This is a genomic window from uncultured Martelella sp., from assembly GCF_963677965.2.
GTDB lineage: Bacteria > Pseudomonadota > Alphaproteobacteria > Rhizobiales > Rhizobiaceae > Martelella > Martelella mangrovi.
This window is the reverse complement of sequence record NZ_CAXXFM010000001.1, coordinates 162523-217907: the sequence shown is the minus strand read 5'-3', so window position 1 is coordinate 217907 and position 55385 is coordinate 162523. Positions and strand designations below refer to the sequence as shown.

Below are 55385 nucleotides of genomic sequence, written 5' to 3'. Positions count from 1 at the left end.
ACCGGTAAAAGGCAAGCCACACGGGGCCTCAGCCACCGGAAAGATGTCTGTTGCCGTGCGGCGTCCCGTCAGCGCGACATCAAGGTTGCTGCCGTCATCGATTCCAGCAGGGTGCGGGTCACGCCGCCGAACAGCAATTCCCACAGCCGCGAATGGGTATAGGCCCCCATGACCAGAAGATCGACGGAATTGTCCGACAGGCGGTTTTCGATGATCGTGGCTGCCTGTGCCTTGTCGGCATGGGCGCTGGTGGCGGTGACATTGACGCCGTGGCGGGCAAGCGTCGCCGCGATTTCCGCGCCCGACAGTCCGCTTTCCTGGTCCTCGCCATCATGCGGGTTGACCGAAAAGATTTCGACTTCGGCTGCCTTTTCCAAAAACGGCAGGGCGTCGAACGTGGCCCGGGCGGCCTCGCGCGAACCGTTCCAGGCCACCATCACCCGGCTGAAGGGTTTGGCGACCTTGTCGACATGCGGCACAAGCAGAACGGGCCTTCCGCTTTCAAACAGGAAGCTCTCGAAATCGGAGCGGACATCGCCGGGCGCGTCCGGGCTTACCTGTGGCGCGATGATGAGATCGCAGGAGCGGGCGCTGTCGATCACCGAAGAACCGGCAAAACCGGCAGCCGACACGATCTTGCGCCATTCATGCGAAAGGTCCTCGCGCATCAGCCGCTTGCGGAAAATCTCGCCGAGTTCGGCGCTGCGCTTTTCGGCCATGTCCTGAAGCGACTGGATTGAAACCGGGTCCGGTATTTCCATCGGCGCGATGATCGGTGTCGGATTGACGGTCTCGGCGTGAAGGCCGATGAGGTGCGCATCGAAAGACCGGACGATTTCAACGGCATAGTCCAGAAAACCGCCGGCCTGTGCCGGGGATTCCATGACGGCGAGTATGGTCTTGTAGGTCATCTGAAACACTCCTCTCGGGCTTGGCTCCCCACCCGTACAAAGCGCCGGCAACCGATTGGCAGTGCCGGCTGTTGCTGCGCTGACAGTTTATTCCTATTGCCGGAAAATGCGAAGGGCCGAAACACACCTTTCGGATAACGGCGGCGGAAATCACTGCGCCGTCATTGCGCCCAGCATGGCGTGGATATCGGCCGCCGCCGCCGCGACGTCTGCTGCCGCCCTGGCGCGAATGACCAGCTGCGTGCGGAAACCGTCGCTGGAAAAGCGCGGATAGGAGCCAATGGACGTTTTCGGATGAGCCTTCTGGATTTCGGCGAGCCGGGTGCCGATGTCGCCCTCGCCGAACGGGCATTCGATGGTTTCCGAGATCAGCGGCGTTCCCCCCTTCAAGGTGAGAATCACATTGGCGAGCATCGCCTCGAAAATGCTCGGCACGCCGGCCATCACATGAACATTGCCGATTTTGAAACCGGGCGCGGCGGAAACCGGATTGTCGATCAGCGTTGCGCCTTCGGGCATGCGGGCCATGCGCTGGCGCGATTCGTTGAAATCGATGCCGCGGCGTTTGTAGTGCGCCGTCAGCAGCGCCATGGCCTTTTCGTTATAGGTGCAGGGCACGCCGAATGCGGCGGAGACCGAGTCGGCGGTGATGTCGTCATGCGTGCCGCCGATGCCGCCGGAGGTGAAAACATAGGTATAGCGGGAGCGCAGCGCATTGACCGCCTCGACAATCGCGGCCTCGTCATCGGCGACGATCCGCACCTCCTTCAAGCCGATGCCGGCAAGCGTCATCGCGTCTGCCAGATGGCCGATATTCTTGTCCTTGGTCCGTCCGGACAGGAGTTCATCACCGATGGCCAGCATGGCTGCGGTCGGATTGTCGTTGTCGTTCATTGTCGTGGAAACCATGGTTCTGTTGCAGCAGGCGTTTGCGTCTTGTTGTGGACCTTCCCTTGTGTTTCTTCAAGACCGTGGCAGTGTGCGGGCTCTAAAGGCTTTGGATGGGTGAACAGTGCGTCTATTGCATGGCGTCTGGACACTGCATGCCTGCCCGCCCTATTTCCAGTACAGATTTTCGAGCCAACCCAAGTGGAGTTCTCATCAAAATGGCTAAAGTTCTCGTTCTTTACTATTCGGCCTATGGCCACATCGAAGCCATGGCCAAGGCCGTTGCCGAAGGCGCTGCGTCCGAAGGTGCAGACGTGACCATCAAGCGCGTTCCCGAACTGGTTCCCGAAGACGTTGCCAAGGCATCGCACTTCAAGCTCGACCAGGAAGCGCCGATCGCCGATCCGAACGAGCTCGACCAGTATGACGCCGTGATCTTCGGCGCCGGCACCCGTTTCGGCACCATGGCCTCGCAGATGCGCAACTTCGTAGACCAGGCCGGTGCGCTCTGGGCCGCCGGCAAGCTCGTCGGCAAGGTCGGCTCGGTGTTCACATCGTCGGCCACACAGCATGGCGGCCAGGAATCGACCATTCTCGGCTTCGTGCCGACGCTTCTGCATTTCGGCATGGTCGTCGTCGGTCTGCCCTATGCCTTCGCCGGCCAGATGGGTGTTGACGAGATCAAGGGCGGCACGCCCTATGGCGCCTCCACCATCACCGATGGTGACGGTTCGCGCATGCCGTCTGCAGTCGAGCTCGAAGGGGCCCGTTTCCAGGGCGCACATGTTGCCAAGATTGCGGCCAAGGTTTCCGCCTGATTGCATCCTCTTTGAAATGAATGCACGCGCGGCTCCCACGGGGCCGCGCGTTTTCGTTCCCCGGCTTTCCCCGCAAAATCCCGTTCCCGTCAGGGCGCTTAAGATTCCGGCAGTTGTCAAACCTGCAGGAAGGATCGCGCCATGCGGATCGAAAACCACAAAATCCCGGGGATCTGGTACGGACAGTCGTCCAATCTCGGGGCGCGGCGGCAAAACCCGCCCGTCATCATCGTTTTGCACTACACCACCGGCTGGAATGGCGCGGCAAGCCGCGACTGGCTGATGGGGGCTGCCGGCGGCTCATCCAATCGCGGTTCCAGCGCGCATGTGGTGATCGATCGCGACGGCACGGCCTGGCAGATCGCGCCTTTCAATCGCACGGCATGGCATGCCGGGCCTTCGCGCTATGGCACGCTGGAAGGCATCAACGCCCATTCCATCGGTATCGAATTCGTCAACGCGGGCTGGCTGAAGCCGAACGGACTTGGCGATTTTGTCGATGCCTATGGCAAACGGTTTACCGGGCGAGCGCTGAAAAAGGCGGGCGGCTATCAGATGGCGCCGCACGCACGCGTCGGTTCCGGTGATTTTGCCTGGCCGCTTTACCCGGAAGCCCAGCTTGCGACCGGTCTCGATCTGGTTCAGGCGCTGGTCGGCCACTATCCGATCCGGGCGATTGTCAGCCATGAGGAAATCGACACGCGCGGCTGGAAGACCGATCCGGGGCCTGCCTTTCCGATGGAGCGCTTTCGCGCGACGCTCGGCGAGGCGGCCGACCGGGAGCCGCTTGCGGTGGTGACCGCCGGACGGCTTAATCTGCGTGGCGGTCCGGGCACGCAGTTTGAAAAGGTCGTGCCGCCCGGAACGCTGTTGCGGGGCACGCGCCTGAAGATCATGAACCGGGACGGTGACTGGGCTTTCGTGACGCCGGAAAATCCGGATGGCCGGGAAGGGGGCGTGACCGGCTGGGTGCATGCGGCCTATATCGCCCCGGTGATTGCGGCCTGATCCACTGGCGCGCCCGGTGAAGGCTTTTCTTGCGTCTTTTGGACAAGGCCTCTATATCAGCGCCACATAAACGGTTTGACATCCAACCTTGAACTGGACTGGCGGATCATGAATTCACTTGGTTTTGACAAGAAGCCGGAGGATACGCGCGTTGTCGTCGCGATGTCCGGCGGCGTCGACAGCTCGGTCGTGGCCGGGCTTTTGCAGCGCGAGGGCTATGATGTCCTCGGCATTACCCTTCAGCTTTACGATCACGGCGCGGCCGTGCACCGCGCCGGCTCATGCTGTGCGGGGCAGGACATCGACGATGCCCGCCGCGTGTCCGAACGGCTCGGCATTCCCCATTATGTGCTGGATTACGAGGCGCGGTTCCGCGAGACGGTGATCAACCCGTTTGCCGAAAGCTACATCGCCGGTGAAACGCCGATCCCCTGTGTGGCCTGCAACCAGACGGTCAAGTTCGCCGATCTTCTGTCGACGGCGAAGGAACTCGGCGCCGATGCGCTGGCGACGGGGCATTATATCCGTTCCAAGCCGAACCCGACATCGAACAATCCGATGCGCCGCGCGCTTTACCGGCCGGTGGATGCGGAGCGCGACCAGAGCTATTTCCTGTTTGCGACCAGGCAGGAACAGATCGATTTCCTGCGGTTTCCGCTCGGCGGCCTGCCGAAGGCCGATACCCGGCGGCTGGCCGAGGAAATGGGGCTGATCGTTGCCGACAAGCCGGACAGCCAGGACATCTGTTTCGTGCCGCACGGCAAATATTCCGACGTGATTGCCAAGCTGAAGCCGAATGCGGAGCTTTCCGGCGAGATCGTGCATCTCGATGGCCGGGTGCTCGGCCGTCATGAAGGGATCGTGCGCTACACGATCGGCCAGCGCAAGGGGCTGGGCGTTGCCACCGGCGAGCCGCTTTATGTGGTCTATCTCGATGCCCGTTCGCGCCGCGTCATCGTTGGCCCGCGCGAGGCGCTGGAAACGCGCCGCATCTATCTGCGTGACGTCAACTGGCTCGGTGATCAGATCATCAGGGAAGAGGCCGAAGGCGGGCTTTCCTGCTTTGCCAAGGTGCGTTCCACGCGCCCGCCGCTGCCGGTCATGCTTCATGCCGACAAGGACGGCGTCTACGTCGATCTGCTGGAAGGCGAGGCGGGGATCGCCAGCGGTCAGGCCTGCGTGCTTTATGACGCGCCGGGCAATGACGCGCGTGTCTTCGGTGGCGGTTTCATCGACCGTTCGGAGCGTTCCGCCGATGCGGAAGAACAGCTCAGGACCCTTCTGACGGGCCTCGCTGCCTGAGCGGCGAGCCTGTCAGGTGGCGATCGGCGCTTCTGCCGACATGAACAGCTTCAGCGACTCCTGGTAGCCGAGCCTGACGAGCTGTTCCATATAGGCAATCAGCTGATCGGCCCACCCGAAGCCGAAATAGGCTGCAAGCCAGACGATCAGGACGGCCAGGATCAGGGCGTAGATGAAATTCCTGAGGATCATCAGCAGCATGGCAAGCAGCACGAAGGCGATCAGCCCGTAAAACAGCGACGGCGCCAAGGCGACGCCGTCCGAATGGGCCAGATACCCCATATAGATGCCGAAAATGATGCAGATGGCGGCGCTCAGCCGGTCGCGGATCACTCGGTGGGTATAGCTCGAACTTGCCATGTCGTCTCCCTTTCATGGTGCAACGCACCGCGAGTTCTTGAAACAACGCGATGCGCAGGAGATGAGTTCCGGGCATTGCGTGTTCTGGTGATGAACTGCTCTTCGATGTTTACGCCGTTTCAGGGCGGTTCCAGATATTAAACAGAACTTTACGCAGATTTCGACGGCCAACTGAAACGGTCGAGATTGTTTCCGAACGTCGCATCGAAAATGAATTCCGCAACAATTCTCTCGTTTGTGCGTTCATGCGCGATGCGATGGCCGGTTTCTCCGATCTTGCGCCGTTTGGCATCGTCGCCATACAGTTCTTCCATGAGTGACGCCAGATGCTCCCGGCTGTCGTATTCGACAATTCCGTCCTCATAGAGGTCGGAAAGTCCTGCCTTGGCCGGGCTGATCGTGGTCACGCCTTGTCCCAGAAGCTGGCCAACCCGGTCGGAACTGTAGAGGTAGACCATCGACTCGCTGTCGGTATCATCCAGCGGCAAGTTAGGCGAAACGGCGGCTTGCGTCAGTGCGTTCAGAAAAGATGTGCTCGTTTGCCACTTGGCGTTGAAAGCGCGCCCTCCTGTATTGAAACGGTAACCGGACGGCAGCGTCTTCTTCAGGAAGGTGAGTTGTTCTTCACGCTTTCCAATGCCGGTTCCCAAGAACTGCCCGTCATAGCTGAGCTGCGTAGCAGGGACATCGAACACCTGCGCCGTTTCGATGCTGGCGTCGACCGGATTGGGGATGAAATAGGTTCTTCCCTGGGGAAGTCCGAGTGCGCGCAGCCGATGCCGGTCTCCGGTGGTGATGAAACAGGCGTCCATATGTATGGATCGACGGACAAAATATGCCATGGTTTGTTGACGAAAGATCGCATCGACGCTGCAATCGGCAAGTCGGACGCCCGGAACTTTCTCGCGAAGCGATATGAAAGTGTCGTCTTCCAGAAGGTCTGAATGGGCGAAAACGACGAGATGAGGACGATAGGTTTCGCAAAGCTCCAGAAGTTTTTTCGCCATGCGTTTTCTGCCGCGTTTTTGCGTAGCCCAAATAGTCGATTCACGCGCATGGTCGCGATCGGAAAACGGGATGACATTGTGCCCGGCCCGGATGAAGCCGTTCATCAGCTTGAAAGGAAGGCTGTAATACCGGCCAAACAGTTTTTTGCGATCGAAATAACTGCAGATCAGAATACGTTTGGGCTGCAAAGTCGGGTTCCCTGTCAAAAGCGTCGTCAGTCGCCGCTTTTACCAGCCTGTGCGTCAAAGTGAAAGTTCGGTCACGATACGGTTCAGCAGCAGCATGCCTTCCGGTGTCGCGCGCAGCCGGCTGTTGCCGATCCGCTCGATCAGGCCGAGCTGCATCAGGAAGGCTTCGCGTTCGCTGTCGAGCGGTTTTCCGGCAAGCGCCGACCAGCGGGCAATATCGACGCCCTCGCGGACCCTCAAGCCCATCAGCAGCAGTTCGTCAGCCTGTTCTTCCGGCGAGAGAGGGCTTTCCTCGATCACGCCATGGCCGTTTGTTTCGGCCATTTCAAGCCAGGTTTCGGGATGTTTCTCGGTGGCGGTCGCCATCCGGCCGGCTGCCGTTTCCAGCCTGCCATGGGCGCCCGGGCCGATCCCGGCATAGTCGCCATAACGCCAGTAGGTCAGGTTATGCCGGCTTTCGGCACCGGGCCGGGCGTGGTTCGAGACTTCATAGGCCGGAAGCCCGCGCGCGGCGGTCACCGCCTGGGTGATTTCGTAAAGGCGGGCGGCATGGTCGTCATCGGGGATGACCAGTTTTCCGGCGCGGTGAAGGGCAAAAAAGCGCGTACCTTCCTCGATGGTGAGCTGGTAGAGCGACAGATGATCGGCGGCCAGGTCTATCGCCTGATTGAGCTCGCGTTCCCAGTCATCCGCGCGCTGGCCGGGGCGGGCGTAGATCAGGTCGAAGGACATGCGCGGAAAGATGTCGCGCGCCAGCCGGATTGCGCCAAGCGCCTGCTCGACATTGTGCAGCCGGCCGAGAAAGCGCAATTCGCGGTCGTTCAGCGCCTGCACGCCCATCGAAACGCGGTTGACGCCGGCCGCGCGATAGCCGCGAAAGCGTTCGGCCTCGACGCTGGATGGATTGGCCTCCAGGGTTATCTCGATCCCGTCGGGCACATGCCAGGCTCCAGCGACGCCATCGAGAATGGCGCCGAGCGTTTCCGGCGCCATCAGCGAGGGCGTGCCGCCGCCGATGAAGATGCTGGTGACCGTGCGGGGGCCGGACCGCGCTCGCATATGGTCGATTTCCTTCAGGAAACCCGCGACGAAGCGTGCCTGATCGACCGGCTGGTGGCGGACATGACTGTTGAAGTCGCAATAGGGACATTTGGCCGCACAGAACGGCCAGTGCAGATAGACGCCGAAGCCAGGTTCGCCGTCATCGCCATTGATGCCTGCCATCACTGCCGGGTCGGTTGTCAGAGCGCAAGTCCTGTTTCGGTGAAGAGCCTGAAGGCGCGGGCGCGGTGGGAGAGCGCGCCGCCATCGGCCGGCCCGCCGACAGCCTTTTCGTCCGCATCCATCTCGCCGAAGGTTTTCATATGACCTGCGGGCTGGAAAACCGGGTCATAGCCATGGCCCTTGTCGCCGCGCGGCGGCCAGACGAGATTGCCTTCCACTTCGCCGCGGAACGTCTCCGTGTGGCCGTCGGGCCAGGCAAGGCAGAGAACGCAGACGAAACGGGCGGTGCGGGCATCCGGCGTGGTCGCGCCCTTTTCGGCGAGCGCCTTTTCCACCTTTTCCATCGCCATGGCGAAATCGCGGCTGCCGTCCGCCGTCTCCGCCCAGTCGGCGGTGTAGACGCCCGGCGCGCCGTCAAGCGCGTCAACCACAATGCCGGAATCGTCGGCAAGCGACGGCAGGCCGGATTTTTCGGCGGATGCCAGCGCCTTGATGGTGGCGTTTTCGACAAAGGTCGTGCCGGTTTCCTCCGGTACGTCGAAGGACAGTTCGGCGGCCGATTTGGCCGAAACGCCAAGCGGGCCGATCAGTTCGGCGATTTCGGCAATCTTGCCGGGGTTGTGGCTGGCAACAACGATGGTCTTGGTGTCGAGTTTACGCATGGTTTCCTATAATCCCCAGAGCTTGGCTTCCGCGCATTCCAGGCTGTTGCCGGCGGGATCGCGGAAATAGATAGAGCGGGCGCCGTTGGGCCAGCAGAAATCGCTTTCGATGGTAATATCGTGTGTTTCAAGCCGCGCGATCATCGCGGCGAAGTCGTCGTGTTCCAGCCGGAAACAGACATGGCCCGGACCGCGTGCGCCATGGGCGGGCACGGGAAGCGAGCCGGGGCTTGCGGGCTTTTCCGTCTCATCCGGATTGAAGATCAGCAGCACGCCCGTCCCACAGCGAAAGAACACATGCCGGTTGCCGACGCGGGTGATCTTCTCCAGCCCGAGAACGCCGCCGTAAAATGCCTCTGCGGCATCAAGGTCGGCGGCATAAAGGGCTGTTTCCAGAACGGCGGCAATCGGCATGGCGGTTCCTTTAAGCGCCGGCGATGGTCTTCTTCTGCAATTCGACCAGTTCGCCGATTCCGTCCTTTGCAAGGCCCATCAGCGTCAGGAACTCGTCCTGCGAAAACGGCTTGCCCTCGGCGGTGCCCTGGATTTCGACGATGCCGCCGGTGCCGGTCATGACGAAGTTGGCGTCGGTCTCTGCAGACGAATCTTCCAGATAGTCGAGGTCGATGACCGGCTGGTCGGCAAAGATGCCGCAGGAGATTGCCGCAACGTGGTCCTTCAGCACCTTGTCGGCCTTGACCATGCTGCGGGCTTCCATCCATTTCAGGCAGTCGTAGAGCGCAATCCATGCACCGGTGATCGAAGCGGTGCGGGTGCCGCCATCGGCCTGGATCACGTCACAGTCGACGCTGATCTGGCGTTCACCGAGGGCTTCGAGGTCGACAACGGCGCGCAGCGAACGGCCGATCAGGCGCTGGATTTCCTGGGTGCGGCCGCCCTGCTTGCCGGCGGAAGCCTCGCGGCGCATGCGCTCGCCGGTGGCGCGCGGCAGCATGCCGTATTCGGCGGTGACCCAGCCTCTGCCCGCATGGCGCAGCCACGGGGGGACGCGTTCTTCAAGCGAAGCGGTGCACAGCACATGCGTGTCGCCGAATTTCACGAAGCAGGAGCCTTCCGCGTGTTTGGAGAAGCCACGCTCGAAGGAGACATTGCGCATCTGATTGAGTTGTCTGCCTGACGGCCGCATGGTGTGATCCTTCCGGTTTCAATTGCGGGGGTTCTAGAAGGAAGAGGCGGCTTTTGCAAAGAAAAACGGCAGGCGCCGATGTCACAAAACCGAATTGCGCCGCCGCCCCGTGACACTATATTAGGCGGGAAGGCTTCATACGATCGGCAAAGCAAAGCATGACATCAGATCAAAGACCAACGGCAGACAATTCGGCGATGGCGCTGGACGATCGCTCGCGGGAAGTGTTCCGCAGGATTGTCGAAAGCTATCTGGAAAGCGGGGAGCCGCTGGGCTCGCGCAACCTTTCGCGGCTGTTGCCGATGTCGCTGTCGCCGGCTTCCGTCCGCAATGTGATGAGTGACCTGGAGGAACTGGGGCTGATATACGCCCCGCATGTTTCCGCCGGACGTCTGCCGACGGAAAGCGGTCTTCGCTTCTTCGTCGATGCCTATATGCAGATCGGCGATCTTGCCGAAAACGAACGCTCGGAAATCGAGCGTCAGATGAGTTCCGCCGATCGCGGTCAGCCGGCTGACGCCTTCCTCAACGAGGCAAGCCAGATGCTGTCCGGCATGTCACGCGGGGCAGGGCTGGTGATGACCTCGAAGAGTAATACCGTGCTCAAGCATGTCGAGTTCATCCGCCTTGAGCCGACAAAGGCGCTTGCGGTGCTGGTCGGCGAACACAACGAGGTCGAAAACCGGATCATCGATCTGCCGGCGGGCACTACGTCTTCGCAGCTGACGGCAGCAGCGAATTTCCTCAATGCCCATCTGAACGGCCAGACCCTGCCGGAACTGAAATCGGTGCTGGGTAAGCTGAAGGATGAGGTTCGCCATGAGCTCGACCAGCTTTCGCAGGATCTTGTCGGGCGCGGGCTTGCGGTCTGGTCCGGCAGTTCGAAGGAAGGGCAGCCGGGGCGCCTGATCGTGCGCGGCCGGGCCAATCTTCTCGAAGGCGTGGCCGATATTGCCGATATCGACCGGTTGCGCATGCTGTTTGACGATCTGGAGAAAAAGGAAAGCCTGATCGAGCTGATCAATCTTGCCGAAAGCGGCCCGGGCGTGCGGATCTTCATCGGTTCGGAAAACAAGCTGTTTTCGCTGTCGGGTTCCTCGCTGGTCGTAGCGCCCTATCGTGACAGCGACAATCAGGTTGTCGGGGCTGTCGGCGTGATCGGACCGACCCGTCTGAACTACGCCCGGGTGGTGCCGATGGTCGATTATACGGCGCATCTTCTGTCGCGTCTGTCACGCTCGCGCTAACAGACATATGTGAATAGCGGGAGAGGCCTTGATTTTTCGGGAGTGAACCTCGATATCGGGGCTCGAGAGATTCAAAGAACAAAATGAAACTTGCGGAGACGTCATGACCGACGAGACCAAGAAGAACGGCACTGACGAGGAAATCAACGAAACGGTGGTCGACCTGAAAGCCGAAACGCCGGTTGACGAAACCGAGGCTGCGGAGGCCGAGGCCGTCGAGCCCGATCCGATCGATCTCCTGCGTGAGGAAAACGAGAAGCAGCGCGACCAGTTGCTGCGGCTTGCCGCCGAAATGGAAAACCTGCGCCGGCGCACCGCCCGTGACGTGAAGGACGCCAAGGCCTATTCCGTCACCGCGTTTGCACGCGACATGCTCGGTGTTTCCGACAATCTGCGCCGCGCGCTGGATGCCATTCCGGAAGACAAGCGCACCGAGGAAATCAAGGGCTTTATCGAAGGTGTGGAGATGACCGAACGCTCCATGCTGTCAGCGCTTGAGCGTCACGGTGTCAACAAGATCGATCCGGAAGGCGAGAAATTCGATCCGCACTTCCATCAGGCGATGTTCGAAGTGCCGAACCCGGAAATTCCGGCCAATACCGTGGTGCAGGTCGTCCAGTCCGGCTACACGATCGGTGAGCGGGTGCTGCGCCCTGCCATGGTCGGCGTTTCCAAGGGCGGGCCGAAGGCCGAACCCGCACAGCCGGCTCCAGAAGGCAAGCCCGAAGAATAATCACGGCAGCGTCGTTGCAAAAAAATAAAGGCGTTTCGCTGGTACGGAACGCCTTCAGTTTACTGACAAACCTATCCTTTTTACGGACGTCATCCTCGGGCTTGACCCGAGGATCTAACCACCGCTCAGCACGAGCGGTGCTGGTGGTCCGTATTAGATTGTTTTAAATTGATTTTTACCCGATACGCTTGTCGTGTTCATGCGTGCTTAGACCCTCGGGTCAAGCCCGAGGGTGACGAAAGAGAGCGGGGCGAGCTTTGTCAGACGTCTTAAGGCGTTTCGCTGTTGCGGAACGCCTTTTTCGATGGTCGGTCTGTGGTGGTGCGGTTCAGGCCGCTGACGAATCCGGATCGGAATTCAGGAATGCGTAGATCGCGCTTTCCGTATCGGATGCTCTGAGCTTCTTGACCAGTTCCTGGTCGCGCAGCAGCCGCGCCACGCGCGACAGGGCCTTGAGGTGGTCGGCGCCGGCACCTTCGGGCGCCAGCAGCAGAAAGGCCAGGTCCACGGGCTGGTCGTCGAGCGCCTCGAAATTGACGGGGTGCTGCAGACGGGCAAAGACCCCGCAGATATGATCGAGATTGGCGAGTTTACCATGCGGAATGGCAATGCCATTGCCGACACCGGTGGAGCCGAGGCGCTCGCGCTGGAGCACCACTTCGAAGATTTCGCGCTCCGGCACCCCCGTCACGGTCTCCGCTCTGGCGGCCATCTCCTGCAGCAATTGCTTCTTGGAGTTTGCCTTGAGGGCGGGGATGATCGCCTCCTGTTTCAGCAGGTCGTCAAGGGCCATGTCCTGGTATCCTGGGTTGCGGCTTGGGGGCGGGCGCCTGAACGGCACCCGCCGGAGTGGGGTTCAGCCCTGAATGCTGGCCGTATCGATCCAGCCGATATTGCCATCGGGGCGGCGGTAGACGATGTTGAGCGTCTTGTTGTCCGGGTTGCGGAACAGCATCAGCGGCTTGTCGGTCATGTCGAGTGCCATGACGGCTGTTGCGACCGCCATCGTACGCACTTCGGTCTTCGCTTCCGCGATGATTGCCGGCGCGTAATCTTCCGGGATTTCGGTATCATCCTCGTCCGGCATGTCCATCACCGAATAGGCAACTTCGGCGAAATCGGCCTGACCGTTGCTCTGGTGATGATCCTTCAGCTTGCGCTTGTAGCGGCGCAGACGCTTGGCAATGCGTTCGCATGCTGCATCGAAGGCGGCCTGCGGATCATGGGCCTTGCCGGCTGCGTGGAGCACGGCACCACTGTCGAGATGAATCTTGCAGTCGGTCTCGAAACCGCCTGCGGATTTCTCCACGGTGACCTGGCCGGAATAGCCGCCGTCAAAATATTTGGTGACCGCTTCCTCGATCTGATCTTCGATTTTTTCGCGGAAAGCCTCGCCGACTTCCATTTGTTTTCCCGAGACGCGAACACTCATGGATCTTCCCTTCTTCTATCGTTTGCGGCCACCAGTTTAAGCCACACGCCGTTCTCCTCCAAGAACTTCAGCAGTGGGGTCGCCGGTGTCCGGTACGGCACTGCGATGACACAACGTCATCATAACTCATGTGGGCATTTTTCAGCCGTTTGCCAGCGGGATTTCCGCAATATTCTTCTGCATATTTTTCCGCCGGGCGCGGTCGGTGCGCCGCGCACCCTGTCCTGACGCAGCTGCGTCTCGTCTCGTTCGCTAAAGGCGGCGTCCCTCTTGCGGCGGATGCTCTACCGTTCATGCCGGAGGAAGTCAATCATGCCGGCGACCTCTTTTGAAGGCGCTGCAATCCGGTCGTCTTCAGGCGCCGACGGCTTTTGCATGGGCCCGTTTTTCGCGGCGGCGCTGTACCGAGGAGGGAATATTCATCGCTTCGCGGTATTTGGCGACGGTGCGACGGGCGAGCGTGATTCCCTCCTGCTTCAGTTCGGCAACGATGTCATCGTCTGAAAGAACCTTTTCCGGTGTTTCCGAGGCGATCATCCGGCGGATCTTGTGACGGATCGATTCTGCCGAAAGCGCACTGCCGTCGCCCTGATCGGAGGCGATCGAGACGGAAAAGAAATAGCGCAGCTCGAACAGGCCGCGCGGGGTCAGGATGAACTTGTTCGAGGTGACGCGGCTGACCGTCGATTCGTGCATCTTGATGGCGTCGGCCACGGTCTTGAGGTTCATCGGGCGCAAGTGGTCGACGCCGTGTTTGAGGAACGCATCCTGCTGGCGCACGATCTCGCTTCCGACCTTGAGGATGGTGCGCGCGCGCTGATCGAGGCTGCGCGTCAGCCAGTTCGCCGTCTGAAGGCAGGTGTTGAGAAAGGTCTGGTCGGCATCCGACATGCCGTGAGACGCCTTGATCTGAGTGAGGTAGGAGCGGTTGACCAGAACCCTGGGAAGGGTGTCGGGATTGAGTTCCACCTGCCATTCACCGTCCTTGCGGGCCGACACGATGACATCGGGGAAAACCGATTCGGGCGGGTGGCTGTTGAAGGCGCCGGCCGGCTTCGGGTTCAGCCGGCGCAGGCTCTGCATCATTTTCAGGAGCTCTTCTTCATCCGCGCCGCACAGCTTCTTGAGCCTGGTGAAATCGCGGCGGGCCACCAGCTCGAGATGGTCGACCAGAACAGCCATTGCGGGGGTGAAGTCGCCGGTCTGGAGCAATTGCTGACGCATGCAGTCGGAAAGCGACTGGGCGAAGATGCCCGGCGGATCAAGCGTCTTGAGCCTTTCAAGAACCGCGTCCAGCCGCTCCGTGGTCAATCCGGTCCGTTCGGCAATTTCGGCGGTATCGGCCCGGAAGTAACCGGCCTCGTCGAGATAGTCGACAAGGTGGCGGGCAATGGCCTGTTCGTCCGGGCGTTTGAAGGTGAGGGCGATCTGGGTGGTCAGGTGGTCGCGCAGGCAGGGTTTGCCCGCCACGAATTCATCGAGATCGACATGGTCATCTCCGCCGCCGCTGCCGGGCATCGACTTCCACTGGCTCAGCAGTTCAGGCGCATCCGGGCGCGCCGGTGCGTTGTCATCGCCGTAGACGCTTTCGAAATTGCTGTCCAGGCTGTCGCCAAGATGCGCGGCGCTGTCGCTTTGCCGTTCATCGGTAAACCAGTCGCTGGACATGTCCTGGCTTGCGCTGTCCGTCGTTTCCGGGGCGTCTGTTCCGTCGTCGGACGCGGCCTCGTCGCCGGCAACCTCAAGAAGCGGGTTTTTCTCGACCTCCTGGGCGATGAACTGGTTGAGTTCCGCATGCGGCATTTGCAGCAACTGGATCGACTGCATCAACTGCGGCGTCATCACCAGCGACTGGTTCTGACGAAGAAAAAGATTGGCGCCTAATGCCATGTCGAAAGCAAAACCCCAAAATCGCAACGGCCTGCAACGAGAGCGTCCGCTGGCGTACTGAACTCTTTATCGCGTTTTTAGGAAGATTGGCACAAAAATTGCTTGTTTATCAAGCCCGAATCCGGGTTTCGGCGCAGGGGTGCTAGAGACTGAAATTGTCTCCGAGGTAGAATCGACGCACATCGCTGTTGGCGACGATCTCGTCGGCCTTGCCATGGGTCAGCACTTCACCGGCATGGATGATATAGGCGCGGTCAATCATGCCGAGCGTTTCGCGAACATTGTGGTCGGTGATCAGCACGCCGATGCCGCGGCGCGTCAGGTGGCGGATCAGGTTCTGGATATCGGCAACGGAAATCGGGTCGACGCCGGCAAACGGTTCGTCGAGCAGCATGAAATCGGGGTCCGTGGCGAGGGCGCGGGCAATTTCAAGGCGCCTGCGTTCGCCACCGGAAAGCGCCACGGCCGATGTCTTGCGCAGTTTGGCAATACCGAATTCTTCCATGAGCTGTTCGAGCTTTTCTTCCCGCTCCCGCTTCTTCAGCGGGGTCAGTTCAAGAACCGACCGGATGTTGTTTTCAACACTGAGGCCGCGGAAAATCGAGGCTTCCTGCGGCAGATAGCCGACACCGAGGCGCGCCCGGCGATACATCGGCAGCGCTGTCACGTCGCGGCCGTGCAGGACGATATTGCCTTCATCGACAGGCACCAGTCCGGTGATCATGTAGAAACAGGTGGTCTTGCCCGCACCGTTCGGTCCGAGAAGGCCGACGGCCTCGCCGCGTCTGACGACAAGCGAGACGCCGTTGACAACACGCCGGCTTCGGTAGGTCTTGGTCAGCCCCTGTGCAATCAACGTGCCGTCATAACGGCCGTTTTCGCGCGAAGCCTCACCGTTTCCCGATGTGGTTGCCGCGGCGGCAGGGCGATCTGCGGTGGAAAGTGTTTTCTGTGTCGGTTTTCTGGGCATGCGATATCAATTGCCCGGCCGTGATTGCGGATTAAGTCTGATCTGGACCCGGTCGCCACAAGCGTCCAGCTTGGCCCGGCTGGTGGCCATGTTGACCGTCAGCTTGCAGCCGACGAATACATTCTCGCCTTCCTTCAGCACGACCTGTTTGCCTTCAAGCACGAACTGCTGGGCGGTCATGTCGAAATAGCCGGTGTCGCCGGTTGCCGTCTGGGTATCTGTCTCGAGGCTGACGGCCCGGCTCAGGTCAATCCGCTCGATATCGCCCTGACCGGCAGCAATCCCGGTGGAACCGCCGGCATAACGCACGGTCATCTGGCCGGCCTTGACCTGATTGGCGCCCTGCACGGCGACCACATTGCCTGAAAAGGTAATGAGCTTCGTCGAATCGTCGACCTCGAATTCATCGGCGTTGATGTCGATCGGTTCGCTGCCGGAAAGCTGAAAGCCGCTCGTCTGGGTCGATTGCGCGAACCCTTCCGACACCGGCAGTGCCAGCGTGCACAGCAAGGCGAGCATGGCCTTGGTCGACCGGCGGGGCGGACAGATTGTCAATTTGCTCAGATCCATCTGAAACCTCATTTACCGGTCTGGGCCAATGCCGCGGGCGACAAGGTAACATGAACGCCGCCGCCGAACCGAATTTTCTGACCGTTATTGACGATATTTACGTTTTGGGCAACCACGGAAGCCTGGGGCGCTGTTACGGTAATCGGCGTGTCGCTTGCCAGCGTGCCGCCCTTGATGTCGATTTCGGCCGAGGAAAAGTCCGCCGTCATGCCGTTCGAAAGCGTGATCGTGAAAGGCTCGTTGATGGTCAGCTTTTCGGTGACGCGGTCATACAGCGTACGGGTGGCATCGACCACGGCCGTGACCGTATCGTCGACGGGAACGCTGGCAACGACATTTTCCAGAAGCACGCTGCTGTCGTCGGGATTGGTCGCCGGCAGCAGGGCGCGGTCGGCCTTCAGCGAATAGCGGATGCCATCGGAATTGCGGCCCGATATGCCGGGATTGGTCATCACAATCATCCCGTTCTCGATCGAGGCGGCATCGAGCGAGATGTTTTCGGGAACGATGGAGCGCAGGAAGGTCGCGGCAACCAGGCCGATCGTGATCAGCACGGCGGCAAGCGGCAGAATGATCTTCAGCCGACGGACATGGCCGGAGTGCCGCTTGGCCTTGCGGAAACTTTCTTCAATCGAAGAACCGGGCTGGCCGTTGCCGGGCTGCGCCGTGGTTGAAATACTCATAGTGCACCGTTTCAAAAAAGCCTGTGTCGCAGTCGGCTTTTGCGGACATCGAACCATGCCCGCATGAGTGCAGAGCCGTTGCCTGTCAGAGGGGAGAGGTAGTATGTTTTGGCGGCGATAACAAGTTTGGCCTTGGAAAATAAAGCCGTTTACGATTGACATCAGATGTGGGCGGAACGCACATTCGCCAACCTTGTCGACGGCGATCGTCGTTCAAAAACCTGTGAGGTCATTGATGAATCTGTCGGATATCCTCGAACGCAGACGCCTGCGCAGGCGTGTCGGCTGGTGGCGTGCGGCGGCACTGGTGGTGGCCGTTTTGCTGGTCGTTGCCGTCTTCAGGACCTATGGCGGGACGCAGGGCAGCGCGATGCTGTCCCGGCCGCATATCGCCCAGCTTACCATTTCCGGCGTGATCGGCGATGATCCCGTCATGCTCGAGACGATCCGCGAAATCGGTGACGATCCGGCGGCCAAGGCGCTGATCGTCTCGCTTTCGACCGGCGGCGGCACGACGTTTGGCGGCGAGGCGCTCTACAAGGCCTTGCGCGAGGTGGGCGAGAAAAAGCCGGTGGTCAGCGAAATCCGCACCCAGGCGGCCTCGGCCGGTTATATGATCGCGCTTGCCGGTGACCGCATCTTTGCCGGCGATACCTCGATTACCGGTTCAATCGGCGTGATTTTCATGTATCCGCAGGCCAAGGAGCTTCTCGACAAGATCGGCATTTCGGTCGACTCGATCAAATCCGCGCCGCTGAAGGCGGAACCGTCGCCGTTCAACAATGCCAGCCCGGATGCCCAGGCCATGGTGCGTTCGATGGTGATGGACAGCTATGACTGGTTTGTCGACCTTGTTGCCGAGCGCCGGGACATGCCGCGGAGCGATGCGCTGGCGCTTGCGGACGGGCGGATCCTCACCGGACGGCAGGCGGTTGCGGCGGGTCTTGTCGATGAAATCGGCGGACGCGATGCAATTTCGGCCTATCTTGCCGACAACGGCATTTCGGACTCCCTTGAAATCAAGTCCTGGGATAACGTAAACAGGGATAGTTTCGGGTTCGGTTTAGCAAAAATGGGGGCCAAACTGCTCGAATCAGTTGGTATGGGTTGGTTTGTCAGCGAAGGTGCCTTTCACCAGAGCGGACTTGTTGACGGACTCGTGTCTGTCGGGCAGACTGATTGGCGATGAAAATCAGAGAGTTGAGGGGCTAGGTGTGATCAAGTCGGAATTGGTACAGATTGTTGCGGCGCGTAACCCGCATCTCTATCACCGCGATGTCGAAAATATCGTGAATGCAATTCTTGACGAGATCGCGGATGCCTTGGCTGCCGGCAACCGGGTCGAATTGCGCGGTTTCGGTGCATTTTCGGTCAAGAACCGGCCGTCGCGTTCGGGACGGAACCCGCGCACGGGCGATACCGTTTTCGTGGAAGAAAAATGGGTGCCGTTCTTCAAGACCGGCAAGGAATTGCGCGAGCGCCTCAATCCCGACCAGAAAGACGATGGCTAGCGGGAGCGGGCCTGACCGCTAAAAAAGTGAAAAACGCGTTCGAGGCGCATGATGTCAAAGCTTGTCAATCTCGTCATTCTGCTGCCCATCGGGGTGGTGCTTGTTCTGCTGTCGGTTGCCAACCGGCAGTCGGTCACGATGGCGCTCAACCCGTTTAATGCAGCCGATACGGTGCTTTCCGTCTCGGCGCCGTTCTTCGTCTACATCTTCATCGCCTTCATTCTCGGCATTCTGCTCGGGGCGCTTTTTGCCTGGATCTCCCAGCGCAAGTATCGCAAGACGGCAAGAACCAGCAAGCGCGAGGCGGCGCTGTGGCGCGCGGAAGCCGACAAGCAGAAGGCGCGCTCCACCGAGGTTTCGGCCGGAAAGCCGCTCGACCAGCTGCCGTCTTCCTGACATGGCGTGCTGACGAGGCTTGCCATTTTTACGACAGGGCTGATAAACCGCAGCTTTCGAACACTGCGGGATGATGGCCTTTTATGACGCCTTCCAGACAGGACAAGACACGCCGCCACAAGGCAGGTGGAAAGCCGCAGGCAAAGCCTGACCGGCCGCGCAAGGGCGGACACGCCGCAGCGCGGGCCGACGAGCGGCGCAAATCCCCGCCGTCCGGCGATAAGCAGAATGAGCGCCGCAGCCGCCAGCCGGAGCCGCAATGGATCGCGCTGCGCGATGGCGACCGGCCGGCAGAGCGCGTGCCAAGCATTCTGCAATCCGTCTGTGCCGACGGGTTTCACCTGATCGACAGCGGCCACGGCCTGAAACTCGAACAATATGGCGACTACCGCATTGTCCGCCCGGAAGCGCAGGCGCTGTGGCCGCCGCTGCTGGATGAGAAGACATGGGCCAATGCCGATGCGATCTTCACCGGAGACACGGATGAGGATGGCATGGGGCGCTGGCGTTTTCCCAAGGCCGCGCTGGGCGAGACCTGGCCGCTGCGGATCATGGATATCGATTTTCTCGGGCGCTTCACGTCGTTTCGCCATGTCGGGGTGTTTCCCGAACAGGTGGCGCACTGGCAGTGGATGCGCGATGCGCTGAAAAACGCGTCCGGCCGCGCGGCAGGAGCGCCGAAAGTGCTCAATCTTTTCGGTTATACCGGCGTTGCCTCGCTGGTTGCCGCGGCTGCGGGCGCAGAGGTGACCCATGTGGATGCCTCGAAGAAGGCCATCGGCTGGGCGCGCGAGAACCAGGCGCTGTCCGGCCTCGATGACCGGCCGATCCGCTGGATATGCGATGACGCGATGAAGTTCATCGAGCGCGAACAGCGGCGTGGCAATCAGTACGACATCATTCTTACCGACCCGCCGAAATTCGGACGCGGGCCCAATGGCGAGGTCTGGCAGCTGTTCGAACATCTGCCGAAAATGCTGGACCTTTGCCGGGCAATCCTTAAACCGGATGCGCTCGGCTTCGTGCTGACGGCCTATTCGATCCGCGCCAGCTTCTATTCCGTTCATGAACTGATGATGGAGACGATGCGTGGCTTTGGCGGCGTGGTCGAATCGGGTGAGCTGGTTATTCGCGAGGGCGGACTATCGGGCAATGAACCCGGTCGTGCCCTTTCAACATCCCTTTATGCGCGGTGGTTGCCTCAATGAGCTTCGAAAAAGATGACAGACGCGCGCCGCGCGTGGGAACGGTGAAAGAGGTCACATCCCTTTCCAACCCGATCATCAAGGATATCCGCGCGCTTTCGCAAAAAAAGCACCGTGAGGAGACCGGCACCTTCATGGCCGAGGGTCTCAAGCTGGTGATCGATGCGCTGGAGCTGAACTGGTCGATCCGTACGCTGATCTATGCCAAGGCCGCGAAGGGCAAGGCGCCGGTGGAAAAGGTTGCCGCCAAGACGGTCGCCTCCGGTGGCCTGGTGCTGGAGGTCTCCGAAAAGGTGCTTTCGGCGATCACCCGGCGCGACAATCCGCAGATGGTCGTCGGCGTGTTCGAAAGCCACTACCGGCCGCTTGGCGATATCCGCCCGGAAGAAAACGAGACCTATGTCGCGCTCGACCGGGTTCGTGACCCCGGCAATCTCGGCACCATCATCCGCACCGCCGATGCCGCCGGTGCCGCGGGCGTGATCCTGGTCGGCGAGACCACCGATCCGTTTTCGATCGAGACCGTGCGGGCGACCATGGGCTCGGTGTTCGCGCTGCCGGTTTCCCGCACCGAACCGCGCGCATTCCTGGACTGGGCGAAAAACAGCGGCGCCGAGATTGTTGCCACCCATCTGGCGGGTTCGGTCGATTACCGCACCATCGACTACAGCAAAAGGCCGGTGGTGCTTTTGATGGGCAACGAGCAGCAGGGTCTGCCGGCCGAACTGGCTGACGGCGCCGGCCGCCTTGCCCGCATTCCCCAGCAGGGCAGGGCTGATTCGCTCAATCTTGCCGTTGCAACCGGGGTGATGCTCTACGAGGCGCGCCGCCATCTCCTCTCGCTCGATCCGCCGGAGGCCGGCCAATGACCGCGCCGCTTTCGCGTCCCGTTCCCGCCGCAGCCTTTGTGGTCATTGCGCTGCTGGTCGATGCGGCGATCAAATATGCGGTCGAGGTCTATCTGCCGTTTCACCGGATGATCCCGGTCCTGCCGTTTCTGGGGCTTTTCAAGACCTATAATCCCGGCATCGCCTTTTCGCTTCTGTCGGATACCAATGGCTGGGCGCTGGTCGGGCTGCGGCTGGTGATCGTGGCGGTTGTGATCTATCTCTGGCGCAAGACCGCGCCGGGGCAGACATGGGCGCTTTTGGGCTTTGCGCTGGTGGTTGCCGGCGCGCTCGGCAATATTCTCGACCATTTCATCTACGGTCATGTGGTCGATTATATCCGCTTTCATATCGGCGGCTGGACCTTCCCGATCTTCAACCTTGCCGACAGCTACATCACCGTCGGCGCGGTGCTGATCTTTGCCCAGGAATTCCTGTTCAAGGGGGCGGGGCGCGGCGAGGGTTGATGTGTTCGCCTTCGTTCGAAGTTCTCCGGAAAATACTTTTTCTTCAACAGATTGCCGGACATCGTTTGTGTCTTGCGGGATCGTTTTCGTGTTGACGGGGCGACAAAAGATTCTGGACCTCGCCCTTGCCATGTACTAGTCTTTTGGCCACAGGGAGATGCCAGAACGGTATATGCAAGGAGGCGCAGTGATGACATTGAACAGCCTCTTTCGGACAATTTGACCTCCATAACGGCGAGATGCGACTGTCACGAACGTGTCGCAGTGAGATGGTTTATGACATCCAAGATGAACGATCCGGAACACGCTATGACCATGGAAGCGCTCGACCTTCTTCAGGCTGCCGAACGCGCCGGCGCCGCGCCGGCTGTCAGCAAGTCGTTGCTGGAGGAAGGTATCCTCGGCCGCATCGGCTCACTGGAAACCCGTATTGCACGCACACCGGGCGAAATCGAAGCCGCGCAAGCGGTTCGCTACCGCGTGTTTGTCGACGAAATGCAGGCTCGGCTTCCCGCTGACGCGATGCGGGCCAAGCGTGATTTCGACCAGTGGGATGAAATCTGCGACCACCTTCTGGTGCTCGATACCAAGCTGGATGGCGATGTCGAGGATCAGATCGTGGCAACCTATCGGCTGCTGCGTCATGAAGTGGCCATGGAGCATGGCGGGTTTTATTCCGATTCGGAGTATCAGACCGACAAGCTCGTCGCCCGCCATCCCGATGTGCGTTTCATGGAACTCGGCCGTTCCTGCGTGCTGCCGGATTATCGCAGCAAGCGCACTGTTGAACTGCTCTGGCAGGGCAACTGGGCCTATGCGCTGAAGCACAATATCGGTGCGATGTTCGGTTGCGCGTCGTTCCACGGCACGGACCCCGCCGAACATGCCATGGCGCTCTCGTTTCTCTATCACAATGCCCGCGCCACCGGCGAATGGGCGGTGAAAGCCCGCGCCGAACTGGCCGTCGACATGAACCTGATGAGCGCCGAAGACGTATCCGGTCGCCGGGCGCTGACGGGCCTGCCGCCGCTGATCAAGGGCTATCTGCGCCTCGGCGCGATGGTCGGTGAGGGTGCGGTGGTCGACCATGCCTTCAACACCACCGATGTTCTCGTGGTGCTGCCGATTGCCTCGATTTCCGATCGCTACATCAATTATTACGGTGCCGACGCCGGGCGTTTCGCAAGCTGAAGCCCCGACAAACGCTGTTGCAAGGGGCGCTGCCGGGGTGCGGTCGTGAAATTTTGCGCGGCACTGCGGCGCTTCAAACGTTTTGCCCAGCTTTCTCTTGCCGCGCTCTTCCGGCAGCTTCGATTTCGTGACACATGAAAAGACAATCGAGGTGTTGGAAGCATGGCCGCTACGGCGCTTCCGGCGCAGCGAACCCCCATGAACATATGCAAGCAAGTGACCGTGGCAGACGATAACCGCATCAAGACCGAAGAGCTTATTTCCGAGGAAAGCCGGGCATCGGCAACGCCGATGATGGAGCAGTATATCGAGATCAAGGCTGCAAACCCCGATCTCCTGCTGTTTTATCGTATGGGCGATTTCTACGAGCTGTTCTTTGACGATGCCGTGGAGGCAGCCCGCGCGCTTTCGATCACGCTCACCAAGCGCGGCCAGCATCTGGGCCGCGACATTCCGATGTGCGGCGTGCCTGTTCATGCCGCCGACGATTACCTACAAAAGCTGATCGCGCTCGGTTTTCGCGTTGCCGTCTGCGAGCAGACGGAAGACCCGGCGGAGGCCAAGAAACGCGGCGGGAAATCCGTGGTCAGGCGCGATGTCACCCGTCTTGTGACGGCGGGAACGCTGACGGAAGAAAAACTGTTGGCGCCCGGCGAAAGCAATTTCCTGATGGCGCTGTCGCGGGTCAAGGGTGAGGGCGAGACGGCCTACGGGCTGGCCTGGATCGATATTTCCACCGGTGTCTTCCGGCTGTGCGCGACATCGGAAAACCGGCTTGCCGCCGATATCATGCGGGTCGAGCCGCGCGAACTGATCGTCTCCGATGCGCTTTTTGCCGATGAAAAACTGCGGCCGGTGTTTGATCTTCTCGGCCGTGCAGTCGCCCCGCAGCCGTCGGTTCTGTTTGACAGCGCCACGGCGAAAGACCGCCTGTCGCGGTTCTTCGAAGTGGCAACGCTGGATGGCTTCGGGCGTTTCTCGCGGCCCGAGCTTTCGGCTGCTGCCGCCGCCGTTGCCTATGTCGAGAAAACCCAGATCAACGAACGCCCCGCACTTGGCATTCCCGAACAGGACGGCGGATCGGGCTCGATGTTCATCGATCCGGCGACCCGCACCAATCTGGAACTGATTCGCACCATGAATGGCGGTCGCGACGGTTCGCTGCTGAAGGCCGTCGACAGGACGGTGACCAGCGGCGGCGCACGGCTGTTGTGCGAGCGGCTGATGTCGCCGCTGACCGACCCCGAACAGGTGCACCGGCGTCTTGATTCGGTGGCGTTTTTCCTCGGCGAGGTCAGCCTTTCCGCCGCTCTTCGCGATCATCTGAAGCAATTGCCGGATATGCCGCGCGCGCTGTCGCGTCTGGCGCTCGACCGGGGCGGTCCGCGTGACCTCGGCTCGATCCTGAAGGGGCTTGAGGTGGCGCGTGCGATCGCGGATATCCTGAAGCCTGCATCGCTGCCGGAGGAACTGGCCGCGTCACTTGAGGCCCTTGCCGCACTGCCGGAAGACCTGGAAGCGCAGCTTGCTGCCACGCTTGCCGACGAACTGCCGCTGTTGAAGCGCGATGGCGGTTTCGTGCGCGAAGGGGCCGACGAACGTCTTGATGATGCGCGCGGCCTGCGCGACGCCTCACGGCGGGTGATCGCCGGCCTTCAGGCGCAATATGCCGAGGAGACCGGCGTCAAGGCGCTGAAGATCAAGCATAACAACATGCTTGGCTATTTCATCGAGGTGACCAGCGGAAATTCGAAGGCTCTGACGGAGGGCGACGAGGCCAAGGCGAAATTTATCCACCGCCAGACCATGGCGAATGCGATGCGGTTTACCACGGCCGAACTTGCCGATCTGGAAAGCCGGATCGCCAATGCCGCCGGCGAGGCGCTCACAATCGAACTTGCGACCTTCGAGACGCTGAGGCAGGCCGTCGTCGCCAGCGCGGAACAGCTGAAGGACGGTGCGCTGGCGCTGTCCGTGCTCGATGTTTCCGCCGGATTTGCCCTGCTTGCCGAGGCCGAGGCCTATTGCCGGCCGGCCGTTGATGGCACCACGGCCTTCGAGATCGAGGGCGGACGCCATCCGGTGGTCGAGCAGGCGCTGGCGCGGCAGTCAGCGGGGCCGTTTGTGGCCAATGACTGCACGCTGTCGCCCGAAAGCGGCGACAAGGGCCGGCTCTGGCTTCTGACCGGGCCGAATATGGGCGGTAAATCGACCTTCCTGCGTCAGAACGCGCTGATCGCGATCCTCGCCCAGACTGGCGCCTATGTGCCGGCGACCAAGGCTCATATCGGCATTGTCGACCGGCTGTTTTCGCGCGTCGGCGCTTCGGACGACCTGGCGCGCGGCCGCTCGACCTTCATGGTCGAGATGGTGGAAACCGCCGCGATCCTCAATCAGGCGGGGCCGCGCTCGCTGGTGATCCTCGATGAAATCGGCCGGGGCACGGCAACCTTCGACGGCCTGTCGATTGCCTGGGCGGCGGTTGAGCACCTGCACGATGTCAATTGCTGCCGTGGGCTGTTCGCCACCCATTTTCACGAGCTGACCGCGCTTTCGGAGAAGCTGCCGCGTCTCGTCAACGCCACCATGCGGGTCAAGGAATGGAAGGGCGAGGTCGTGTTCCTGCATGAGGTGGGGCCGGGGGCCGCCGACCGGTCCTACGGCATTCAGGTCGCCCGCCTTGCCGGCCTTCCGTCTGCCGTTGTCAAACGGGCAAAAAACGTTCTGGCCCGGCTGGAAGATGCCGACCGCAAGAACCCGGCATCAAGCCTGATCGATGATCTGCCGCTGTTTCAGGCGTCGATGCGTGCGCCGGAGCCCGAGCCGCATGCCTCTCAGGTTGAGACCATGCTGAATGATCTGAAGCCTGACGACATGACCCCGCGCGAGGCGCTGGACGCGCTTTATGCCCTGAAGCGGAAAATGCAGGATGATATTTCCATTGAGGACTGATTTGCTTTAAGACACCACCGGCGGCGAAAGAACCGCAGGGAAAAGGCAGGTCGATGCAGAAATCCGCAAGCGCGCAGACAGTCAAGAGCAATGCCCGCAAGGCGCAAACCGATCCTTACGCGATGACCGATGTGCTTGAGCCCTCCAAGCTCAAGACGGCATTGCGCGCGATCGCCAAGAAGCATGCCGGCAGTCCCGATGCGCTGCGCCGGGACGTGCTGGCGCACCTGAAACAGGTGAACGCCCAGGGGCGCGAGCGCGCTTATGAAATTCTGAAGGAAAACGGTGGCGGCCTGGAATGCGCCCGCCGGATTTCCTGGTTGCAGGACCAGATCCTGATTGCACTGGATACGCTGGTCACCCAGTCGATCTATCCCGAAACCAGAAATGAATTCACCATCACCGCTGTCGGCGGTTACGGGCGCGGCACGCTGGCGCCCGGCTCGGATATCGATCTTCTGTTCCTGATCAACGGCGCCGACCGCGAGGAGACGCTGAAATCGATCGAATATGTGCTCTATATGCTGTGGGATATGGGGCTGAAGGTTGGCCATGCCACCCGCAGCGTGGCCGAATGCATCAAGCTCTCCAAGTCCGACATGACGATCCGCACATCGATTCTGGAAATGCGCTACATTGCCGGCCGGAAAGAGCTTTCCGATACGCTTGCGCATCGCTTCGATGACGAGATCGTGGCCAGCAGCGCGCCGGAATTCATTGCCGCCAAACTGGCCGAGCGCGACCAGCGGCATCAGAAATCCTTCGATACGCGCTATCTTGTCGTGCCCAATGTCAAGGAAGGCAAGGGCGGTCTTCGCGACCTCAATACGCTGTTCTGGATCGCCAAATATTTCTACCGCGTGCGTGATACCGCCCAGCTTGTCGATCTGGGGGTGCTGTCGCGTCAGGAACTGAAGCTGTTTCTGCGCGCGGAAGACTTTCTCTGGGCGGTGCGCTGCCACCTGCATTTCATCACCGGCAAGGCGGAGGAGCGGCTGTCCTTCGACATTCAGCGCGAGATCGCCGAGGCCCTTGGCTATCAGGACCGTCCCGGCCTTTCGGCTGTTGAGCGGTTCATGAAGCACTATTTTCTGGTGGCCAAGGATGTCGGCGATCTGACGCGGATTTTCTGCTCCGATCTGGAGGAGCAGCAGGCCAAGGCCGCCCCCACGCTCGGCCAGGCCGTGTTGTCGAAATTCACAAAGCGCCAGCGCAAGATCCCGGGCTCCCTCGAATTCGTCTCCGACAGCGGCCGCATTGCCCTTGCCGAGCCTGATGTGTTCAAGAAGGACCCGGTGGCGATCATCCGCTTCTTCTATGTCGCCGTCATCAATGATCTCGAGTTCCATCCCGACGCGCTGAAGGTGGTGACGCGCTCGCTGTCGCTGATCAATGCGGAGCTGCGCGAAAACGACGAGGCCAACCGGCTGTTCCTGTCGATCCTGACGGCACGCAACAACCCGGCGCTTTATCTGCGCCGCATGAACGAGGCCGGCGTGCTCGGCCGCTTCCTGCCCGAATTCGGCCGCATCGTCTCGATGATGCAGTTCAACATGTATCACCACTTCACCGTGGACGAGCACCTGATCCGTGCCGTGGACGTGCTTTCCGAACTCGACAATGCCGGCGGCGAAAGCGAGATGCACCCGCTGGCGGCGCGACTGATTTCTTCGGTCGAAGAGCGTACGGTGCTTTATGTCGCCGTGCTGCTGCACGATATCGCCAAGGGCCGCAAGGAGGACCACTCGATTGCAGGTGCCCGGCTTGCGCGCAAGATCTGCCCGAGGCTCGGCCTGACCGTCAAGCAGACCGAGCTTGTCTCCTGGCTGATCGAATATCATCTGCTGATGTCGATGACCTCGCAGACCCGTGACCTCAACGACCGCAAGACGGTGGTCGATTTTGCCGACAAGGTGCAGTCGCTCGACCGGCTCAACATGCTGCTGATCCTGACGGTCTGCGATATCCGCGCTGTCGGGCCCGATGTCTGGAACGGCTGGAAGGGCCAGCTTCTGCGCACGCTGTATTACGAAACCGAAATCCTGCTTTCCGGCGGGTTTTCGGCCGTCTCGCGCAAGGCCCGCACCCAGCACGCAATCGAACAGCTGGATGATGCGCTGGTCGGCATGGGCGACAATGAGCGGCACAAATACGCCAATCTGCACTACCAGAACTACATGCTTTCGGTGCCGCTTGAAGATCAGGTGCGTCACGCCCGCTTCATCCGCGAGGCGGACAAGGACCGCAAGCTGTTTGCGACCATGGTGCGCACCAACACGTTCCACGATATCACCGAGATCACGCTTCTGGCGCCCGACCATCCGCGCCTGCTGTCGATTATCGCCGGCGCCTGTGCGGCGACCGGCGCCAATATTGCCGATGCGCAGATCTTCACCACCACGGATGGCCGCGCGCTCGACACCATCCTGCTCAACCGCGCCTTCGACGATGACGCCGACGAATTACGCCGCGCCAACACCATCGGCAAGCTGATCGAGGATGTGCTCACGGGGCGCAAACATCTCAACGACCTGATTGCCGCGCGCAGCCGCGAACGCCGGACGGTGCGGCCGTTTTCGGTGCCCACCCACGTTTCGGTCTCCAACAAGCTTTCGAACATCTTCACGGTGATCGAGATCGAGTGCCTGGACCGGACCGGGCTTCTGGCCGACGTCACCCAGACGCTTTCCGAATTGTCGCTGGATATCCAGACGGCGCGGATTACCACGTTCGGCGAAAAGGTGATCGACAGTTTTTATATTACCGACCTTGTCGGCGCCAAGATTACCAATGAAAACCGTCGGGCGGCAATCGTTGAAAGGATGAAGGCGGTGCTGGACGACAAGGGTGATGCTTATCGCAAGGGCATGCCGCAGGGCATGCTGCTGCCGGCCGAGGCCGGCTCCGAGAGCGACAGGGGCGGAAACAAGGCATGAGCCTCGTCGGCAAGTTCGCCACCGTCGGCGGCGCGACATTCGCAAGCAGGCTACTGGGCTTTGCCCGCGAGACGATGATGGCGGCAGCCCTTGGCAATGGCGCCATGGCCGACGTTTTTTACGCCGCCTTCCGCTTTCCAAACCTGTTTCGCCGGCTGTTTGCCGAAGGGGCTTTCAATGCCGCCTTCGTGCCGCTGTTTTCCAGGGAGATCGAGGAAAACGGCGTTGACGGCGCCAAGCGCTTTTCCGAACAGGTGTTCGGCGTTCTGTTTTCCTTTCTGTTCGTCATCACCGTGGTGATGGAACTGGCGATGCCGCTTCTCGTGCGCTTCATCATTGCGCCGGGCTTTGCCGATGACGTGGAAAAATTCGAGATGACCGTGCGGCTCGCCTCGGTCATGTTTCCCTATCTGATCTGCATGTCGCTGATGGCGATGATGAGCGGGATGCTGAATTCGCTGCACCGCTATTTTGCCGCCGCCATCGCACCGGTGTTTCTCAATTTCGTGCTGATCGGCGTGCTGGCCTATGGCATTTCGGTGAATGCCGATCCCGAGCATATGGCGCGCAATCTGTCATGGGGCGTTCTTGCCGCAGGTATCATCCAGCTCGGCGTTGTCTATTTCGATGTCCGCCGCGCCGGCATGCGGCTGACCTTCCGCCTGCCGAAGATCACCCCGAAGATCCGGCGTCTGGTGGCGCTGGCTGTGCCGGCTGCCGTCACCGGCGGTGTCATCCAGATCAACCAGATCATCGGTCAGGCGGTGGCTTCCGGCAAGGATGGCGCGATCTCCGCGCTGCAATATGCCGACCGGCTTTACCAGTTGCCGCTCGGCGTCGTTGGCGTTGCCGGCGGCGTGGTGCTGTTGCCGGAACTCTCGCGGGCGCTGAAGGCTGGCAATGCGCCCGAAGCCTCGCATATCCAGAACCGCACCATCGAATTCGTGCTGTTTCTGACGGTGCCGGCGGCCTTCGGGCTGATGGTGATCTCGCCGGAAATTACCCGCGTGCTTTATGAACGCGGCGCCTTCGGGCCGGAGACGACGGCGCTGGTGGCCGCGATCATGACGGTCTACGCCTTCGGCCTTCCGGCCTTTGCGCTGACCAAGGCGCTGCAACCGGCGTTCTATGCGCGCGAGAATACCAAGCTGCCGATGCGCTTCACGCTGGTGGCCGTGGTGATCAACTCGGCGCTGGCGATATCGCTGTTTCCGGTCCTTGCCGAACGGGGCATCGCACTGGCCGAAGTGGTCTCGGGCTGGACCAATGTGGTGCTGCTGGCGGCAACCCTGATCATCACCGGGCAATTGCGCTTCGACAAGCTGCTGATGCGCCGTGGACCGCTGATCATCGCAAGCGCTGTCGTCATGGCGGTGGCTTTGCGGCTGGCGGCGGGGCAGATGTCCGGCTGGTTTGCGCCGGAAGCAGCCTTCCTGCAGCAGCTCGGCGGCCTCCTGATCCTGCTGGGGCTTGCGGCGGTTGTCTATTTCGGCCTCGTTCTGGCAACCGGCGGTGTCAACCGGGCCCTGCTCGGTCGCCTGGTGAAGCGGCGCGGCAAGGGCTAGGCCGGCTTCGCCGTTTGACCTGCCGCTGCCGGCGGTGCATAAGCGCTGTCGATATTTAACAGACCGGGCCTTCCACCCGTCCGAAAGAGACCATGACATGAGTGAATTCAAGCCGCAAATCTTCTCCGGCGTACAGCCGACCGGTAATCTCCATCTCGGCAATTATCTCGGCGCATTGCGCAAGTTCGTTGCGCTGCAGGACCAGATGGACTGCATCTACTGCGTTGTCGACATGCATTCGATCACCGCGCAGCTCGTCCATGACGACCTGAAAGGCCAGACGCGCGCGATCACGGCGGCTTATCTTGCCGCCGGTATCGATCCGGAAAAGCATATCGTCTTCAACCAGTCCGCCGTGCCGCAGCATGCCGAACTGGCCTGGATTTTCAATTGTGTGGCCCGGATCGGCTGGATGAACCGGATGACCCAGTTCAAGGACAAGGCCGGCAAGGACCGCGAAAACGCTTCGCTCGGCCTGCTGGCCTATCCGAGCCTGATGGCGGCCGACATTCTGGTCTATCGTGCCACCCATGTGCCGGTTGGCGATGACCAGAAGCAGCATCTTGAACTGACCCGCGATATCGCGATGAAGTTCAATCTCGATTTTGCAAAGAAGATCAAGGAGATCGGCAAGGGTGTTGACATCACCGTGGGCGATCAGCCGGTGCATGCCTATTTCCCGATGGTCGAGCCGCTGATCGAGGGACCGGCGCCGCGTGTCATGAGCCTCAAGGATGGCTCGAAGAAGATGTCGAAATCCGATCCATCGGATCTGTCACGCATCAACCTCACTGATGACGCCGAAACCGTCGCCCGCAAGATCCGCAAGGCCAAGACCGACCCGGACGCGCTGCCGAGCGAAGTCGATGGTCTGAAGGGCCGTCCCGAGGCCGACAATCTCGTCGGTATCTTTGCTGCCCTTTCCGACCGGACAAAGGCCGATGTCCTTGCCGAATACGGCGGTCAGCAGTTCTCGCAGTTCAAGCCGGCGCTGGCCGAACTGGCCGTTTCCGTGCTCTCGCCGGTCAATGCCGAGATGCGCCGTCTGATCGCTGATCCGGCCCATATCGATGCCGTCCTGAAGGACGGATCGGAACGGGCAGGGGCCATCGCCGAAAAGACGATGAAGGATGTTCACGAGATCGTCGGTCTTCTCTGACGCTTGTTTTTGCGTCATCTGTGTTATGATGCCGTGTTCGGACTGCTTGCAGGGGCGTTCGCCGCAACGGTGTATCGTGCCCGGTCCGGCGTTTGGGCGCCGGGCTTTTTGAGCGGTACCGTGCCGGATAATTGGAGTTTCGAAAACATGGTTTCCAAACGACTTTCCGGCGAAGCCGGACATCGCCGAAAATTCATGGCCATTGTCGACGATACGCCGGAATGCAGCCGCGCGGTGCGTTATGCCGGGCGGCGCGCCAAGAATTCCAATGGCGGGCTGGTGCTCTGCTATGTGATCCCCGAACATGATGTCCAGCAGTGGATCGGCGTGCAGGAGTTCATGCGCGCCGAAGCCCGCGAAGAGGCCGAGGCGATTGTCAACAAGGCGGCCGAGGCGGCGCGTGAGTCCATCGGCGTAGAGCCGGAAATCGTCATCCGTGAGGGTGATCGTTCCGACGAAATCAACGCCGTGGTCGAGGACGACCGCGATATTGCCATCCTGGTTCTGGCCGCCGGTGCGGCCAAGGACGGGCCGGGGCCGCTGGTCTCGCTGCTTGCAGGCCGTGGCAAGGCCTTTACCATTCCCGTGACCGTTCTACCCGACGGGCTGGACGATGCCGATATCGACGCGTTGTGCTGACGCCCTTGCGGTTGAGCGTCAAAGCGCCGATATAAAGGGCAAAGCGCCCGATACGACAAGATTTGGAGATGAGAATGTTCATCCAGACCGAAACGACGCCGAACCCGGCGACCCTGAAATTCCTGCCCGGCAAGGTGGTGATGGAAAGCGGCAATGCGGATTTCCGCTCTGCCGATGATGCGATCGTCTCGCCGCTCGCGACCCGGCTTTTTGCCGTGCCCGGCGTGGAAGGTGTGATGTTCGGCTATGATTTCGTCGCCGTCACCAAGGGCGATGCCGAATGGCAGCATCTCAAACCCGCCATTCTCGGCGCCATCATGGAGCATTTCATGTCCGGTGCGCCGGTCATGGCCGGTAATGCGCCACAGGTGGAAGACGATGACGGCGAGGAATTCTTCGATGATGGCGACGAGACCCTCGTTGCCACGATCAAGGAACTGCTGGAGACCCGTGTGCGTCCGGCCGTCGCCCAGGACGGTGGCGATATCACCTTCCGCGGCTACCGCGAGGGAACGGTGTTTCTCAACATGCGCGGCGCCTGCTCGGGTTGCCCGTCATCGACGGCGACGCTGAAGCATGGCGTCCAGAACCTGCTGCATCACTTCGTGCCCGAAGTGGAGCATGTCGAAGCCGTCTGACAAAGGCTTTACGGCGGTTCCAAGGCGGTTCTGAAAGGTCCGGAATGCTGATACTGGCGCTCGATACGGCTCAGGCGGATTGCGCTGCATGCCTTTTCGATTCCGAAAGCGGCACGGTGCTGTCGCGCAACGTCGAGACGATCGGCAAGGGCCATGCCGAACGGCTGATGGCGGTGATCGACACGACGCTGCAGGACGCCGGACGCGCGCCTGCGGGGTTTGACCGGGTGGCGGTCAATATCGGCCCGGGCTCGTTTACGGGCATCCGGGTCGGGGTTTCTGCCGCGCGCGCATTCGCGCTGGCCACAAAGGCCGAATGCGTCGGCGTGTCCGCCCTGGCCGCGATTGCCTTTCAGGCGCAGGCCTTTGCCGGCGGCCATGCTGTGCTGGCCACGATCGATGCCCGCCGCGGCGAGGCCTATGCCCAGGTTTTTGCCGCTGACGGCAAAGCGCTGACCGCGCCAGCCGCTTATGCCTATGAGGCACTTGACGGCCTGATGCGCGATTATCAGGCCGTCGCTTTCGGCAGCGGCGCTGCGGCCGCAGGGCTTGAGACCGGTGCCGATGTGGTGCAGGCTGACATTGAATCGATCGCACGGCTTGGTGTTGAAGCCTTGCCTGGCGCGCCGGTAAGCCCGCTTTATCTGCGCGCGCCCGATGCCAAGCCTCAGAGCGGCTTTGCCGTTGCCCGTCGCTGACGACCGGATTTGCCATGCTTCCGTTTTTGAAACGACCGCCGGAAATCGACCTGTTCCCGTTGGCTGACGAGCATCTGGGTCTGGCCGCCGATATTCACCGCAGGCGGTTTAGCCATGCCTGGAGCGCCGGCGAGCTGCGCAGGCTTCTGGGGCAGAAACCGGTTTTCGGCCACATTGCCCGGCATATGAACAGGGTGATAAACCCGCCGGCGTCCGGCTTCGTTCTGGCGCGCAGTGTTGGCGAGGAATCGGAAATTCTCACCCTTTGCGTCGGTCCGGATTATGTCCGCAATGGCGTGGGCTGGCGGCTGATGGTGGCGACCATGCAGGAGGCCCGCACGCGCGGTGCGGCCTATATGCTGCTGGAGGTCGATAGCCAGAATGACGCCGCACTCGGTCTTTATCGCAAGCTCGGTTTCTTTGAAGTGGGCCGCCGCAAGGCCTATTATGCACATGATGACGGAACCCGTTCGACCGCGCTTGTCTTGCGGCGCGATCTCGGATAACCCGAAGTCGAAGACGGTATTCTGGAGGTTGCCGGTGCGCCCGGCCGGTAGGGTAAATGACGGATCTGCCGAGAACACTTGAGGAAATCTGTGCCGAACGCGGCATGCGCATGACCGAACAGCGCCGTATTGTCGCGCGCGTTCTGCAGCAGGCGCAGGACCATCCCGATGTCGAGGAACTCTATAACCGCGCCGCCGGCATTGATTCGCGGATTTCGATTTCGACCGTCTACCGCACGCTGAAGCTTTTCGAGGATGCCGGGATCATCGCGCGCCATGATTTTCGCGATGGCCGTTCGCGCTATGAGACCGTGCCGGAAGAACATCATGACCACCTGATCGACCTGAAAAGCGGTGTGGTGATCGAGTTCCAGTCCCCGGAAATCGAGGCCTTGCAGGAGCGCATCGCGCGTGAATACGGCCTCAAGCTCGTGGATCATCGGCTGGAACTCTACGGCGTTCCGATCAAGGGCCGCAGCGAGTGATTGCCGGCACTCATCCGGCGAGCCGGAGGTTGTTCGGGCGATGATCTGGCTGCGTTATGCCTATGTCGCGCTTGCGCTGTTCCTTGCCACGGTGATTCTCTCGCCCCTGCAGATCCTGGCGCTCTGGCGCGGGTGGAGGCTTGCGCGCAAAATGCCGCGTTACTGGCATATGGTTGCCTGTTTCGTGCTGGGTATCCGCATTCACGTCCATGGCGAGATCGAGACGCAGCGGCCGCTGATGCTGTCGGCAAACCACACCAGCTGGCTCGATATCATCGTGCTCGGGCGGGTTGCCGATGTCGCCTTCATCGCCAAGTCGGAAGTGCGCTCATGGCCGATCTTCGGCCTTTTTGCACGGCTGCAGAATTCGGTGTTCATCGAACGGGCCGACAAGCGCGGAACCGGCCGTCAGATCAACTCGATTGCCGAAAGGCTGGCTGCCGGCGAAATCATCATCCTGTTTCCCGAAGGCACGACATCCGACGGTAATCGTCTGCTGCCGCTGAAATATTCGCTGTTCGGCGCGGCTTCGAGCGCGGTACCGTTCTCGCCCGGCGGCACGGTCCACGTCCAGCCGGTCGCCGTGGCCTATACCGGTATTCAGGGCATGCCGATGGGTCGTTTCAAGCGTTCTGTCGTATCCTGGCCGGGCGATGTCGAAATGCTGCCGTCGCTTGCCGGGGTCATCAGGGCGCGGGCGCTCGATGTCGATGTCTGTTTCGGCGAGAGCGTGACCTTCGAGGCGGGAACAAAGCGCAAGCAGGCCGCGGCTAAGGTTGAAGAGCGCATGCGCACGCTTCTTGCCGAACGGCTGAGCGGGCGCTGAAGGCATATCGAGGCCTTGCCTGCTCACGCATTTTTTCATTTTCTCCAAGGCGAAACCACGTTAAAAGGCCCGCCATGACACAGGAAACGACGACATTGACCCGGCAGGACGCGCCTGCAACCAATCAGCGCAAGGTGTTCATCAAGACCTATGGCTGTCAGATGAATGTCTATGACAGCGAGCGCATGGGCGAGGCGCTGGCCGCCGACGGCTATCAGCCGACCGAGGTGATCGAGGATGCCGATCTGATCCTGCTCAACACCTGTCACATCCGTGAAAAGGCGGCTGAAAAGGTCTATTCCGCGCTCGGGCGCTATCGCGAACTGAAGATTTCGCGTGAGCGGGAAGGGCGGGAAACCCTGATCGGCGTTGCCGGCTGTGTCGCCCAGGCAGAGGGCGAGGAAATCCTGCGCCGTGCGCCGGATGTCAATGTGGTTATCGGCCCCCAGACCTATCACCGGCTTCCCGATGCGTTGCGCCGCGCCAAGTCCGGCGAGCGCGTGGTCGATACCGAATACGCGGTCGAGGACAAGTTCGACTACCTGCCGAAGAAGGAACGCGGTTCCCGCCCGAAGAATGTTTCGGCATTTCTGACGGTGCAGGAAGGTTGCGACAAGTTCTGCACCTTCTGCGTGGTGCCCTATACGCGCGGCGCGGAAATTTCCCGCTCGCGCAAGCAGATCGTCGATGAGGCAAGGCGGCTTGCCGAAAACGGCGTGCGCGAAATCACGCTGCTCGGCCAGAACGTCAACGCCTGGCATGGCGAGGGGCCGGATGGCGCGGAATGGGGGCTTGGCGCGCTTCTGTTCGACCTTGCCGCCGTCGATGGTATCGACCGGTTGCGCTACACCACCAGCCATCCGCGCGACATGGACGAGACGCTGATGGCCGCCCACCGGGAGCTGCCGGAGCTGATGCCCTATCTGCATCTGCCGGTTCAGGCCGGTTCCGACCGTATCCTGAAAATGATGAACCGTCGTCATACGGCCGAGGAATATCTTGCGCTGATCGAGCGCATTCGCGCGGCCCGTCCGGATATCGCCCTGTCGGGCGATTTCATTGTCGGTTTTCCCGGCGAGACGGAAGAGGATTTTCAGGCGACGCTCGATCTCGTTGAAAAGGTGCGTTACGCGCAGGCGTTTTCGTTCAAATATTCGCCCCGTCCGGGCACGCCCGGCGCCAAGCTTGGCGGTCAGGTGCCGGAAGCCGAAAAATCCGAACGGCTGCAGAGGCTGCAGGCGCTGCTGTCCCGCCAGCAGCTTGAATTCGCGCAGTCGCGGATCGGCATGGAAATGGATATTCTGCTCGAAAAACCCGGCCGCAATCCCGGACAGCTGGTCGGCCGTTCGCCGTGGCTGCAATCGGTGGTGATCGATGCCGGTGATGCTGCCGTCGGCGATATGGTGCGTGTCAAAGTGACGGATGCCAGCGCCAACAGTCTGGCGGCGGTCCGCCTCGGTTGATCTGTGACAGGGCGGTGAAATCTTGGGCCGTGTCTGAAATGTGCTTCACAAAGTGCAGATTCGCGTTTAGCCTTTCTCCATGAAGAGAGATTGGCGAATAAAGACTCACATTTCTGCCGCTTTACCTCTGTCGTTGACCGAACGATTTCCTATGTATCGCAACAAGGACGCTGCGCATGTCAGGCTCGTGCTGGCAGGCGGCGTTATTTGCTTTTGACAAGGAGCCGGACCGCTTGAACGCTACTGAAATGGTTGCAAAGCATGAAATCCAGTCAGGGCCTGCCGACGAGGCCAGCCATTTTGTCCTGACCTTCGAGAACAACCGCCATGCCAGCGAATTGTTCGGCCAGTTCGACGAACATCTGAAATTGCTGGAAAAACAGCTTTCCGTGACGGCTGTGCCGCGCGGAAATGCGGTGGCGCTTTCCGGCTCGACGCTTGCCACGCATCAGGCAAGGCGGGCGCTTGATTATCTTTATGAGCAGCTGCAGAAAGGCGTTCAATTGGAAAAATCCGATGTCGAGGGGGCGATCCGCATGGCACAGGCTGCCGACGATCAGCTGACCCTGCCGACGCTGGAGCGCAAGGCCCGGCTTTCCATGTCGCAGATTTCGACGCGCAAGAAGTCGATTGCCGCGCGTACACCGGCGCAGGATGCCTATATCCGCGCGATGGAGCGCAATGAGCTGGTCTTCGGCGTCGGTCCGGCGGGAACCGGCAAGACCTATCTGGCCGTTGCCTATGCCGCCCAGCTTCTGGAGCGCGGGGCGATTGAAAAGATCATCCTGTCGCGCCCCGCCGTGGAAGCGGGCGAGCGGCTCGGCTTCCTGCCGGGCGATATGAAGGAGAAAGTCGATCCCTATCTGAGGCCGCTTTATGACGCGCTTTACGACATGATCCCCGGCGAACGGGTGGAGCGCGCGATGACGGCGGGTGTGATCGAGATTGCCCCGCTTGCCTTCATGCGCGGACGCACGCTGACCAATGCGGCGGTTATTCTGGACGAGGCGCAGAACACCACATCGATGCAGATGAAGATGTTCCTGACCCGTCTTGGCGAGAATTCGCGCATGGTCGTGACCGGCGATCCGAGCCAGGTCGACCTGCCGCGCGGCGTCAAGTCCGGCCTTGTCGAAGCACTTTCCGTGCTTGACGGCGTGGAAGGGGTTTCGACCAACAGATTCACCGACAAGGATGTTGTCCGCCATCCGCTCGTTGCCCGCATCGTTGCGGCCTATGAGGGGCGTCTGGTGCCATCCACCGGCGGCGATGACGACTGACGATGCGTGAATTCGACTATCAGGTCAGCCGGGAAGCCGATGGCTGGCCCAGCGAGGAAGCGCTTGAGGCTTTTGTTGCACGTGTGATAAGTGCAGCAGGCGATTATCTGGCAGAGGTTGAAGGGCAGCCCTTTCCTCAGCCCGCGCCGGAACTGTCGCTGGTGTTTGCCGATGATGCGACCATTCGCGACATCAATGCTGAATGGCGGGACAGGGACAGCGCCACAAATGTGCTCTCCTTTCCGGCCTTTCCGGTCGCTCCCGGCGAGATGCCGGGGCCGATGCTCGGCGATATCGTGATTGCCTTTGAAACGGTTGCGCGCGAGGCCGAGGCGCTCGAAAAGAGCTTTGACGATCATCTGACCCATCTTCTGGTGCATGGATTCCTGCATCTTTTGGGTTATGATCATATCGAAAACGACGAAGCGGAGGTTATGGAGGGGCTGGAGACTCGCATTCTTGCCACACTTGACCTATCTGATCCTTATCAGGGCAGTGACCCTCTCTAACGCCTAAGGAACGATGAACCAGCAACAGACAGTGCCGCTAGCAGACAGCGGTCAGGATGCCGAAGACGGCTCCACACTCGACGAGCCCAACAGTCCGGTCTCGGACAAAAATCCTCAAAAACATGTCGGCTCGCCGCTGCGGGGCCTTTTGCTGCGCTTCAAGCGCAACGGAAACGGCTCTTCGCGCCTGCGCGAGGATCTGGAAGATGCGCTTTCGACCGAGAGCGCAGGCGACAATGATTTCTCGCCCGAAGAACGGGCGATGCTCAACAATATTCTCCGTTTCCGCGAGGTGCGGGTCGAGGACACGATGGTGCCCCGCGCCGATATCGACGCGGTCGAGCAGGGAACCACGATCGGCGATCTGTTGCTGATTTTCGAAAACTGCGGCCATTCGCGCATGCCGGTCTTCTGCGAAACGCTGGATGACCCGCGCGGCATGGTGCATATCCGTGACCTGCTTGCCTATCTGTCCAAGCAGGCACGCGGCCGCCGGCGTGCGCGGCCGGCAAATGCGCGGGATGCGGCCAAATCGGCTTCGGCCAGAAACGCGGAGGTCAAACCGACCGAGCGCCACGCGAAACCGCAGCAGAACCCGCTCGATCTCGGCAAGGTCAATCTCGACAAGACGGTCGCCGAAGCCGGCATCATCCGGCCGGTGCTGTTCGTGCCGCCGTCGATGCTGGCGTCTGATCTGTTGCAGCGCATGCAGGCCGGTCGCACCCAGATGGCGCTCGTGATCGACGAATATGGCGGCACGGACGGCCTCGTTTCCCACGAGGATATCGTGGAGATGGTGATCGGCGAGATCGACGACGAGCATGACAGCGAGGAGGCGATGTTTACGCGCGTCTCCGAGGATGTGTTCCTGGCCGATGCCCGCGTCGAGCTTGAGGACATCGCGGAAGCCATCGGCCCGGATTTCGAGATCGGCGAACATGGTGACGATGTGGATACGCTTGGCGGCCTGATCTTCTCCGCCATCGGCCGGATACCGGCGCGCGGCGAGGTGATACAGGCGTTGCCGGGGTTCGAGGTGCATATTCTCGACGCCGATCCGCGCCGTATCCGCCGTGTCAGGGTGCTGCGCAAGCGTGGTCCCGCCCGCCGCCGTTCGGCCGCAGCGGTGCGCACCGGAACACCCGGCCCGGATGAGCCGCGCGAGGCAGAACCCGTTGATGCGTTGCCCGCCGACGATACCGTGATCGACGAGCGCTCGGAGGGGTGAGCATCGGGCGGAATGTGCCATTGACGAATAGTGGAAATCCGCTGACGCGGCTTTCCGGCTATCTTCGGAAACTGAATATCTGGCAGTGCCGGCTCGTCCTTTTCGTCTGCGGGGCGGTGGCGACCTTTGCGCTGGCGCCGTTCGGCATGATGCCGGTCATGTTCGTGGCCATGCCTGTCTTGGTGTGGATGATGGACGGGGCGCTGGCCGGTGCCGCAACGTTGCGTCAACGTCTGCTTTCGGGTTTTGCCTGCGGCTGGTGGTTCGGCTTCGGTTATTTCGTCTTCGGTCTGTGGTGGCTCGGTGCCGCACTGTTGAAGGATGCCGGCCTTTATGCCTGGGCGCTTCCGCTGGCTGTTGTCGCCTTTCCGGCTGTGCTGGCCGTTTTTTACGGGCTGGCCGGGGCGCTGGCTGCGCTGTTTTGGGCAAGGGGGCCGCTGCGGCTTGTCGCTCTTGCCGTTGCGCTGGTTGCGGTTGAGTGGCTGCGCGGGCACGTGGCGAGCGGGTTTCCGTGGAACGCCATTGCCTATACCGCGATGCCGAGCCCGGTTTTCATGCAGTCGGTGCGCCTGACGGGGCTTTATGTGATGGGCGGTTTTGCCGTTTTCATCTTTGCCGCGCCGGCCCTTCTTGCCGACCGGCGGGGGCGTCTGGCCGGGCTTTCGCTTGCCGTGCTGCTTGTGATGATCGATCTCGGCTATGGCTGGTATCGCCTCGATACAGCCGAGCCAGTCGCGGAGAAAACCGTCAATTTTCGGCTTGTGCAACCGGCTGTCGGCGATGAGGCATGGCTGAGCGAAGAGGGGCGGGCAGAGATCTTTGCCAGGCTTTTGGCGCTTTCCTCTGAAGCAGGTGAGCCGGGAGCGCCGCAGCCGGATGTGATTATCTGGCCCGAAAGCACCCTGCCGTACCTGCTGGAGACGCGGCCTGATATTCGCACCGCCATCGGCGAAATGCTGAAACCCGGCCAGGCGCTTGTCCTCGGGGCGGCCCGTCTTGCCGGACGCAAGCCTGACGGCTGGCCCGAATTCTACAATGCGATCTATGTTCTCGATGACAACGGCCAGACGGTTTCCATCGCCGGCAAGACGCATCTGGTCCCCTTCGGCGAGTATCTGCCATTTTCCGACTTCTTCAGGTCAATCGGCCTTGAGGCGCTTACAAGGCTACCCGGCAGCTATGTGCCCGCCGAAAACCGCCAGATGCTGGTTTTGCCCGACGGGCTGAGCCTGTTTCCACTGGTCTGTTACGAGGCCAGTTTTCCGCGTCTGACAACCGGCCAGACCGCTCAGACATCGGCCCTGCTCAACCTTACCTATGACGCATGGTTCGGTCGTACACCGGGGCCATATCAACACTTTGCCCAGGCGCGGATCAGGGCGGTGGAAACAGGGAAAAAATTGATTCGGGTCGGGGAAAACGGTGTTACCGCTGTCATTGATTCGCGCGGAAAAATTATCCGGCGGCTTCCTTTCGACGAACCCGGGGTAATGGACGTACCGGTTGCGTTACCTTGGATTGTACCCCCGGAGATAGACGACAAAAAACAATCCTAAAGTGTATAAGCTCTATTTCATTAGGTGGTGTTTATTCATCCCATGGTTTTATATTTTACGCGTAATTGACCACAATACCCCAAAATTGCATAGTGAAAGCGCTTGGCTTTCAACTAGGGCTTTTTATCGCCCAACTCTGATGGTTGCAGATGCTCTGTCCGAGTCAGGCTCGGAAGTCAGTTGTAAAGCTGCTAAAAGTAGGATGAGAAATGACAGAAAACAAAAAAAAGCCGAACCCCATCGACATTCATGTCGGGAGTCGGATCAGGTTGCGCCGTACCATGTTGGGCATGAGCCAGGAAAAGCTTGGTGAAAGCCTCGGAATTACATTCCAGCAAATCCAGAAATACGAAAAGGGCACCAATCGCGTCGGTGCCAGCCGTCTTCAGAACATTTCGACGATCCTGAATGTTCCGGTGTCCTTCTTCTTCGAAGATGTGCCCGGTGATCAGGGGGCGAATGCATCGGGGATGGCCGAAGCGTCGAGTTCCAGCTATGTGGTCGACTTCCTGTCGTCCTCGGAGGGGCTGCAGCTCAACCGCGCATTTGTGAAGATTGGAGACGCGAAAGTACGTCGCAAGCTGGTGGACCTGGTCAAGTCACTGGCGGCCGAAGCGGACTGAGGCTTCGAAGCGTCTGAAACAAAAACAGCTCGGAAGGCTGCCGCGGCTGCCTTTCGGGTGTTGTTTTGTGCGCAATTCCGGGAATTTTTTAGCGATATAAAGATATATTTATATTGTTGTGCGCTTGTCATTTTGCGGTTAAGCGTCTAACAAATTCGGGCTAATTTCTATGTGGGGAATCCCGATGCGCACCAATTATTTCTTCACCAGCGAATCCGTTTCCGAAGGACACCCTGACAAGGTCTGCGACCGGATTTCCGATGAAATCGTGGATCTGATTTACCGCGAAGCGGTCAAGACCGGTGTCGACCCGTGGTCTGTACGGGTGGCCTGCGAGACGCTTGCCACAACCAACCGGGTCGTGATTGCCGGTGAGGTGCGGTTGCCGCCGAGCCTGATGAAACTGGACAAGCACGGCAACGAGATCGTCAATCCCTCGCGTTTCAAGTCCGCCGCGCGCCGCGCGATCCGCAATATCGGCTATGAGCAGGATGGTTTTCACTGGAAGACCGTGCGCATTGACGTTCTTCTGCATGCGCAGTCGGCGCATATCGCCCAGGGCGTGGACAGTTCCGCCGACAAGCAGGGCGACGAAGGCGCGGGCGACCAGGGCATCATGTTCGGTTTTGCCTGCCGCGAAACGCCGGAACTGATGCCGGCGCCGATCTATTACGCCCATCGCATCCTCCAGAGGCTTTCGGAAGCCCGCAAGGCGGGCGAGGGCGATGTTGCGCTTCTCGGCCCGGATGCCAAGAGCCAGGTGACGGTGCGCTACCACAACGGCAAGGCAGCCGAGGTGACATCGCTTGTACTGTCGACACAGCATGTCGATGAAAGCTGGGATTCCCACAAGGTCCGCAGCGTCGTCGAACCCTATATCCGCGAAGCGCTTGGCGAACTGCCGATCGCCGACGAGTGTGTCTGGTACATCAACCCCACCGGCAAGTTCGTCATCGGCGGCCCGGACGGCGATGCCGGTCTGACCGGCCGCAAGATCATCGTCGATACCTATGGCGGTGCGGCCCCTCATGGCGGCGGCGCGTTCTCCGGCAAGGACACGACCAAGGTGGATCGGTCCGCTGCCTATGCGGCGCGCTACCTTGCCAAGAACGTCGTGGCCGCCAATCTTGCCGAGAAATGCACGATCCAGCTGGCCTATGCCATCGGTGTCTCTCAGCCATTGTCGATCTATGTCGATCTGCATGGCACCGGAAAGGTGAAGGAGGAGGATGTCGAAAGGGCGATCCGCGCGACCATGGATCTGTCGCCGTCGGGCATTCGCCGCCACCTCAACCTCAACAAGCCGATCTACGCCAAGACCTCGGCCTATGGCCATTTCGGGCGCAAGGCAGGGCGTGACGGTTCGTTCTCCTGGGAGCGGCTCGATCTGGTGCGGCCGCTGAAACAGGCGTTGAAGAACTGATCTGCTGCCGTGAGCGATAACAGCCAACATCAGGCCGGCAAGGCTTTTTTCGGACGTCGCAAGGGAAAACCCCTGCGCGACAGGCAGGCCCGTAATCTCGCGGAAGTGCTGCCGGCACTGGCGCTCGACCCGCACGGGAGCGCGCTGCAGGACCCGCGAGCGCTCTTTGCCGCAGAGGTCGGCACGGTGCGTCTCGAGATCGGTTTCGGCGGTGGCGAACACCTTCTGCACCGGGTTCGCGAGAACCCGGAGATCGGGTTCATCGGCATCGAGCCCTTCGTGAATTCGATGGCAAAGCTGCTGGGGCAGGTGGAGGGAAGCGAGCCGCCGAACCTCAGGCTTTACGACGACGACGCCGTTACCGTTCTCGACTGGCTGCCGGATGCCTCACTCGATCATATCGATCTGCTTTATCCCGATCCGTGGCCCAAGCGCCGCCACTGGAAGCGCCGTTTCGTGTCCAGCGTCAATCTCGACCGGTTTTATCGTGTGCTGAAGCCCGGCGGACGGTTCTGCTTTGCCTCCGACATTGATTCCTACATCAACTGGACGCTGCTGCATTGCCGTGATCATGGCGGCTTTGACTGGCAGGCGCGGTCATCGGAAGACTGGCTCAGGCCTTATGAAAACTGGCCTGGAACGCGCTATGAGGCCAAGGCGCGCAGGGAAGGGCGTTCGAGCGCCTATCTGACATTCGTGAAAGTCTGATCCGGCGTTTTGTCGCCTGCGTCAGTGCAGTGTCACGGTCTTCAGGTCTTCTTCCATGGCCTTGAAGAAAATGCTGGTGCGGTTTTCGGTCAACAGCAGCAGCGTCCCGTCTGCCCGAAACAGCGCCCAGAGCTTTTCTGCCGATTCCAGCCTTTCCGCATCGGGAAACTGGCGAAGCGCTTCTTCCCGGTCAAATGCGCGGAAATAGCCAAGGTGGCCGGCGCCGAAGGCGGCGAGCTGATCGGTTTCGAAAGCGGTTGCCGCGGACGGAAATTTCATGGGAACGGGCGCCTTTGTCTTTTCGCTGTGATGTCGGCACAGGCGCTGGAAATATTGTCTTCCCAACGACCTGCCTGCATGTTTCAAAGGCTATTGTGAAACCGAAATCTTAATTTTTCGTACCTCTTGCGGCCGTCTGGCGATGTCGATTGCGAGAAGGCCGCGATCGAGTTTTGCGCCGACAACCTCCATCCCGTCCGCCAGTGCGAACTGCCGGCGGAACTGGCGCCCGGCAATGCCGCGAAACAGGTATTCGCCGTCTTCCCGTTCTTCGCGATTGCCGCTGACCACGAGAATATTGTCCTGTGCGACGGCATCGAGTTCGCTCTCATCGAAACCGGCAACCGCGAGCGTGATCCTCAGGAAAATGCCGGCCGGTTCATCGGGAAACCATTCGACATCAAAGGGCGGGTAACCGGATGCGCCCTTGAGTGCAGCGTCCTGCGCACGGTTTTCCAGCATCGTCGGATTGATACGCAGGTCGATTCTCGGCATTGGGCTGCTCCGGTCCTTGTTCTTGCGATATGGGGCATCGACACAAGCGTCGCAAGACCGCGTCGGCTTGACAAGTGCAGGACCAGTCGCCATTCACCAATTGGTATTTCACCAGGGCAGAGACGGACATCATGAGCGCACGAAAAATCATCATCGACACCGATCCGGGGCAGGACGACGCTGCGGCGATCATGCTGGCGCTGGCCAGCCCTCAGGAGCTCGATGTTCTCGGCATCACGGCTGTTGCCGGCAATGTGCCGCTGGCGCTGACCGAGCGCAATGCGCGCATCGTGTGCGAATTGTCGGGGCGGCCGGATATGAAGGTGTTTGCCGGCTGCGACCGTCCGCTGCGCCGGCCGCTGGTCACCGCCGAGCATGTGCATGGCAAGACCGGTCTTGACGGTCCCGAGCTTGACGCGCCGGCGATGCCGCTGCAGGCGATGCACGCCGTTGATTTCATCATTGAAACCCTGAAGAGCGAGCCGGAAAATACCGTCACGCTTTGCACACTCGGTCCGCTGACCAATATCGCGACGGCCTTCGAAAAGGCGCCGGAAATCGTCGGTCGAGTGCAGGAAATCGTGATGATGGGCGGCGGTTATTTCGAGGGCGGCAATATTTCGCCGTCGGCCGAGTTCAACATCTATGTCGATCCGGAGGCCGCCAAAGCCGTATTCGCCTCCGGTATTCCGATCGTGATGATGCCGCTTGATGTGACCCATCAATTGCTCTGCCTGAAGGAACGTGTCGACAGGATTGATGCGATCGGCCGGCCGGCGGCGCAGGCCATGGCCGCAATGCTGCGCTTTTACGAGCGCTTCGACCTGGAGAAATACGGCTCGGACGGCGGGCCGCTGCATGACCCGTCGGTAACGGCCTATCTGCTGAAGCCGGAGCTGTTTTCCGGGCGTCACTGCAATGTCGAGATCGAGACCGTTTCGGAGCTCACGCTCGGCGAAACCGTCGTCGACTGGTGGCATGTAACCGATCGCAAGCCGAATGCGCTGGTGATCGGCAAGGCCGATGCGACCGGCTTTTTCGCGTTGCTGACGGAGCGGCTCGCTCGTCTCTGACCGGACGGGTGCCCGCTGTTACAGCCGTTTGGCGACGTCGTCAGCGGTCGGGATCGAGGGCTGGGCGCCGGGTTTGAGGCAGGCCAGGGCGCCGGCGACCGAAGCGCGGTGGGCCGCAGCCTCGAACGAAAGCCCCTGTTCCAGGCCGCTGGCAAGATAGCCGCAAAATGTATCGCCCGCGCCGACTGTGTCGACGGGGTCGATTTTCAGCGCATCGATCTTGAAGAAAGCGCCTTCATGCATGGCGATGACGCCGTCGCCGCCAAGGGTGATCACCATGGTCTGGCCCGTGCGGTCGTGATGGGTTTTCAGCATCGCGATCCGGCCTTCGCTGCCGAGTTCTTCCGCACCGACAAGGCGTTCGAACTCGGTTTCATTGGCAATGACGATATCCGCCAGCGCGGCAAGTTCGGCGGCCTGCGGTGTCAGCGGCGCGGTGTTGAGAACGGACGTCACGCCCTTCTTGCGGGCGGCTTCCAGTGCAGCGCGGATGGCCGGCGCCGGAATTTCAAGCTGCAGCATCAGAATATCGCCCGCCGACATGCGTTCCACGGCCGCCCGGGCGTCATCTTCGCTCAGCGTGAAGTTGGCCGCGGCATTGAGCACGATGACGTTTTCGCCGTCGCCGCCGACAAGGATCGTCGCCGTGCCGGTTGCTCCGTCGGAGATCTTGAGCGCCGACAGGTCGACGCCGGCATCGGCCAGAAGTGCGGTTGCCGGTGTGGCGAATTCATCGCTGCCGACCGCGCCCACCATCGCCACATCCGAACCGGCGCGGCGGGCGGCCAGCGTCTGGTTTGCGCCCTTGCCGCCGGGAGCGGTCGAAAATGAAAGCCCGGCCACGGTTTCGCCCGGTTCCGGCAGGCGCTCGGTGGTGCTGATGAGATCCATGTTGATGGACCCGAAAACCGTGATCATGGCAATGTCTCCTCGCATCGTGTTGATGGCGGCGAAGGCAATCCCGTCGCCAAACGCCGTTTTCAGCGGTTTTATTGCCAAGTTGCGGCAATGACAATCAATCCTCGTCGACGACGCGCAGTTTCATGCGCCCGACGCCGGACGTGGTCGGATCATCTGCCTCTTCGGGAGTAGACGGATTGTCATTCCTGTCTGCTGCCGGGTCTGCCCGGGTTTCGAATTCAAGCGCACCGATCCGTTCGCCGCGCCGGGCAATTTTTCCGGTCGAGACCCGGATCTGTTCGACATCCTGCCGGGCCTGCGAGAAATGGCTGTTGAGCTTTTCCACGCGCTCGTTCAGCCGGCCGAGATCGCCGATCAGATGCGCGACCTCGCCCTGAATCAGATGGGCCTGTTCGCGCATGCGCTGGTCCTTCATGACCGCCTGCACCACCTGGATGGACAATAGCAGCAGTGTCGGCGAAACGATCACCACGCGGGCTGCATGGGCGCGCTGAACGTTTGCCTCGAAATGTTCATGGATATCGGCGAAGATCGATTCCGACGGCACGAACAGGAAGGCAGTATCCTGAGTCTCGCCGGGCAGCAGGTATTTGCCGGAAATATCGCGAATATGGGTGTCGAGGTCGCGGCGGAAGCGCTGGCCGGCGGCGCGTTTCGCGTCATCGTCCTGCGCGTCGCGAAATGCGTTCCAGGCCTCCAGCGGAAATTTGGCGTCGATCACCAGCGGCGGCGCGCCATTGGGCATGTCGACCACACAATCCGGCCGGGTTCCGTTTGAAAGCGTGGCCTGAAACCGGAATGTGCCCGCCGGCAGGGCATCGGCGATGATTGTCTCCATGCGTCCCTGTCCGAAAGCGCCGCGGGTCTGCTTGTTCGACAGGATTGCCTGCAGCCCGACGACGTCCTTGGCGAGCGACTGGATATTGTTTTGGGCTGCATCGATCACCGCCAGCCGCTCCTGCAGGCGGCGCAGGTTCTCGTGGGTGGTCTGGTGCTGCTGATGCAGGGTGGAGCCGATTCGCCGCGACAGGCCGTCGAGACGGGTGCCGAGCGAGGCATCGAGCTCCGCCTGCCGGTTGCCGAAAAGCTCGGCCATGGTCGCCATCCGGCCCTGCATCTCCGTCTGGGCGCGGACCAGATTCTGCAACTCGCGTTCCAGTGTGTCCGCGCGCCGGCCCGTACCCCGCCTGAACGCCGTAATGACGATGGCGGCGAGGAGTGCCAGCAGGACGGCGACACCGAGGCCGATCATGCCGGGCCCGGCTGTCGCGATTTCATGTGCCAGTCGTTCCATCCGCGCTGTTCCTTCCGTCCGGGGAGACTAGCATAAATCGACGCCTTGAAAAGATCAAAACGTGAACATATCTGAGAATGGCGTGGATCGCAATGAACGGTGGCTTTGGGCGAAACGAAACCGTTTCTTCTTTGCCAAACTTGCGCTAAGGGAAACGCATGACGACGATGCCTTTGATAATTCTGCCGGACCCGCTGCTTCGCAAGGTCTCCGAACCGGTCGAGCGTGTAGACGACGACCTGAAGAAACTTGCTGGCGACATGCTGGAAACCATGTACGAGGCGCCCGGTATCGGGCTGGCCGCGATACAGGTCGGCGTGCCCCGGCGCATGCTGGTGGTCGATGTCACCAGCAAGGGCGAAGATGAAGATGGAAACGCCCCGGAACAGGAGAGAGAAAAAAATCCTCTTGTTGTGATCAATCCGACCATTCTTTCCTCTTCCGACGAACGCTCGGTTTATGAGGAGGGGTGCCTTTCGATCCCCGAATTCTTTGCCGAGGTCGAGCGTCCCGCAAGCGTGCGGGTGGGCTATACCGATCTTGACGGCAAGCAGCAGGAAATCGAGGCCGACGGCCTGCTTGCGACCTGCCTGCAACACGAGATCGACCATCTGGATGGCGCCCTGTTCATCGACTATCTCTCGAAACTGAAGCGCGACCGGGTGATCAAGCGGTTTGCCAAGGCGGCGCGGCAGCAAAAGCTGTAGGCTGCGGCCGGCAGCTTGCCCACAGAACTGTGAACATCGCGAAAGGACGGACAATGGCGCTCAGGATCGTTTTCATGGGAACGCCCGATTTTGCCGTTCCGACCTTGCGGGCGCTGTGCGAGGCGGGACATGAAATCGCCTGCGTCTACACCCAGCCGCCGCGCGCGGCCGGCCGGCGCGGCCTTTCCGAGGTCAAGTCGCCGGTTCATCAGGCCGCCGAACTGCTTGGCCTTGAAGTGCGCACGCCCTTCAATTTCAAACAGGACGAAGAGCGCGCGGCATTTTGCGCGCTTGATGCCGATGTTGCCGTGGTGGTCGCCTATGGTCTGATCCTGCCGGAAGCGGTTCTTTCGGGAACCCGTCTCGGCGCCTATAACGGCCATGCCTCGCTGCTGCCGCGCTGGCGCGGCGCGGCCCCGATCCAGCGCGCCATCATGGCCGGCGACAGCGAGACCGGCATGATGGTCATGCGTATGGACAAGGGTCTTGATACCGGCCCCGTCGCGCTGACGGAAAAAGTCGCCATCGGCGCGAACATGACCGCCGGAGACCTCCACGATCAGCTGATGCTGAAGGGCGCGAAGCTGATGGCCAAAGCCATGGCAAAGCTGGAAAACGACGACCTGCCGCTGACCCCGCAGGCCGAAGATGGCGTGACCTATGCGAAGAAGATCGACAAGGGCGAAACCCGGATCGATTTCACACAGCCGGCAGAGGCGGTGCACAATCACATTCGCGGGCTTGCCCCTTTTCCCGGCGCCTGGTCCGAGATGCCGACGGAGCGGCGGGCCGAGCGCGTGAAGGTCCATGAAAGCCGGATCGGCGAGGGCAGTGGCCCGGCGGGAACGGTTGTTGACACAACACCGCTCACCATCGCCTGCGGCACAGGCGCCGTCTGCCTGACACGGCTTCAAAAGGCCGGCGGCAAGGTGCTTTCGGCTGAGGATTTTCTGCGCGGCAATCCGCTTGCCCCCGGCACGGTCCTGTCCTGATGCCGCGCTACCGTCTCACGGTCGAATATGATGGCACGCCCTATGTCGGCTGGCAGCGGCAGGCGACGGGGCGGTCCGTGCAAAGTGCGCTGGAGGAGGCGGTGAAGGGCTTTTCCGGTGAAGATGTGACGATCCGCGGCGCGGGGCGCACCGATTCCGGCGTTCATGCGCTCGGCCAGGTCACCCATTTCGATCTGGGCCGGGAATGGAGTGCGTTCACCCTGCTCAATGCGATCAACGCCCATCTGCGTATCGCCAGGGACAGTATTGCCGTAACGGAGGTGGTGCCGGTCGACGATGATTTCGACGCGCGGTTTTCCGCCCTCAAGCGTCATTATCTCTATCGCATCATCAATCGCAGGGCCCATCTGGCGGTCGATCACATGCGCGCCTGGTGGGTGCCGCGCCCGCTTGACCACGAGGCCATGCACGCCGCCGCGCAAAGGCTTGTCGGCCGTCATGACTTTACCACCTTCCGCTCGGCGCAATGCCAGGCGAATTCGCCGGTGCGCACGCTGGACCGGCTCGATGTGACCCGCACCGGCGAGGTGATCGAAATCCGGGCCTCGGCGCAGAGTTTTCTGCACAACCAGATCCGCTCCTTTGCCGGCACGCTGAAACTGGCCGGCGAGGGCAAGATGAGCGCCGATGATGTTGCAGCCGCGCTTCAAGCCCGCGATCGCAGCGCCTGCGGAACCGTGGCGCCGCCTGAGGGGCTTTATTTCATGCAGGTGGACTATCCGTGATTGCCGGTGCCTAGCGACTTGCATCCGACGCGGATTTTACGTATCAATAATTCCAGATTTGTGGATATGTTGGAGTCCGCCATGCCGGTGACGATCTATCACAACCCGAAATGCGGCACCTCGCGCAATGTTCTGGCGATGATCCGTCAGTCCGGCGTGGAGCCCGAAATCATCGAATATCTGAAAACACCGCCAACGCGTGATCGCCTTGTGGCGCTGATTGCGGAAATGAGCATTCCGGTCCGCGATCTTCTGCGGCGCAAGGGCACGCCTTATGACGAACTGGGGCTGGACGACCCGGCGCTGTCCGACGATGTGCTGATTGACGCGATGATGGACCATCCGATCCTGATCAACCGGCCGATTGTCGTGACCGCCAAGGGCACAAAGCTTTGCCGTCCGTCCGAAACCGTGCTGGATATTCTGGAAAACCCGGATATCGGCGCGTTTTCGAAGGAAGACGGCGCGGTGGTTATTTCGGATACGAACAGGACCGAGTGAATTCCGGCGGCGATGGCTGCATGCCCGTCGCCGTCAATCCGCTTTTCAACTCAGTTCGGTTCGAAACTCTGTCCCGCGACGCAGGCAATGCGGGTGGCGTTGGGCTGTTCGGGCAGCAGCGCATAGGCAGTGCGTTCCTCACGCGTCTCGCAGATCGGCCGCTCGATGGTGGTAAACCCCTTGTCGACAAGGCAGCGATTGATGAAGCGGTTTCGAAGCCGTTCATTGGTGTCGTAGCTAAAGCTGGTGACGGGGGTGGTATAGCCGCCGACCTCGCCGCAATAGGTCCTGTCGCCATCGGTATTGCAGTCGATGAAGCCGGGAACGCTGTAGCCGCCGGAAACCTCGGTGACCATGTTTTGCGGCACTTCCTTCAACGCCTGAATGAAGCACTGGTCATAGGCTTCCTGACGTTCGGCGCGGGTGCTGCCTTCCTTGTAGAGCACGTCGATCGGCCCGGTCTGGCAACCGGTCAGCGCTGCAAGCATGGCAATAGAAAGAAACGATCTCGTTTTCATACCCTCACACCCCCAATAAAACGTCGCGTTACGATTGCGGCAGCAGGCAGTGCTGTCAAGCCGAAGCGCCGGTCACCCGCCCACGATATAGCGTGTGCCGAGGTCGGTAATCAAAAGCGCTGTGATCGCCGAGGCGATGATGGCGGTCGCTGTCGGCAGCGCCTTGTCGTTCATCAGCAGGTAGACGATCCGGATTTCAAGCAGGAATGCGGCCAGCACGACAGCCTGGAAGAGCAGCAGCAATATGCTGGCCAGCGGCTGAAGGCCGGTGGCGATCAGAAAGATTGCCAGAGCCGCGAAAATATTGATCGGCAGGGAAATCCAGTTGGTGGTGACCACGATCTTCAGAAACGAGCGCGGCATGCCCGAGACCATGCAGACGACGCCCAGCACGACGATTGGGCCCATCCAGCCCAGCCCCTGAACCAGCGCACTTCTGAAAATCGTCTGGGCGCTGACGGTTACCGTTTGCGGCATCAGCCTTGAAAGGCTGACAAGTTCGCTGGCGACCATGAAGGGAAAGGAATAGGCAAGCGCCCAGAACGAACGCGCCAGACCGCGTTCGGTAAAATCAAGATAGCGTGTGTGGGCCGGATTGGCCTTGATTAGAAGCCAGAGGCCCCGCATGTAGAACAGGATTTCACCGGGCGTCGGCAAGGGCAAACCACCTTTCGATGAAATGGCCATAGATTTCGGTCAGCATCTCAAGATCGGCCACCGGCACATGTTCGTCAACCTTGTGCATGGTCTGGCCGACGAGGCCGAATTCGACCACCGGGCAGTAATCCTTGATGAAGCGCGCATCGGACGTGCCGCCGGTGGTGGAAAGGGCAGGGACCTTACCGGTTACGGCCTCGACGGCGGCGGCAAGACTGCCCGACAGGCGCTGGTCGCGGGTCAGGAACACCGGGCTTGCCCGGCCCAGCCATTCGATCGCGAACCGTGCCGGATCGCGTCCGGGGCGAAGCGTGCCGTCAGTAGCGGCGCGTTCCAGCCGGGCGTTGAGCTCGGCCTTCAGCGTTTGCGCGCTCCAGGTATCGTTGAAGCGGATATTGAAGGTGGCGGTCACCGATTCGGGAATGACATTGGTGGCGGTGTTGCCGGTATCGACCGAGGTCACTTCCAGGTTGGACGGCGGGAAAAGATCGGTGCCGTCATCAAGCGGCTTGCCCATCAGTGCATCAAGCATCGCCGTCATCGCCCGCACGGGGTTGTCGGCAAGGTGGGGATAGGCCACATGGCCCTGCGTTCCCGTCACCGTCAGCCTGCCTGTCAGCGATCCGCGGCGGCCGACCTTGATCATGTCGCCGAGCGCGTCCGGGTTGGTCGGCTCGCCGACGAGCGAAGCGTCCCAGTGTTCGCCGCGCTCTTTGGCCCATGCGAGCAGTTTTTCCGTGCCGTTGATGCCGGGGCCTTCCTCGTCACCGGTGATCAGCAGCGATATCGAGCCGGGCAGGGCATGGCCTTTTTCGACAAGCCGGGCGACGGCGGCAATGAAGCAGGCGATCCCGCCCTTCATGTCGACGGTGCCGCGGCCGAACAGAAGACCATCCTCGATTTCGGCGGCAAACGGCGGGTGGCGCCAGGAGGCTTCGTTGCCGGGCGGCACCACATCCGTGTGTCCGGCAAACATCAGGTGCGGGCCATCCGTGCCGCGGCGGGCATAAAGGTTCTCCACATCCGGCGTGCCGGGTTCGCGCCCGACCATCCGCTCGACCGAGAAACCGAGCGGTTTCACCATCGCCTCAAGGGCGGAAAGCGCCCCGGCTTCTTCCGGCGTGACAGAAGGGCAGCGGACAAGCGTTTCGAGGACGCGGACGGGATCGGTGACGGTCATATGAAGATATCCGGACGCTTTTCTGCTGTTGCGGGCGATCAGGCTCCTGCCGGAAAACCATCCGGCAGGGGCCGCTTTTTCAGGATCAGTCGCGCAGAAGCTCGTTGATACCGGTCTTGGAACGGGTCTGCGCATCGACGCGCTTGACGATGACCGCGCAGTAGAGGCCCGGTCCGGGAGCGCCGTTGCCCATCGGCTTGGCGGCAGGCAGCGTGCCGGCAACGACAACCGAATAGGGCGGAACCTCGCCGAAGCTGATTTCGCCGGTTGCACGGTCGACGATCTTGGTGGACTTGCCGATAAAGACGCCCATGCCGAGCACCGAGCCTTCGCGCACGATGCAGCCTTCCACGACTTCCGAACGCGCACCGATGAAGCAATTATCCTCGATGATGGTCGGGCCGGCCTGCATCGGTTCCAGCACGCCGCCGATGCCGACGCCGCCGGACAGATGGACATTCTTGCCGATCTGGGCGCAGGACCCGACGGTTGCCCAGGTATCGACCATGGTGCCTTCATCGACATAGGCGCCGAGATTGACGAAGGAGGGCATCAAAACGACGCCGGGGGCGATATAGGCAGAGCGGCGCACAACGGCATTGGGCACGGCGCGGAAACCGGCATCGCGGAACTGGTTGTCGCCCCAGCTTTCGAACTTGGAGGGCACCTTGTCCCACCAGGTTGCGTTGTCGGGGCCGCCCTTGACGACGCTCATGTCATTGAGACGGAAAGAAAGAAGAACCGCCTTTTTCAGCCACTGATTGACCTTCCAGGGGCCGTGTTCCTGGCGCTCGGCCACCCGTGCTGCGCCGCTGTCCAGCAGGTTCAGCGCATCTTCCACCGCCTCGCGGACTTCGCCTTTGGTCGATACGGAGATTTCGGCGCGGTTTTCGAATGCGGTTTCGATGGTTTTTTCAAGCGATGCGTGGTCGGTCATTCTGTCGTCCTTTGAAAGTCGCGCTGAACAGGCGCGGAAGAATCCGGAGGTCTCAAACCTTCCAACATGCTCTAGGCGAGGTGCGCCAGTGCGTCAATCTCTGCCGCCGTGCCGCACAAACGCAAATGCCCCCGCGAAAACGCGGGGGCATGCCGATGAAGCGCATCGGACGCGACCGATGGAGACGGTCTGGAAATACTGTGGCGGTTTACCAGCGCATCGGGCGGTCAGGCAGGTCATCAACGGTGATCACCATATCGCCGTTGCGGTCCATGCGGGAAAACATTCTGGCGGCCGTGTCGGAAAATTCCTGCTCGGAAACCTGCCCGCTGCGGTCACTGTCGGCACGGACGAAGAAAATCCGCTCGATATTGCCGCGATGGTGCCCCTGCCAATTGCGGTGATGACCCGCGCCGGGGCCCATCCGGTGATGTCCGCCGTTCTGCATCGCCATGTGCGGCTTCCAGCCGTTGCGGTCCCGGTCACTGTCGCCGCTGTTTTCGGCGATCCCGGCCTTGTCGGCGGAGCCCTCGGGACGGGGGTTGTTCTTGCGGAACTCGGCAATTTTCGCCTTGCGGTAGTCGGAAAACTCGCCGGGTGTGATCACGCCGTCTTCGTTGACGTCGATTTCCGCGAAGCGGCCGCCCTGAAAGGCGATGGCTTCTTCCTCGGTGATCTTTCCGTCCTTGTTGGTGTCGGCATTCTTCAGAAGATAGATGAAGCCGCGCTCTGCCGGTGCGGGTCCGCGCATATCCCGTGCGATGCCTGGCGTTGCGGTTGCGCCAAGCGCGCATGTTGCGGCGATTGCCGTCAGTGTCAGATATTTACCGGTCATGGCTCAAATCCTCGTTTTGCCGTGATGACAGCCATGAGGGTAAGCGAAGGGAACAGTAAAGCCGACTTAATTATCCGAAAGGTACCTGAATTATCGGTAATTCATTTTCGGTTCATCAAAATAGCCAAGCACCGTGCGGACAAACCCGGTCAGATCTTCCGTGACATAGTCGATGTGGCCGGTCTGGTCATCGAGCCGTTCGAAAGTCTGGGCAAGGCCGTATTCCAGATTGGGCGGTACGATCAGCACGGTCTTCATGCCGAGCGCCTTCGGCTGATGCAGATTGCGGGGCAGGTCTTCGAACATGGCGGCGTGGCCGGTGTCGACGCCGGAGCGGTCCAGAAAACGGGCATAGGCA

At 60.9% G+C, this 55385-nt stretch carries 59 protein-coding genes (1 of these 59 running past the window's edge); 35 read left to right on the top strand and 24 right to left on the bottom strand.

Features of this window, described 5'->3' with window-relative positions; all coding sequences use genetic code 11:
- Positions 1-68: 68 nt before the first annotated feature.
- The gene (locus tag ACHZCU_RS01225; RefSeq protein ID WP_106312938.1) at positions 69-911 is read right to left on the bottom strand and encodes a universal stress protein; all 843 of its coding nucleotides are present in this window, start codon (positions 909-911) and stop codon (positions 69-71) included.
- Between the two features lie 150 nt (positions 912-1061).
- Complete coding sequence (locus tag ACHZCU_RS01220; RefSeq protein ID WP_394706087.1) at positions 1062-1805, bottom strand: competence/damage-inducible protein A; 744 nt, start codon at positions 1803-1805, stop codon at positions 1062-1064.
- Between the two features lie 212 nt (positions 1806-2017).
- Here ACHZCU_RS01220 and wrbA point away from each other — a divergent pair, with 212 nt between their 5' ends.
- The 3 genes from wrbA (at position 2018) to mnmA (ending at position 4927) form a co-directional block, all read left to right on the top strand.
- A complete protein-coding gene (gene wrbA, locus ACHZCU_RS01215; protein WP_106312935.1) occupies positions 2018-2617 on the top strand; it encodes an NAD(P)H:quinone oxidoreductase in 600 nt (199 codons plus the stop codon).
- A gap of 141 nt (positions 2618-2758) precedes the next feature.
- Positions 2759-3625 carry an N-acetylmuramoyl-L-alanine amidase gene (locus ACHZCU_RS01210; protein WP_319517330.1) on the top strand — a complete coding sequence of 289 codons (867 nt, stop codon included), beginning with the start codon at positions 2759-2761 and terminating at the stop codon, positions 3623-3625.
- A gap of 108 nt (positions 3626-3733) precedes the next feature.
- Entirely contained in the window at positions 3734-4927 is a 1194-nt protein-coding gene (mnmA, locus tag ACHZCU_RS01205) for a tRNA 2-thiouridine(34) synthase MnmA (RefSeq protein ID WP_319517329.1), read from the top strand.
- 12 nt (positions 4928-4939) lie between these two features.
- Here mnmA and ACHZCU_RS01200 read toward each other — a convergent pair whose 3' ends face one another.
- The 6 genes from ACHZCU_RS01200 to rph form a co-directional block, all read right to left on the bottom strand.
- Entirely contained in the window at positions 4940-5287 is a 348-nt protein-coding gene (locus tag ACHZCU_RS01200) for a hypothetical protein (RefSeq protein WP_106312930.1), read from the bottom strand.
- Between the two features lie 149 nt (positions 5288-5436).
- Entirely contained in the window at positions 5437-6483 is a 1047-nt protein-coding gene (locus ACHZCU_RS01195; RefSeq protein ID WP_319517328.1) for a glycosyltransferase, read from the bottom strand.
- A 54-nt stretch (positions 6484-6537) separates the two neighbouring features.
- Positions 6538-7707 (bottom strand): radical SAM family heme chaperone HemW, encoded by a 1170-nt coding sequence (hemW, locus tag ACHZCU_RS01190; RefSeq protein WP_319517327.1) that lies wholly within the window; start codon positions 7705-7707, stop codon positions 6538-6540.
- Between the two features lie 17 nt (positions 7708-7724).
- Positions 7725-8369, bottom strand: coding sequence for an RdgB/HAM1 family non-canonical purine NTP pyrophosphatase (gene rdgB, locus ACHZCU_RS01185; RefSeq protein ID WP_319517326.1), 645 nt, complete (start codon positions 8367-8369; stop codon positions 7725-7727).
- A 6-nt stretch (positions 8370-8375) separates the two neighbouring features.
- On the bottom strand, positions 8376-8783 hold the full coding sequence (locus ACHZCU_RS01180) for a VOC family protein (protein WP_319517325.1): 408 nt from the start codon (positions 8781-8783) through the stop codon (positions 8376-8378).
- A gap of 10 nt (positions 8784-8793) precedes the next feature.
- Complete coding sequence (gene rph / locus ACHZCU_RS01175) at positions 8794-9516, bottom strand: ribonuclease PH (protein ID WP_319517324.1); 723 nt, start codon at positions 9514-9516, stop codon at positions 8794-8796.
- A 158-nt stretch (positions 9517-9674) separates the two neighbouring features.
- Here rph and hrcA point away from each other — a divergent pair, with 158 nt between their 5' ends.
- On the top strand, positions 9675-10763 hold the full coding sequence (gene hrcA / locus ACHZCU_RS01170) for a heat-inducible transcriptional repressor HrcA (protein WP_106312918.1): 1089 nt from the start codon (positions 9675-9677) through the stop codon (positions 10761-10763).
- A gap of 103 nt (positions 10764-10866) precedes the next feature.
- Complete coding sequence (grpE, locus tag ACHZCU_RS01165; protein WP_319517323.1) at positions 10867-11496, top strand: nucleotide exchange factor GrpE; 630 nt, start codon at positions 10867-10869, stop codon at positions 11494-11496.
- A 328-nt stretch (positions 11497-11824) separates the two neighbouring features.
- Here grpE and ptsN read toward each other — a convergent pair whose 3' ends face one another.
- The 6 genes from ptsN to ACHZCU_RS01135 all read right to left on the bottom strand — a co-directional run bounded on the left by ptsN (position 11825) and on the right by ACHZCU_RS01135 (position 17041).
- Positions 11825-12289, bottom strand: coding sequence for a PTS IIA-like nitrogen regulatory protein PtsN (ptsN, locus tag ACHZCU_RS01160; RefSeq protein ID WP_106311826.1), 465 nt, complete (start codon positions 12287-12289; stop codon positions 11825-11827).
- 63 nt (positions 12290-12352) lie between these two features.
- Entirely contained in the window at positions 12353-12928 is a 576-nt protein-coding gene (gene hpf / locus ACHZCU_RS01155) for a ribosome hibernation-promoting factor, HPF/YfiA family (protein WP_106311823.1), read from the bottom strand.
- 354 nt (positions 12929-13282) lie between these two features.
- On the bottom strand, positions 13283-14818 hold the full coding sequence (gene rpoN / locus ACHZCU_RS01150) for an RNA polymerase factor sigma-54 (protein ID WP_319517322.1): 1536 nt from the start codon (positions 14816-14818) through the stop codon (positions 13283-13285).
- Between the two features lie 142 nt (positions 14819-14960).
- A complete protein-coding gene (gene lptB, locus ACHZCU_RS01145) occupies positions 14961-15788 on the bottom strand; it encodes an LPS export ABC transporter ATP-binding protein (RefSeq protein WP_319517321.1) in 828 nt (275 codons plus the stop codon).
- A 6-nt stretch (positions 15789-15794) separates the two neighbouring features.
- The gene (locus ACHZCU_RS01140) at positions 15795-16358 is read right to left on the bottom strand and encodes an LptA/OstA family protein (protein WP_181190869.1); all 564 of its coding nucleotides are present in this window, start codon (positions 16356-16358) and stop codon (positions 15795-15797) included.
- Positions 16359-16366: 8 nt separating this feature from the next.
- Positions 16367-17041, bottom strand: coding sequence for an LPS export ABC transporter periplasmic protein LptC (locus tag ACHZCU_RS01135; RefSeq protein WP_319517320.1), 675 nt, complete (start codon positions 17039-17041; stop codon positions 16367-16369).
- Between the two features lie 235 nt (positions 17042-17276).
- On the opposite strand from ACHZCU_RS01135, the gene sppA reads away from it, so the two are divergent.
- The 25 genes from sppA (at position 17277) to ACHZCU_RS01010 (ending at position 43892) form a co-directional block, all read left to right on the top strand.
- Positions 17277-18230: a signal peptide peptidase SppA gene (sppA, locus tag ACHZCU_RS01130; protein ID WP_319517319.1), complete on the top strand. Its 954-nt coding sequence runs from the start codon at positions 17277-17279 to the stop codon at positions 18228-18230.
- A 25-nt stretch (positions 18231-18255) separates the two neighbouring features.
- Positions 18256-18552, top strand: a complete 297-nt coding sequence (locus ACHZCU_RS01125; RefSeq protein ID WP_106311807.1) for an integration host factor subunit beta — start codon at positions 18256-18258, stop codon at positions 18550-18552.
- 48 nt (positions 18553-18600) lie between these two features.
- The gene (locus tag ACHZCU_RS01120) at positions 18601-18948 is read left to right on the top strand and encodes a LapA family protein (protein WP_106311803.1); all 348 of its coding nucleotides are present in this window, start codon (positions 18601-18603) and stop codon (positions 18946-18948) included.
- 83 nt (positions 18949-19031) lie between these two features.
- Positions 19032-20156 carry a class I SAM-dependent methyltransferase gene (locus tag ACHZCU_RS01115; RefSeq protein ID WP_319517318.1) on the top strand — a complete coding sequence of 375 codons (1125 nt, stop codon included), beginning with the start codon at positions 19032-19034 and terminating at the stop codon, positions 20154-20156.
- Positions 20153-21022 carry an RNA methyltransferase gene (locus ACHZCU_RS01110; protein WP_319517317.1) on the top strand — a complete coding sequence of 290 codons (870 nt, stop codon included), beginning with the start codon at positions 20153-20155 and terminating at the stop codon, positions 21020-21022. The genes ACHZCU_RS01115 and ACHZCU_RS01110 overlap by 4 nt, the downstream gene beginning before the upstream one ends.
- Positions 21019-21507 carry a signal peptidase II gene (lspA, locus tag ACHZCU_RS01105; protein WP_319517316.1) on the top strand — a complete coding sequence of 163 codons (489 nt, stop codon included), beginning with the start codon at positions 21019-21021 and terminating at the stop codon, positions 21505-21507. Before ACHZCU_RS01110 ends, lspA begins: the two co-directional genes overlap by 4 nt.
- A 315-nt stretch (positions 21508-21822) precedes the next feature.
- A complete protein-coding gene (locus tag ACHZCU_RS01100; protein WP_319519723.1) occupies positions 21823-22698 on the top strand; it encodes a GNAT family N-acetyltransferase in 876 nt (291 codons plus the stop codon).
- Positions 22699-22896: 198 nt separating this feature from the next.
- Positions 22897-25650: a DNA mismatch repair protein MutS gene (gene mutS / locus ACHZCU_RS01095; protein WP_394705998.1), complete on the top strand. Its 2754-nt coding sequence runs from the start codon at positions 22897-22899 to the stop codon at positions 25648-25650.
- 53 nt (positions 25651-25703) lie between these two features.
- The gene (locus ACHZCU_RS01090) at positions 25704-28586 is read left to right on the top strand and encodes a [protein-PII] uridylyltransferase (RefSeq protein ID WP_319517314.1); all 2883 of its coding nucleotides are present in this window, start codon (positions 25704-25706) and stop codon (positions 28584-28586) included.
- Entirely contained in the window at positions 28583-30151 is a 1569-nt protein-coding gene (gene murJ / locus ACHZCU_RS01085) for a murein biosynthesis integral membrane protein MurJ (RefSeq protein WP_319517313.1), read from the top strand. Before ACHZCU_RS01090 ends, murJ begins: the two co-directional genes overlap by 4 nt.
- Positions 30152-30248: 97 nt before the next feature.
- Positions 30249-31310, top strand: a complete 1062-nt coding sequence (gene trpS / locus ACHZCU_RS01080; RefSeq protein WP_319517312.1) for a tryptophan--tRNA ligase — start codon at positions 30249-30251, stop codon at positions 31308-31310.
- 147 nt (positions 31311-31457) lie between these two features.
- Positions 31458-31949 (top strand): universal stress protein, encoded by a 492-nt coding sequence (locus tag ACHZCU_RS01075; RefSeq protein WP_106311840.1) that lies wholly within the window; start codon positions 31458-31460, stop codon positions 31947-31949.
- A gap of 74 nt (positions 31950-32023) precedes the next feature.
- Positions 32024-32587, top strand: coding sequence for a NifU family protein (locus tag ACHZCU_RS01070; RefSeq protein ID WP_106311782.1), 564 nt, complete (start codon positions 32024-32026; stop codon positions 32585-32587).
- 44 nt (positions 32588-32631) lie between these two features.
- Entirely contained in the window at positions 32632-33285 is a 654-nt protein-coding gene (tsaB, locus tag ACHZCU_RS01065) for a tRNA (adenosine(37)-N6)-threonylcarbamoyltransferase complex dimerization subunit type 1 TsaB (RefSeq protein ID WP_319517311.1), read from the top strand.
- A 14-nt stretch (positions 33286-33299) separates the two neighbouring features.
- Positions 33300-33791 carry a GNAT family N-acetyltransferase gene (locus ACHZCU_RS01060; RefSeq protein ID WP_319517310.1) on the top strand — a complete coding sequence of 164 codons (492 nt, stop codon included), beginning with the start codon at positions 33300-33302 and terminating at the stop codon, positions 33789-33791.
- Positions 33792-33847: 56 nt separating this feature from the next.
- Entirely contained in the window at positions 33848-34276 is a 429-nt protein-coding gene (locus ACHZCU_RS01055) for a Fur family transcriptional regulator (protein WP_106311773.1), read from the top strand.
- 40 nt (positions 34277-34316) lie between these two features.
- Positions 34317-35102: a 1-acyl-sn-glycerol-3-phosphate acyltransferase gene (locus tag ACHZCU_RS01050; RefSeq protein WP_319517309.1), complete on the top strand. Its 786-nt coding sequence runs from the start codon at positions 34317-34319 to the stop codon at positions 35100-35102.
- 74 nt (positions 35103-35176) lie between these two features.
- The gene (gene miaB / locus ACHZCU_RS01045; RefSeq protein WP_319517308.1) at positions 35177-36565 is read left to right on the top strand and encodes a tRNA (N6-isopentenyl adenosine(37)-C2)-methylthiotransferase MiaB; all 1389 of its coding nucleotides are present in this window, start codon (positions 35177-35179) and stop codon (positions 36563-36565) included.
- A gap of 248 nt (positions 36566-36813) precedes the next feature.
- Complete coding sequence (locus tag ACHZCU_RS01040; RefSeq protein WP_106311764.1) at positions 36814-37845, top strand: PhoH family protein; 1032 nt, start codon at positions 36814-36816, stop codon at positions 37843-37845.
- 2 nt (positions 37846-37847) lie between these two features.
- Positions 37848-38354: an rRNA maturation RNase YbeY gene (ybeY, locus tag ACHZCU_RS01035; protein ID WP_106311761.1), complete on the top strand. Its 507-nt coding sequence runs from the start codon at positions 37848-37850 to the stop codon at positions 38352-38354.
- Positions 38355-38367: 13 nt separating this feature from the next.
- A complete protein-coding gene (locus ACHZCU_RS01030) occupies positions 38368-39582 on the top strand; it encodes a hemolysin family protein (RefSeq protein ID WP_319517307.1) in 1215 nt (404 codons plus the stop codon).
- 20 nt (positions 39583-39602) lie between these two features.
- On the top strand, positions 39603-41138 hold the full coding sequence (gene lnt / locus ACHZCU_RS01025; protein WP_319517306.1) for an apolipoprotein N-acyltransferase: 1536 nt from the start codon (positions 39603-39605) through the stop codon (positions 41136-41138).
- Between the two features lie 209 nt (positions 41139-41347).
- Positions 41348-41761: a helix-turn-helix domain-containing protein gene (locus tag ACHZCU_RS01020; RefSeq protein WP_319517305.1), complete on the top strand. Its 414-nt coding sequence runs from the start codon at positions 41348-41350 to the stop codon at positions 41759-41761.
- A 184-nt stretch (positions 41762-41945) separates the two neighbouring features.
- Positions 41946-43184 carry a methionine adenosyltransferase gene (gene metK, locus ACHZCU_RS01015; RefSeq protein ID WP_319517304.1) on the top strand — a complete coding sequence of 413 codons (1239 nt, stop codon included), beginning with the start codon at positions 41946-41948 and terminating at the stop codon, positions 43182-43184.
- Between the two features lie 9 nt (positions 43185-43193).
- On the top strand, positions 43194-43892 hold the full coding sequence (locus ACHZCU_RS01010) for a tRNA (guanosine(46)-N(7))-methyltransferase TrmB (RefSeq protein WP_319517303.1): 699 nt from the start codon (positions 43194-43196) through the stop codon (positions 43890-43892).
- A 21-nt stretch (positions 43893-43913) separates the two neighbouring features.
- Here ACHZCU_RS01010 and ACHZCU_RS01005 read toward each other — a convergent pair whose 3' ends face one another.
- Positions 43914-44171 (bottom strand): DUF1150 family protein, encoded by a 258-nt coding sequence (locus ACHZCU_RS01005; RefSeq protein ID WP_319517302.1) that lies wholly within the window; start codon positions 44169-44171, stop codon positions 43914-43916.
- Positions 44172-44261: 90 nt separating this feature from the next.
- Positions 44262-44666: an Hsp20 family protein gene (locus tag ACHZCU_RS01000; RefSeq protein WP_106311710.1), complete on the bottom strand. Its 405-nt coding sequence runs from the start codon at positions 44664-44666 to the stop codon at positions 44262-44264.
- 128 nt (positions 44667-44794) lie between these two features.
- Between ACHZCU_RS01000 and ACHZCU_RS00995 the strand changes: the two genes are divergently transcribed.
- Positions 44795-45739, top strand: a complete 945-nt coding sequence (locus ACHZCU_RS00995; protein ID WP_319519722.1) for a nucleoside hydrolase — start codon at positions 44795-44797, stop codon at positions 45737-45739.
- Positions 45740-45757: 18 nt separating this feature from the next.
- Here the strand turns inward: ACHZCU_RS00995 and ACHZCU_RS00990 are convergent, their stop codons facing one another.
- Both ACHZCU_RS00990 and ACHZCU_RS00985 read right to left on the bottom strand, forming a co-directional pair.
- Positions 45758-46657, bottom strand: coding sequence for a ribokinase (locus ACHZCU_RS00990; protein ID WP_106311834.1), 900 nt, complete (start codon positions 46655-46657; stop codon positions 45758-45760).
- A gap of 97 nt (positions 46658-46754) precedes the next feature.
- Entirely contained in the window at positions 46755-47954 is a 1200-nt protein-coding gene (locus ACHZCU_RS00985; protein ID WP_319517301.1) for a DNA recombination protein RmuC, read from the bottom strand.
- 158 nt (positions 47955-48112) lie between these two features.
- Between ACHZCU_RS00985 and def the strand changes: the two genes are divergently transcribed.
- From def to arsC, 4 genes are all read left to right on the top strand, one after another.
- Positions 48113-48661 carry a peptide deformylase gene (gene def / locus ACHZCU_RS00980; RefSeq protein WP_319517300.1) on the top strand — a complete coding sequence of 183 codons (549 nt, stop codon included), beginning with the start codon at positions 48113-48115 and terminating at the stop codon, positions 48659-48661.
- Positions 48662-48714: 53 nt separating this feature from the next.
- A complete protein-coding gene (fmt, locus tag ACHZCU_RS00975) occupies positions 48715-49653 on the top strand; it encodes a methionyl-tRNA formyltransferase (RefSeq protein WP_319517299.1) in 939 nt (312 codons plus the stop codon).
- Positions 49653-50399 carry a tRNA pseudouridine(38-40) synthase TruA gene (gene truA / locus ACHZCU_RS00970; RefSeq protein ID WP_319517298.1) on the top strand — a complete coding sequence of 249 codons (747 nt, stop codon included), beginning with the start codon at positions 49653-49655 and terminating at the stop codon, positions 50397-50399. The genes fmt and truA overlap by 1 nt, the downstream gene beginning before the upstream one ends.
- Positions 50400-50480: 81 nt before the next feature.
- Positions 50481-50900, top strand: coding sequence for an arsenate reductase (glutaredoxin) (arsC, locus tag ACHZCU_RS00965; RefSeq protein ID WP_319517297.1), 420 nt, complete (start codon positions 50481-50483; stop codon positions 50898-50900).
- 50 nt (positions 50901-50950) lie between these two features.
- Here the strand turns inward: arsC and ACHZCU_RS00960 are convergent, their stop codons facing one another.
- The 6 genes from ACHZCU_RS00960 to ACHZCU_RS00935 all read right to left on the bottom strand — a co-directional run.
- Positions 50951-51418, bottom strand: coding sequence for a hypothetical protein (locus ACHZCU_RS00960; protein ID WP_319517296.1), 468 nt, complete (start codon positions 51416-51418; stop codon positions 50951-50953).
- 72 nt (positions 51419-51490) lie between these two features.
- A complete protein-coding gene (locus tag ACHZCU_RS00955; protein WP_319517295.1) occupies positions 51491-52075 on the bottom strand; it encodes a hypothetical protein in 585 nt (194 codons plus the stop codon).
- Positions 52059-53255, bottom strand: coding sequence for a succinyl-diaminopimelate desuccinylase (gene dapE, locus ACHZCU_RS00950; RefSeq protein ID WP_319517294.1), 1197 nt, complete (start codon positions 53253-53255; stop codon positions 52059-52061). Before dapE ends, ACHZCU_RS00955 begins: the two co-directional genes overlap by 17 nt.
- Positions 53256-53340: 85 nt before the next feature.
- Positions 53341-54192 (bottom strand): 2,3,4,5-tetrahydropyridine-2,6-dicarboxylate N-succinyltransferase, encoded by an 852-nt coding sequence (gene dapD / locus ACHZCU_RS00945; RefSeq protein WP_319517293.1) that lies wholly within the window; start codon positions 54190-54192, stop codon positions 53341-53343.
- 208 nt (positions 54193-54400) lie between these two features.
- Complete coding sequence (locus tag ACHZCU_RS00940) at positions 54401-55027, bottom strand: hypothetical protein (RefSeq protein WP_319517292.1); 627 nt, start codon at positions 55025-55027, stop codon at positions 54401-54403.
- 90 nt (positions 55028-55117) lie between these two features.
- On the bottom strand, positions 55118-55385 hold the end of the coding sequence (locus ACHZCU_RS00935; protein WP_319517291.1) for a pyrimidine 5'-nucleotidase. 470 nt of this gene lie beyond the right edge of the window; the window shows 268 of its 738 coding nt (coding positions 471-738); its start codon lies off the right edge, out of view — the gene reads right to left on this strand; its stop codon occupies positions 55118-55120.

Excerpts from the sequence above, each read along its gene's own strand:
- ACHZCU_RS01225 (WP_106312938.1), bottom strand. The coding sequence starts at position 911 with ATGACCTACAAGACCATACTCGCCGTCATGGAATCCCCGGCACAGGCC.
- truA (WP_319517298.1), top strand. The coding sequence starts at position 49,653 with ATGCCGCGCTACCGTCTCACGGTCGAATATGATGGCACGCCCTATGTC.
- mutS (WP_394705998.1), top strand. The coding sequence starts at position 22,897 with ATGAACATATGCAAGCAAGTGACCGTGGCAGACGATAACCGCATCAAG.
- ACHZCU_RS00960 (WP_319517296.1), bottom strand. The coding sequence starts at position 51,418 with ATGAAAACGAGATCGTTTCTTTCTATTGCCATGCTTGCAGCGCTGACC.
- ACHZCU_RS01120 (WP_106311803.1), top strand. The coding sequence starts at position 18,601 with ATGATGTCAAAGCTTGTCAATCTCGTCATTCTGCTGCCCATCGGGGTG.
- murJ (WP_319517313.1), top strand. The coding sequence starts at position 28,583 with ATGAGCCTCGTCGGCAAGTTCGCCACCGTCGGCGGCGCGACATTCGCA.
- miaB (WP_319517308.1), top strand. The coding sequence starts at position 35,177 with ATGACACAGGAAACGACGACATTGACCCGGCAGGACGCGCCTGCAACC.
- arsC (WP_319517297.1), top strand. The coding sequence starts at position 50,481 with ATGCCGGTGACGATCTATCACAACCCGAAATGCGGCACCTCGCGCAAT.
- ACHZCU_RS00985 (WP_319517301.1), bottom strand. The coding sequence starts at position 47,954 with ATGGAACGACTGGCACATGAAATCGCGACAGCCGGGCCCGGCATGATC.
- ACHZCU_RS01200 (WP_106312930.1), bottom strand. The coding sequence starts at position 5,287 with ATGGCAAGTTCGAGCTATACCCACCGAGTGATCCGCGACCGGCTGAGC.
- hpf (WP_106311823.1), bottom strand. The coding sequence starts at position 12,928 with ATGAGTGTTCGCGTCTCGGGAAAACAAATGGAAGTCGGCGAGGCTTTC.
- ACHZCU_RS01075 (WP_106311840.1), top strand. The coding sequence starts at position 31,458 with ATGGTTTCCAAACGACTTTCCGGCGAAGCCGGACATCGCCGAAAATTC.
- rpoN (WP_319517322.1), bottom strand. The coding sequence starts at position 14,818 with ATGGCATTAGGCGCCAATCTTTTTCTTCGTCAGAACCAGTCGCTGGTG.
- ACHZCU_RS01220 (WP_394706087.1), bottom strand. The coding sequence starts at position 1,805 with ATGAACGACAACGACAATCCGACCGCAGCCATGCTGGCCATCGGTGAT.
- ACHZCU_RS01055 (WP_106311773.1), top strand. The coding sequence starts at position 33,848 with ATGACGGATCTGCCGAGAACACTTGAGGAAATCTGTGCCGAACGCGGC.
- def (WP_319517300.1), top strand. The coding sequence starts at position 48,113 with ATGACGACGATGCCTTTGATAATTCTGCCGGACCCGCTGCTTCGCAAG.
- dapD (WP_319517293.1), bottom strand. The coding sequence starts at position 54,192 with ATGACCGACCACGCATCGCTTGAAAAAACCATCGAAACCGCATTCGAA.
- metK (WP_319517304.1), top strand. The coding sequence starts at position 41,946 with ATGCGCACCAATTATTTCTTCACCAGCGAATCCGTTTCCGAAGGACAC.
- ACHZCU_RS01180 (WP_319517325.1), bottom strand. The coding sequence starts at position 8,783 with ATGCCGATTGCCGCCGTTCTGGAAACAGCCCTTTATGCCGCCGACCTT.
- ACHZCU_RS01140 (WP_181190869.1), bottom strand. The coding sequence starts at position 16,358 with ATGGATCTGAGCAAATTGACAATCTGTCCGCCCCGCCGGTCGACCAAG.
- lspA (WP_319517316.1), top strand. The coding sequence starts at position 21,019 with ATGACCGCGCCGCTTTCGCGTCCCGTTCCCGCCGCAGCCTTTGTGGTC.
- ACHZCU_RS00990 (WP_106311834.1), bottom strand. The coding sequence starts at position 46,657 with ATGATCACGGTTTTCGGGTCCATCAACATGGATCTCATCAGCACCACC.
- lptB (WP_319517321.1), bottom strand. The coding sequence starts at position 15,788 with ATGCCCAGAAAACCGACACAGAAAACACTTTCCACCGCAGATCGCCCT.
- ACHZCU_RS01050 (WP_319517309.1), top strand. The coding sequence starts at position 34,317 with ATGATCTGGCTGCGTTATGCCTATGTCGCGCTTGCGCTGTTCCTTGCC.
- ACHZCU_RS01210 (WP_319517330.1), top strand. The coding sequence starts at position 2,759 with ATGCGGATCGAAAACCACAAAATCCCGGGGATCTGGTACGGACAGTCG.
- ACHZCU_RS01100 (WP_319519723.1), top strand. The coding sequence starts at position 21,823 with ATGGAAGCGCTCGACCTTCTTCAGGCTGCCGAACGCGCCGGCGCCGCG.
- ACHZCU_RS01060 (WP_319517310.1), top strand. The coding sequence starts at position 33,300 with ATGCTTCCGTTTTTGAAACGACCGCCGGAAATCGACCTGTTCCCGTTG.
- mnmA (WP_319517329.1), top strand. The coding sequence starts at position 3,734 with ATGAATTCACTTGGTTTTGACAAGAAGCCGGAGGATACGCGCGTTGTC.
- ACHZCU_RS01090 (WP_319517314.1), top strand. The coding sequence starts at position 25,704 with ATGCAGAAATCCGCAAGCGCGCAGACAGTCAAGAGCAATGCCCGCAAG.
- tsaB (WP_319517311.1), top strand. The coding sequence starts at position 32,632 with ATGCTGATACTGGCGCTCGATACGGCTCAGGCGGATTGCGCTGCATGC.
- trpS (WP_319517312.1), top strand. The coding sequence starts at position 30,249 with ATGAGTGAATTCAAGCCGCAAATCTTCTCCGGCGTACAGCCGACCGGT.
- ACHZCU_RS01040 (WP_106311764.1), top strand. The coding sequence starts at position 36,814 with ATGGTTGCAAAGCATGAAATCCAGTCAGGGCCTGCCGACGAGGCCAGC.
- hrcA (WP_106312918.1), top strand. The coding sequence starts at position 9,675 with ATGACATCAGATCAAAGACCAACGGCAGACAATTCGGCGATGGCGCTG.
- fmt (WP_319517299.1), top strand. The coding sequence starts at position 48,715 with ATGGCGCTCAGGATCGTTTTCATGGGAACGCCCGATTTTGCCGTTCCG.
- ACHZCU_RS01000 (WP_106311710.1), bottom strand. The coding sequence starts at position 44,666 with ATGCCGAGAATCGACCTGCGTATCAATCCGACGATGCTGGAAAACCGT.
- ACHZCU_RS01110 (WP_319517317.1), top strand. The coding sequence starts at position 20,153 with ATGAGCTTCGAAAAAGATGACAGACGCGCGCCGCGCGTGGGAACGGTG.
- ACHZCU_RS01005 (WP_319517302.1), bottom strand. The coding sequence starts at position 44,171 with ATGAAATTTCCGTCCGCGGCAACCGCTTTCGAAACCGATCAGCTCGCC.
- ptsN (WP_106311826.1), bottom strand. The coding sequence starts at position 12,289 with ATGGCCCTTGACGACCTGCTGAAACAGGAGGCGATCATCCCCGCCCTC.
- rph (WP_319517324.1), bottom strand. The coding sequence starts at position 9,516 with ATGCGGCCGTCAGGCAGACAACTCAATCAGATGCGCAATGTCTCCTTC.
- ACHZCU_RS01115 (WP_319517318.1), top strand. The coding sequence starts at position 19,032 with ATGACGCCTTCCAGACAGGACAAGACACGCCGCCACAAGGCAGGTGGA.
- hemW (WP_319517327.1), bottom strand. The coding sequence starts at position 7,707 with ATGGCAGGCATCAATGGCGATGACGGCGAACCTGGCTTCGGCGTCTAT.
- sppA (WP_319517319.1), top strand. The coding sequence starts at position 17,277 with ATGAATCTGTCGGATATCCTCGAACGCAGACGCCTGCGCAGGCGTGTC.
- dapE (WP_319517294.1), bottom strand. The coding sequence starts at position 53,255 with ATGACCGTCACCGATCCCGTCCGCGTCCTCGAAACGCTTGTCCGCTGC.
- ACHZCU_RS01135 (WP_319517320.1), bottom strand. The coding sequence starts at position 17,041 with ATGAGTATTTCAACCACGGCGCAGCCCGGCAACGGCCAGCCCGGTTCT.
- ACHZCU_RS01030 (WP_319517307.1), top strand. The coding sequence starts at position 38,368 with ATGAACCAGCAACAGACAGTGCCGCTAGCAGACAGCGGTCAGGATGCC.
- ACHZCU_RS01020 (WP_319517305.1), top strand. The coding sequence starts at position 41,348 with ATGACAGAAAACAAAAAAAAGCCGAACCCCATCGACATTCATGTCGGG.
- ybeY (WP_106311761.1), top strand. The coding sequence starts at position 37,848 with ATGCGTGAATTCGACTATCAGGTCAGCCGGGAAGCCGATGGCTGGCCC.
- ACHZCU_RS00940 (WP_319517292.1), bottom strand. The coding sequence starts at position 55,027 with ATGACCGGTAAATATCTGACACTGACGGCAATCGCCGCAACATGCGCG.
- ACHZCU_RS01070 (WP_106311782.1), top strand. The coding sequence starts at position 32,024 with ATGTTCATCCAGACCGAAACGACGCCGAACCCGGCGACCCTGAAATTC.
- rdgB (WP_319517326.1), bottom strand. The coding sequence starts at position 8,369 with ATGCGTAAACTCGACACCAAGACCATCGTTGTTGCCAGCCACAACCCC.
- wrbA (WP_106312935.1), top strand. The coding sequence starts at position 2,018 with ATGGCTAAAGTTCTCGTTCTTTACTATTCGGCCTATGGCCACATCGAA.
- grpE (WP_319517323.1), top strand. The coding sequence starts at position 10,867 with ATGACCGACGAGACCAAGAAGAACGGCACTGACGAGGAAATCAACGAA.